50 protein-coding genes, 1 pseudogene and 1 riboswitch (2 of these 52 only partly in view) are annotated in these 57671 nt (G+C 41.0%); of the genes and pseudogenes, 36 read left to right on the top strand and 15 right to left on the bottom strand.

Annotated elements, in window-relative coordinates; all coding sequences use genetic code 11:
* The 7 genes and pseudogenes from walK to rlmH all read left to right on the top strand — a co-directional run.
* Nucleotides 1-1151 carry the 3' portion of a cell wall metabolism sensor histidine kinase WalK gene (walK, locus tag TY16_RS03075; protein ID WP_043930276.1) on the top strand. Its footprint begins 673 nt before the window's first position, so 1151 of the gene's 1824 nt are visible here — the last part of the coding sequence; its start codon lies beyond the left edge, outside the window; its stop codon occupies nt 1149-1151.
* Complete coding sequence (locus TY16_RS03070) at nt 1148-2455, top strand: YycH family regulatory protein (RefSeq protein WP_043930274.1); 1308 nt, start codon at nt 1148-1150, stop codon at nt 2453-2455. Before walK ends, TY16_RS03070 begins: the two co-directional genes overlap by 4 nt.
* Nucleotides 2442-3242, top strand: coding sequence for a two-component system regulatory protein YycI (locus tag TY16_RS03065; protein WP_043930273.1), 801 nt, complete (start codon nt 2442-2444; stop codon nt 3240-3242). The genes TY16_RS03070 and TY16_RS03065 overlap by 14 nt, the downstream gene beginning before the upstream one ends.
* 6 nt (nt 3243-3248) lie before the next feature.
* Nucleotides 3249-4043: an MBL fold metallo-hydrolase gene (locus TY16_RS03060; RefSeq protein WP_043930272.1), complete on the top strand. Its 795-nt coding sequence runs from the start codon at nt 3249-3251 to the stop codon at nt 4041-4043.
* 189 nt (nt 4044-4232) lie between these two features.
* Nucleotides 4233-5453, top strand: a complete 1221-nt coding sequence (locus tag TY16_RS03055; RefSeq protein ID WP_043930270.1) for a S1C family serine protease — start codon at nt 4233-4235, stop codon at nt 5451-5453.
* A gap of 306 nt (nt 5454-5759) precedes the next feature.
* Nucleotides 5760-5888, top strand: a pseudogene (locus TY16_RS25530) (CxxH/CxxC protein); the annotation flags it as partial.
* 101 nt (nt 5889-5989) lie between these two features.
* Nucleotides 5990-6469 (top strand): 23S rRNA (pseudouridine(1915)-N(3))-methyltransferase RlmH, encoded by a 480-nt coding sequence (gene rlmH / locus TY16_RS03050; protein ID WP_043930269.1) that lies wholly within the window; start codon nt 5990-5992, stop codon nt 6467-6469.
* Between the two features lie 121 nt (nt 6470-6590).
* Here rlmH and TY16_RS03045 read toward each other — a convergent pair whose 3' ends face one another.
* Nucleotides 6591-7781: a coenzyme F420-0:L-glutamate ligase gene (locus tag TY16_RS03045; protein WP_043930268.1), complete on the bottom strand. Its 1191-nt coding sequence runs from the start codon at nt 7779-7781 to the stop codon at nt 6591-6593.
* A 136-nt stretch (nt 7782-7917) separates the two neighbouring features.
* Here TY16_RS03045 and TY16_RS03040 point away from each other — a divergent pair, with 136 nt between their 5' ends.
* The 5 genes from TY16_RS03040 to TY16_RS03020 all read left to right on the top strand — a co-directional run bounded on the left by TY16_RS03040 (nt 7918) and on the right by TY16_RS03020 (nt 14106).
* Entirely contained in the window at nt 7918-8802 is an 885-nt protein-coding gene (locus TY16_RS03040) for a LysR family transcriptional regulator (protein WP_043930266.1), read from the top strand.
* Nucleotides 8803-9046: 244 nt separating this feature from the next.
* Nucleotides 9047-10036, top strand: a complete 990-nt coding sequence (locus TY16_RS03035; protein WP_043930264.1) for a LacI family DNA-binding transcriptional regulator — start codon at nt 9047-9049, stop codon at nt 10034-10036.
* 189 nt (nt 10037-10225) lie between these two features.
* Complete coding sequence (locus TY16_RS03030; RefSeq protein ID WP_043930263.1) at nt 10226-11629, top strand: sucrose-specific PTS transporter subunit IIBC; 1404 nt, start codon at nt 10226-10228, stop codon at nt 11627-11629.
* 69 nt (nt 11630-11698) lie between these two features.
* Nucleotides 11699-13138, top strand: coding sequence for a glycoside hydrolase family 32 protein (locus tag TY16_RS03025; RefSeq protein ID WP_043930261.1), 1440 nt, complete (start codon nt 11699-11701; stop codon nt 13136-13138).
* 23 nt (nt 13139-13161) lie between these two features.
* Nucleotides 13162-14106 (top strand): aminoimidazole riboside kinase, encoded by a 945-nt coding sequence (locus TY16_RS03020; RefSeq protein ID WP_043930260.1) that lies wholly within the window; start codon nt 13162-13164, stop codon nt 14104-14106.
* Between the two features lie 230 nt (nt 14107-14336).
* Here the strand turns inward: TY16_RS03020 and TY16_RS03015 are convergent, their stop codons facing one another.
* The 3 genes from TY16_RS03015 to nagA form a co-directional block, all read right to left on the bottom strand.
* Complete coding sequence (locus TY16_RS03015) at nt 14337-15059, bottom strand: GntR family transcriptional regulator (protein ID WP_043930259.1); 723 nt, start codon at nt 15057-15059, stop codon at nt 14337-14339.
* Nucleotides 15060-15137: 78 nt separating this feature from the next.
* Nucleotides 15138-15875 (bottom strand): glucosamine-6-phosphate deaminase, encoded by a 738-nt coding sequence (gene nagB / locus TY16_RS03010; protein ID WP_043930258.1) that lies wholly within the window; start codon nt 15873-15875, stop codon nt 15138-15140.
* A complete protein-coding gene (nagA, locus tag TY16_RS03005) occupies nt 15853-17073 on the bottom strand; it encodes an N-acetylglucosamine-6-phosphate deacetylase (RefSeq protein WP_043930257.1) in 1221 nt (406 codons plus the stop codon). Before nagA ends, nagB begins: the two co-directional genes overlap by 23 nt.
* A 390-nt stretch (nt 17074-17463) precedes the next feature.
* On the opposite strand from nagA, the gene TY16_RS03000 reads away from it, so the two are divergent.
* Nucleotides 17464-18402, top strand: a complete 939-nt coding sequence (locus TY16_RS03000; protein WP_043930256.1) for an ABC transporter ATP-binding protein — start codon at nt 17464-17466, stop codon at nt 18400-18402.
* Nucleotides 18403-19920: an osmoprotectant update ABC transporter permease/substrate-binding subunit OpuFB gene (opuFB, locus tag TY16_RS02995; protein ID WP_043930255.1), complete on the top strand. Its 1518-nt coding sequence runs from the start codon at nt 18403-18405 to the stop codon at nt 19918-19920.
* 110 nt (nt 19921-20030) lie between these two features.
* Here the strand turns inward: opuFB and TY16_RS02990 are convergent, their stop codons facing one another.
* From TY16_RS02990 to TY16_RS26495, 3 genes are all read right to left on the bottom strand, one after another.
* A complete protein-coding gene (locus TY16_RS02990) occupies nt 20031-20663 on the bottom strand; it encodes a flavodoxin family protein (protein WP_043930253.1) in 633 nt (210 codons plus the stop codon).
* Nucleotides 20664-20880: 217 nt separating this feature from the next.
* Nucleotides 20881-21006, bottom strand: coding sequence for a DUF6254 family protein (locus TY16_RS26785; RefSeq protein WP_231505552.1), 126 nt, complete (start codon nt 21004-21006; stop codon nt 20881-20883).
* 29 nt (nt 21007-21035) lie between these two features.
* Nucleotides 21036-21203 (bottom strand): hypothetical protein, encoded by a 168-nt coding sequence (locus tag TY16_RS26495; RefSeq protein WP_197028350.1) that lies wholly within the window; start codon nt 21201-21203, stop codon nt 21036-21038.
* 225 nt (nt 21204-21428) lie between these two features.
* Between TY16_RS26495 and TY16_RS02985 the strand changes: the two genes are divergently transcribed.
* The 6 genes from TY16_RS02985 to odhB all read left to right on the top strand — a co-directional run bounded on the left by TY16_RS02985 (nt 21429) and on the right by odhB (nt 31297).
* Nucleotides 21429-23111 (top strand): sigma-54-dependent Fis family transcriptional regulator, encoded by a 1683-nt coding sequence (locus TY16_RS02985; RefSeq protein ID WP_043930252.1) that lies wholly within the window; start codon nt 21429-21431, stop codon nt 23109-23111.
* A gap of 235 nt (nt 23112-23346) precedes the next feature.
* Nucleotides 23347-24318 (top strand): 2-keto-3-deoxygluconate permease, encoded by a 972-nt coding sequence (locus TY16_RS02980; protein WP_043930251.1) that lies wholly within the window; start codon nt 23347-23349, stop codon nt 24316-24318.
* Nucleotides 24319-24378: 60 nt separating this feature from the next.
* A complete protein-coding gene (locus TY16_RS02975) occupies nt 24379-25668 on the top strand; it encodes a four-carbon acid sugar kinase family protein (protein ID WP_043930250.1) in 1290 nt (429 codons plus the stop codon).
* Nucleotide 25669: 1 nt separating this feature from the next.
* A complete protein-coding gene (pdxA, locus tag TY16_RS02970; protein ID WP_043930248.1) occupies nt 25670-26665 on the top strand; it encodes a 4-hydroxythreonine-4-phosphate dehydrogenase PdxA in 996 nt (331 codons plus the stop codon).
* A gap of 477 nt (nt 26666-27142) precedes the next feature.
* Complete coding sequence (locus TY16_RS02965) at nt 27143-29992, top strand: 2-oxoglutarate dehydrogenase E1 component (RefSeq protein ID WP_043930247.1); 2850 nt, start codon at nt 27143-27145, stop codon at nt 29990-29992.
* A gap of 18 nt (nt 29993-30010) precedes the next feature.
* Complete coding sequence (gene odhB, locus TY16_RS02960; RefSeq protein WP_043930246.1) at nt 30011-31297, top strand: 2-oxoglutarate dehydrogenase complex dihydrolipoyllysine-residue succinyltransferase; 1287 nt, start codon at nt 30011-30013, stop codon at nt 31295-31297.
* A gap of 83 nt (nt 31298-31380) precedes the next feature.
* On the opposite strand, the gene nspC is transcribed toward odhB, so the two are convergent.
* On the bottom strand, nt 31381-32508 hold the full coding sequence (gene nspC / locus TY16_RS02955; protein WP_043930245.1) for a carboxynorspermidine decarboxylase: 1128 nt from the start codon (nt 32506-32508) through the stop codon (nt 31381-31383).
* Between the two features lies 1 nt (nt 32509).
* Nucleotides 32510-33709, bottom strand: a complete 1200-nt coding sequence (locus TY16_RS02950) for a saccharopine dehydrogenase family protein (protein ID WP_043930243.1) — start codon at nt 33707-33709, stop codon at nt 32510-32512.
* A 678-nt stretch (nt 33710-34387) separates the two neighbouring features.
* Between TY16_RS02950 and TY16_RS02945 the strand changes: the two genes are divergently transcribed.
* On the top strand, nt 34388-35059 hold the full coding sequence (locus TY16_RS02945; protein ID WP_043930242.1) for a YdeI/OmpD-associated family protein: 672 nt from the start codon (nt 34388-34390) through the stop codon (nt 35057-35059).
* 35 nt (nt 35060-35094) lie between these two features.
* Here the strand turns inward: TY16_RS02945 and TY16_RS02940 are convergent, their stop codons facing one another.
* A complete protein-coding gene (locus TY16_RS02940; RefSeq protein WP_043930241.1) occupies nt 35095-35931 on the bottom strand; it encodes a TetR/AcrR family transcriptional regulator in 837 nt (278 codons plus the stop codon).
* A 100-nt stretch (nt 35932-36031) separates the two neighbouring features.
* Here TY16_RS02940 and TY16_RS02935 point away from each other — a divergent pair, with 100 nt between their 5' ends.
* From TY16_RS02935 to TY16_RS02915, 5 genes are all read left to right on the top strand, one after another.
* Nucleotides 36032-39118: an efflux RND transporter permease subunit gene (locus TY16_RS02935; protein ID WP_043930240.1), complete on the top strand. Its 3087-nt coding sequence runs from the start codon at nt 36032-36034 to the stop codon at nt 39116-39118.
* Nucleotides 39119-39331: 213 nt separating this feature from the next.
* Nucleotides 39332-39516, top strand: a riboswitch (Lysine riboswitch).
* A gap of 138 nt (nt 39517-39654) precedes the next feature.
* The gene (locus TY16_RS02930; RefSeq protein WP_442853241.1) at nt 39655-40458 is read left to right on the top strand and encodes a transporter substrate-binding domain-containing protein; all 804 of its coding nucleotides are present in this window, start codon (nt 39655-39657) and stop codon (nt 40456-40458) included.
* A 58-nt stretch (nt 40459-40516) separates the two neighbouring features.
* Complete coding sequence (locus TY16_RS02925; protein ID WP_043930237.1) at nt 40517-41287, top strand: amino acid ABC transporter permease; 771 nt, start codon at nt 40517-40519, stop codon at nt 41285-41287.
* Between the two features lie 10 nt (nt 41288-41297).
* Entirely contained in the window at nt 41298-42038 is a 741-nt protein-coding gene (locus TY16_RS02920) for an amino acid ABC transporter ATP-binding protein (RefSeq protein WP_043930236.1), read from the top strand.
* A gap of 118 nt (nt 42039-42156) precedes the next feature.
* Nucleotides 42157-42675: a DUF2179 domain-containing protein gene (locus TY16_RS02915; protein ID WP_043930234.1), complete on the top strand. Its 519-nt coding sequence runs from the start codon at nt 42157-42159 to the stop codon at nt 42673-42675.
* Nucleotides 42676-43101: 426 nt separating this feature from the next.
* On the opposite strand, the gene TY16_RS02905 is transcribed toward TY16_RS02915, so the two are convergent.
* From TY16_RS02905 to atoD, 5 genes are all read right to left on the bottom strand, one after another.
* Complete coding sequence (locus TY16_RS02905) at nt 43102-43611, bottom strand: hypothetical protein (RefSeq protein ID WP_043930232.1); 510 nt, start codon at nt 43609-43611, stop codon at nt 43102-43104.
* Between the two features lie 290 nt (nt 43612-43901).
* Nucleotides 43902-45224, bottom strand: coding sequence for a TIGR00366 family protein (locus TY16_RS02900; RefSeq protein ID WP_043930231.1), 1323 nt, complete (start codon nt 45222-45224; stop codon nt 43902-43904).
* 169 nt (nt 45225-45393) lie between these two features.
* The gene (locus TY16_RS02895; protein ID WP_043930230.1) at nt 45394-46584 is read right to left on the bottom strand and encodes an acetyl-CoA C-acetyltransferase; all 1191 of its coding nucleotides are present in this window, start codon (nt 46582-46584) and stop codon (nt 45394-45396) included.
* A gap of 51 nt (nt 46585-46635) precedes the next feature.
* Entirely contained in the window at nt 46636-47289 is a 654-nt protein-coding gene (locus TY16_RS02890) for a 3-oxoacid CoA-transferase subunit B (RefSeq protein WP_269320269.1), read from the bottom strand.
* The gene (atoD, locus tag TY16_RS02885; protein ID WP_043930229.1) at nt 47289-47948 is read right to left on the bottom strand and encodes an acetate CoA-transferase subunit alpha; all 660 of its coding nucleotides are present in this window, start codon (nt 47946-47948) and stop codon (nt 47289-47291) included. The genes TY16_RS02890 and atoD overlap by 1 nt, the downstream gene beginning before the upstream one ends.
* Nucleotides 47949-48284: 336 nt before the next feature.
* Between atoD and atoS the strand changes: the two genes are divergently transcribed.
* The 10 genes from atoS to gvpO all read left to right on the top strand — a co-directional run.
* Nucleotides 48285-50132 carry a two-component system sensor histidine kinase AtoS gene (gene atoS, locus TY16_RS02880; protein WP_043930228.1) on the top strand — a complete coding sequence of 616 codons (1848 nt, stop codon included), beginning with the start codon at nt 48285-48287 and terminating at the stop codon, nt 50130-50132.
* Nucleotides 50119-51531 (top strand): sigma-54-dependent Fis family transcriptional regulator, encoded by a 1413-nt coding sequence (locus TY16_RS02875; RefSeq protein WP_043930226.1) that lies wholly within the window; start codon nt 50119-50121, stop codon nt 51529-51531. The genes atoS and TY16_RS02875 overlap by 14 nt, the downstream gene beginning before the upstream one ends.
* 176 nt (nt 51532-51707) lie before the next feature.
* Complete coding sequence (locus tag TY16_RS02870) at nt 51708-52982, top strand: NCS2 family permease (protein WP_043930225.1); 1275 nt, start codon at nt 51708-51710, stop codon at nt 52980-52982.
* Between the two features lie 415 nt (nt 52983-53397).
* Nucleotides 53398-54567, top strand: coding sequence for a ParM/StbA family protein (locus tag TY16_RS02865; RefSeq protein ID WP_043934457.1), 1170 nt, complete (start codon nt 53398-53400; stop codon nt 54565-54567).
* An 8-nt stretch (nt 54568-54575) separates the two neighbouring features.
* Nucleotides 54576-55187: a hypothetical protein gene (locus TY16_RS02860; RefSeq protein WP_043930223.1), complete on the top strand. Its 612-nt coding sequence runs from the start codon at nt 54576-54578 to the stop codon at nt 55185-55187.
* Between the two features lie 699 nt (nt 55188-55886).
* Nucleotides 55887-56144 (top strand): gas vesicle structural protein GvpA, encoded by a 258-nt coding sequence (gene gvpJ, locus TY16_RS02855; RefSeq protein WP_043930222.1) that lies wholly within the window; start codon nt 55887-55889, stop codon nt 56142-56144.
* Between the two features lie 96 nt (nt 56145-56240).
* Complete coding sequence (locus TY16_RS02850; RefSeq protein WP_052342571.1) at nt 56241-56678, top strand: hypothetical protein; 438 nt, start codon at nt 56241-56243, stop codon at nt 56676-56678.
* Between the two features lie 21 nt (nt 56679-56699).
* On the top strand, nt 56700-57128 hold the full coding sequence (gvpQ, locus tag TY16_RS02845; protein WP_043930221.1) for a gas vesicle protein GvpQ: 429 nt from the start codon (nt 56700-56702) through the stop codon (nt 57126-57128).
* A gap of 22 nt (nt 57129-57150) precedes the next feature.
* Entirely contained in the window at nt 57151-57414 is a 264-nt protein-coding gene (gene gvpJ / locus TY16_RS02840; protein WP_043930220.1) for a gas vesicle protein GvpJ, read from the top strand.
* A gap of 65 nt (nt 57415-57479) precedes the next feature.
* Nucleotides 57480-57671: the 5' portion of a gas vesicle protein GvpO gene (gene gvpO / locus TY16_RS02835; RefSeq protein ID WP_043930219.1), read on the top strand. The gene runs 72 nt beyond the window's last position; only the first 192 of its 264 coding nucleotides appear in the window; it begins with the start codon at nt 57480-57482; its stop codon lies off the right edge, out of view.

Below are 57671 nucleotides of genomic sequence, written 5' to 3'. Positions count from 1 at the left end.
TTTCAAGGAAAGTTAAAGTATACGGCTATGATGAAATAGGTACGCTTGCGATGACCTTCAATAACTTAACTAAAAAGCTCCAGGAAGCCCAGGCAACTACGGAGGGGGAAAGAAGAAAACTGTCTTCGGTCCTTTCGTATATGACAGATGGTGTTATCGCAACTGACCGGCGAGGCAGAGTAATCGTAATTAATGAGCCTGCAGCGAAAATGCTTGGTGTTTCACGTGAAACAGTTTTATCTGAGCCTATTGTTTCGCTTTTGGATCTGGATGATATGTATACGTTTGAAGAATTGCTTGAAATAAACGACTCTATTATTCTCGATTACAGCACGAAACACAATCCTTACATCCTGAGAGCCAACCTGTCAGTTATCCAAAAAGAAACTGGCTTTGTAAATGGCTTAATAACAGTGTTGCATGATATTACTGAACAGGAAAAAATTGATGCTGAACGCAGGGAGTTTGTGGCCAATGTGTCCCATGAACTCAGGACTCCGCTAACAACGATGAGGAGTTATCTTGAAGCACTTGCCGACGGAGTCATGAACGATCCTGAAGTTGGTCCACAGTTTATGAATGTTGCTCAAACTGAAACTGAGCGAATGATCCGGCTTGTTAATGACCTTCTCCAGCTTTCAAAAATGGACAGCAGGGACTACCGGCTTTCAAAAGAATGGGTTGATTTCACTAAATTCTTTAACAGGATTATTGACAGATTTGAAATGACAAAGGAAGAAAATGTTCAATTTACTAGAATCCTCCCTAGGAAATCTCTTTTTGTAGAGATTGATGTGGACAAGCTTACGCAAGTTCTTGATAATATCATTTCAAATGCACTGAAATATTCTCCTGAAGGTGGAGAAGTAACCTTTACTGTGGTAGAGGAAGAGGGGAAAATTACGGTAAGTATCAAAGACGAAGGAATCGGAATTCCTAAAGATAATATAGGAAAAGTATTTGATCGTTTTTATCGTGTAGATAAGGCGAGGACTAGGAAGTTGGGAGGCACCGGACTTGGGCTGGCTATCGCCAAGGAAATGATCATGGCGCACGGTGGAACAATTTGGGCATCAAGTGAGGAAGGAAAAGGCACGCAAATTATTTTTACGCTTCCTTATGAGCCCTCTGAAGAGGTTGACTGGTCATGAAGTTTGAAACAATAAAATCTATTTTACTTACGGTACTAGTCTTGCTAAGCTTTGTATTAACCTGGGTCCTTTGGACGTATCAACCCCAATTAGACCCACTCGTGAGCGGAAAATTGGTAGAAGAAGTTGAGATGGGCGATAAAAAGGAAATATCGAGTATAATCAAGCCTGACCGAATCCTATATCACGAAAAGGATCAACATTTTGGAACAACCGAAGTAGATAAAGTGATGAAGGAATTGGCAGACTGGGTATTTTTTGATGTGGAGAATTTTACAGAGCAGTCTGGCGACTTTAAACAGGCTGTTCATGGACCCGGTAAGGTTGAACTGGTATTTCCACATGAAGTTCCTATAGAGCTCTTTAGAAATGTCCTTGAATTTGAAGAAAAAAGAATTCCGTCTTTTCAATTTGACAGAATTGTAATTGATATGACAAGTCTGAAAAGGGATCGTGGCAGAGTCTACTTTGCCAACGTAACAAATCAGCAAATTTATGTCAGTTATATTTCCACTTCTTTTTTGAAGCAATTTAACGAGGAATATGTTAAAAATGCTGATCAATACTCATCGTATTTTGCCTATAATGCCGGAGCGAAGCGAAGAATATTTTTACCTGAACATGAAACTGAAATGATGCAATATAAATATTTGCCGATGAACCTTAACTCCGAAAGTTTTAAAAAGGCACTGTTTGAAGATCCAAATCTTGTCCTGAAGAGTTTTGTGGGGAATGGGGAAGAATTTACAGATGACTCCAGTAAAATGAATATCTATACGAATGACAACTACCTTGTTTTTGTAAATCCATCCGAAGACAATGGATATATTTCCGGGGCTGCCACTTTATTAAAAAGAAGCATTGATTTTATCAATCAGCATAGCGGCTGGACAGACCCTTACCGATTCGCCAGCATGGATGGAAACAGCCAGGAAGTCACCTTTAGAATGTATAGTATGGACGGCTACCCTGTCTTTAATAGTAACGGCCTTTCAGAAATATTCCAGGCTTGGGGCAGAAATGAAATAACAAGATTTAAGAGGCCAACTTTTTCAATGGAGCTTCCATTGGAGTTTACGAAAGTGGTTAGGCCCTCGGGCAGGGATGTCATTGAATACCTGGAAAGCAAGGAAAATTTCAAGCCAGAAATGCTTGAGAATCTTGTTCTTGGCTACAGGATGGAAAGGGACCCCCAATCACAAAGACTTATTATTCTAGAGCCAGCTTGGTTCTACCTTTACAATAATTCATGGGAGGAAATTTCCACGGATGAGTTAGGGGGTATCAAGCGTGGATTGGAGTAGAATTAAAACTATTTTTATCATTACTTTCCTCATACTTGATGTATATCTCTTGTCTCAGTTTTTAATTAAACGAGATACTAGCCAGTATGAGGTAAGAATCGAGGCAACTATAGAGGACCAATTGAAAGCGGATGAAATTGAAATTACATTTGATTTGCCAAAGGCTTCTATTAAGGATCAATATGTAAGTGCACGTCCAAAGAATTTCACGGAAAAAGAGACAAAGAGCCTCAAGAATCAGACTGTGGAAGTTAACCAAAAAACGGTGCTGTTATCAAATCTGGATAAACCATACCAGATTGATACGGATTTTGAGCCTGTTTCATTGGCTGGTTTTATAGCTGAGAATGTTCTTTATGGCAGTGAGTATCAGTTTTGGGAGAAAGACGAGCAGGAAAAGACAATTACGTATTTCCAAACCTATGAGAATAAATTTTTTTACCAGAATATCAATGGAATTCTCGTATTTCATTTAAATGATAAAAACCAAATTGTTTCCTATGAGCAAACACTTTTGGAAGATATAAAGAAATACGATGATTCAAAAGAGGAAGTCTTTAAGCCATTAAAGGCAATTGAAATACTTCATCAGCGCGGAATGCTTGAACCAAAATCAAAAATCACAAGCGCTGAGTTAGGCTATTCCACAATTGTACCGCTTGCGTCTTCACAGGTGTTTGCACCGACATGGAGATTTGAGGTTAATAATAAGGAAAGCTTGTATGTGAATGCCTTTGAAGGGCAAGTAATTGAATTTGACATTGGCGAAAATGAAGTAACGGAGTGAAGTCGAATGACATTGCAGTTTAGTGTCCTTGCAAGTGGAAGTACTGGCAATGCGATATTTGTGGAATCAGGCGACCATTCATTCCTTGTCGACGCAGGCTTGAGCGGAAAGCAAATGGAAGGGCTTTTTCAAAAAATTGGCCGTAACATGGGCGATTTGTCAGGTATTCTTGTTACACACGAGCATAGTGACCATATTAAAGGACTCGGAGTAGCTGCGAGAAAGTATAAGCTGCCAATCTATGCAAATGAAAAAACATGGAAGGCGATGGATGGTCTTATTGGCGAGGTGCCAACGGAGCAAAAGTTTGTTTTTGGTATGGAAACAGTCAAGAGTTTTGGCGGGCTTGATATTGAATCTTTCGGCGTCTCCCACGATGCTGCTGAACCGATGTTTTACGTGTTTCATTCAGAAGGAAAAAAACTAGTCCTGATTACAGATACAGGATATGTAAGTGACAGAATGAAGGGCACGATTTCGAATGCAGATGCGTATGTCTTTGAAAGCAATCATGATGTTCAAATGCTGCGAATGGGAAGATATCCATGGAACGTAAAGAGAAGGATATTAAGTGATGTTGGCCATGTTTCCAATGAGGATGCGGCGATTGCCATGAGTGAAGTTGCTGGGGATAACACAAAACGGATTTATCTCGCACACCTTAGCCTTGATAACAATATTAAGGATCTTGCGAGGATGGCTGTCGCCCAGACACTAGAAACCAGGGGAATCCTCATAGGGGAGCAATTTGACCTCTACGATACAGACCCACGAATACCGACAGCACTAACAGCTGTTTAATATGTTTTAAAAGGGCAAACCTTAATTCTTTTGAATAAGGGTTTGCCCTTTTTTAGCAGGAACAATAAATGATAAATTTGGAAAAAGGCAATTGTCCAGGTTGCTTTTAGTTAGAAAACAGAAGGCTAGCGAGTATAATAATGGTATGAGCCCAAAACGTGGTTGCTGCATTAGAGGAGGAGTTGGAGTATGGGGTATTATGACCAGGATTATCAATCCCGGTACCGGGAACCAGAGAAAAAGAGCAGTAAAAAAGGATATTTCTTTACCAGCCTAATTGGAGCGGTCATTGGTGCATTGATCGTCATCATGACAATACCGATTCTATCCAATGCCGGTGTCCTTCCTTATATAGTAGAACCTACCAACAAAGACCCTCAGGAAGTGGACAATGAAAATGGTAAAAGTATTGCGATTGATGTTGAAACAGACGTAACAAAGGCAGTTGATAAGGCGGCCGATGCTGTTGTAGGAATAAGCAATATCCAAACATCCAGTGGATTCTGGTTCAGTGAGGAGCAGGAAGAATCGGCGGGAACTGGATCAGGTGTTATCTATAAAATATCGGGAAGTAAAGCATATATTGTGACAAACCATCATGTTGTCGAAGGTGCAAATGAGTTGGAAGTGACACTTGCCGATGGGAATAAAATTCCTGGAAAGCTTAAAGGCAGTGATATATGGACTGACCTCGCAGTTCTGGAAGTCGATGCCAAACAGATTAAAACGGTTGCTTCATTTGGTGATTCGGATAACTTGAAGCCTGGTGAGCCTGTCATTGCTATTGGAAACCCATTAGGCCTCACTTTCTCGGGCTCCGTCACGCAAGGAATCATATCTGGGCTAGAGCGCGCCATTCCGGTTGATATCAATCAGGATGGGATTCCGGATTGGCAGGCTGAGGTCCTGCAAACGGATGCTGCAATAAATCCAGGAAATAGCGGCGGTGCATTAATTAATATTGCTGGACAGGTAATTGGCATTAACTCAATGAAAATTGCTGAATCCGCTGTAGAAGGGATTGGGCTATCCATTCCAATTAATTATGCAAAACCAGTCATTGAGGATCTTGAACAATACGGCGAAGTACGCAGGCCATATATGGGAGTAGATTTACGTTCGGTCTCTGATTTGCCTGTCTCATTCCAGCAAGAGGAGTTAAACCTTCCGAAAAAAATTAATTACGGGGTTGCTCTTAGACATGTCGTACCAAACTCTCCAGCAGATAAAGCCGGTTTAAAGGAACTCGACGTTATTGTCTCAATGGATGGGGAAAAGATTGAAGATGTCATCGACCTACGGAAGCACTTATATAATAAAAAGAAGATTGGCGAGAAAATGGAGATATTGTATTATAGGCAAGGGAAAGAGATGAAAACGACTCTTGAACTTGGCGAGGATAATATGTAACCCTAAGAGCGGCGGAGCCTGAGAGGTTCCGCCGTTTTTTTGACGGCTGGGCGCGGAGCATTATATATGGATGGCCTATTAAAGTGATTTCCTTCGAACCCGGTGTGCTTACTTTGCTACAAAGTTTTTATTCTAATAATAAATTATGTGAAGTATTTAAAATGAGGGAAAAGGAATCGTATTAAAGTACTTTGTGGATAACTATCCCGCTTTGGTATGATAAGAATAACTAACCATTGATTGTGGATGATAGGTATATAAATGGAGGTAGGAACATTTATTTATTGTTGTTAAGAGCATGTAGATCTTGCTTTGGATATGGTGGTAAATGAACAGGAAACCTGTCAAATTCTAGATAAGGTGGGTGTGGATAAGTTATCAACAAGCTGCGAATTCTGTCAGAAAACCGCAATATATGTTGTGGCGAACGGATGATCTCATACAAGATGTGGATAAAAAATGTGGACATGTGGATAACTCCTGTTGATAACTTGTTTGTAAACTGTTTGTAATTAAATTGTAAAGGGCTGTGGATTGTGAATATCTCGATAGTAACGGTTGGTAAATTGAAAGAAAAATATCTTAAGCAGGGAATCGAAGAGTATACAAAAAGACTATCTGCTTACGCCAAAATAGACATAATTGAAGTGCCAGATGAAAAAGCTCCTGAGGAAATGAGTGAAGCGGAGATGGAACAGGTCAAAAAAAAAGAGGGGGAACGAATCCTCGCAAAAATAGGGCAGGATGCGCATGTTATTGCATTAGCAATAGAAGGGAAAATGCAATCTTCTGAAGAACTGGCAGCGAGTTTGGACAAGCTGGCCTTACACGGGAAAAGTAAAATTGCCTTTGTAATCGGTGGATCGCTTGGATTAAGTAGTGAGGTCCTTTCACGTGCAAATGAAAAGCTTTCATTTTCAAAAATGACCTTTCCCCACCAACTGATGAGGTTAATCTTAGTTGAGCAGGTTTATAGGGCGTTCAGGATAAATCGGGGAGAACCTTACCATAAGTAAATGGGTTATAATCTTGCAACTACTATAGAAGACAATTAAATAGTCCTACAGTATGAGTATGTTAAATAATGAAAGTAAAAAAGGATGTCTGAATTTAGGAGACATCCTTTTTGTATTGATCTTATTTTGTATAGTTGTCGAAGTAACCTTGAATATAGACCATTGGTGTTCCTTTGTCTCCACTACCCGAAGTCAAATCAGATAATGATCCAATTAGGTCTGTTAGTTTACGAGGTGTGGTACCTTGTGCTTCCATTGCACCAACTAGGTCATCTTTTTTATTCTGGATGTATTCGGAAATAGCTTGTTTTAATTCTTCTCCCTGAAGATGAGAGAAGTTGTTATCTGCCAAGTATTTTAATTTCACTTCGTTTGGAGTTCCATTAAGTCCTTTAGTATAAGCAGGTGATACTACTGGATCTGCAAGCTCCCATATTTTCCCGACTGGGTCTTTAAATGCTCCATCGCCATAAACCATTACTTCAACGGTTTTACCTGTTACTTCTTTGATTTTTGCTTGAATCTCATCCACGATTGGTTGACAGTTGTTTGGAAATAGTTTTACGCTGTCTTCAGTTGCTTTATTTGATCCAAGTAGACCATAAGCTTCATTATAGCCGCTGCCATTAATTGATTCTGAAAGGATATCATCGAGTCCGTATACTTTTTCAGCACCATTGTTTGTTAATATTCGTTTTGTTCTGAAACGTGAGTGTATATCACAAGTTAATACGTTTTTGGTATAGTCTAAAATGGTTTTTGGGTTATTTGAGAAAATAACCTCGCAAGTTACACCTTCAGCCTCAATCAGGGATTTATAGTATTCGATGTAATCAATACCTGTAAATGGATGTTGGACAAAACCAAAATGTTCACGGAACTGAGCTTCAGATAATACATCTGTCCATGGATTTATGCCTTTATTGTCTAATTCGTCGATGTCTACAAGGTGGTTCCCGACTTCATCAGATGGATAGCTTAACATTAAGACTATACTCTTTGCCCCTTTTGCTATTCCTCGCAAGCAGCTTGCAAAACGATTACGACTAAGAATCGGAAAAATGATACCAATCGTTTCATTACCGAATTTTGCTTTAACATCTGTAGCTATATCGTCAATTGTTGCATAGTTTCCTTGTGCACGAGCGACAATGGATTCAGTTATTGTTATAATGTCACGATCCTCAATCGAAAATTCTTCAACTTTTGCTGCATTTATTACTGTATCAACAACAATTTGCTCAATATTATCCCCTTTGTTGATGATGGGGCCGCGAAGCCCACGAACTACTGTTCCAACGGCTCTTGTCAATTTAATCTCTCCTCTAACGGGGTACACTTTTAATAGAATTATTTACTTATTTTAAAACGCTATGTGTTTACTATACCTCACTAAAATGATATAAGTAAAATTAATATTCATTATATCAGATATAAGGAGTACTTATATGATTGGGAAATTGGATTTATATCGTATATTTAACGTCGTTAGCCGAAATAAAAGTTTTTCTAGAGCAGCACAGGAATTATATATGACCCAATCTGCAGTTAGTCAAGCTATTATGAAGCTTGAAAATGAGTTAGAAATACAACTTTTTTATCGAACATCTAAGGGCATAGAGTTAACAAATGAAGGAAAATTATTAAGTGAGCATATTAATTCTGCCATGGGAATGATCAACGTCGCAGAAGAAAAGCTATTTGAATTTAAAACATTAAGGACTGGACAATTGCGTATTGGGGTTGGAGATACCATCTCACGCTATTTTTTACTACCGTATTTGGAAGAATTTCATGTAAGATACCCCGGAATCAAATTAAATATATTAAATGGAACCACAACAGAAATCTGTGATTTTATTAAATCCGGAAAGGCAGATGTGGGAATATGTAATTTGCCAATCTATGACGACCACCTTCAAGTCATCCCATGTAAGGAGATTCAAGATATTTTTGTCTGTGGAGAAAAATTTAAAAGATTAACGAGTAAACCGATTAGTTTAGACTATTTAATGAAAATGCCACTAATTTTTTTAGAAAAGAAATCAAATTCACGAATATTTGTGGAAAATTTCTTTAAAAAGAGGGGCTTTCATATTTCACCTGTGTTTGAACTTGGGTCATATGATTTGGTATTAGAATTCACAAAAATAAATTTAGGTATTTCTTGTGTCATAAAAGAGTTTTCAAGTCATTATTTAGAAAGAGGAGATTTATACGAGATAAGGCTAGAAGAGGAAATTCCAAAAAGGAGTATTGGCATATGTTATTTAAAAAATGTTCCATTGTCACGTGCTGCGAAGAAGTTTGTAGAACGTATAAATAATGTCTGAAGCAATAAAAACTCATTTAGATGTATCACGGGGAACCTTGTCATAAGTAGAAGCATTCTTCCTTATAGGAGACTGTTAAAAGAATTACAAGTATGCTCCTTTTTTCAAAGAAAGACAAAAAGCCCCTCGCGTCATTGACCTTTGGCAGATAATTGTCATTAGAATGGCTATAAATAAAAATTTTTGTATAGGAGAATAATTGTGTAATATAGTTATTAAACTACCGGCCCAGGGGGACGTAAATATGATTACAATTAAGGAAATAGCCGAAAGGGCAAATGTATCACGGACAACTGTTTCAAGGGTCATTAACAATTCCGGATATGTCAGTGAAGATGCAAAGAATAGGGTATTGAAGGTAATTGAGGAGACAGGGTATATACCTAATGAATATGCCAAGTCATTGCGGACCAAAAGGACCAAAGTGATTGGTGTTATCCTCCCAAAAATCAGTACCGAAACATCAAGCCGTCTTGTAAAAGGTCTGGATGAAAACTTGGCAAAAGAAGGCTATCAAATTCTTCTTACCATTACAAATCTTGATCCTAAAAAAGAAATAGAGTACTTAAGGCTTTTAAAGAGCAGGCATGTTGATGGGATTATCCTGTCAGCCACCAATATTAATGAGGTATTAATTGAAGAAATCTACCAGCTGAATATCCCATTTGTAACCGTTGGCCAACATATTCCTGGATTAGCTAATGTACTCTTTGATGATTACCAGGCTTCCAAGGATATGGTGAACTTTTTTGTTGGAAAAGGACATAAAAATATTGCCTTTATTGGTGTTGATGAAAAAGACCGATCGGTAGGGTATCTTCGTAAAAAGGGATATTTGGATTCATTGGAAGAACATAAACTACCTGTTGAGCAAAACTGGGTTCAAAAAGGAAGATTTGATGTTGAATCCGGATATGATTCCATGAAGGCCATTATCGAGAATGCAAAGCAAAAGCCATCTGCTGTGCTTGCTGTAACAGATCGGCTTGCTATTGGTGCCATACAATATATCAAGGAAAAGGAGCTTTCTGTGCCAAACGATATAGCTGTGGCTGGAATGGGAGGATCGGAACTTTCCAGGTATAGTTCGCCTGCTTTAACGACAATTGATTTTTCAATAGAAGATGCAGGACGTGAGGCAGCTGGATTATTGATGAAGCAGATTAGCGGAGAGAATTGCCAAAATGTAATCAAAACAATTAATCATAGACTTTTTAATCGTTCGAGTATATAATATTAGTGTAATCGATTCCATACTTGGTTTATGGCGGTTACACTTTATTTTTAATGTTTGTGGAATCGATTCCACAAACGAATTTTTTAGAGTAAAATGGCTTTATTAGGGTATAAAAGATTGTTGACTGGAATTTTTAAAATTTTTTTACTATTTATGTAATCGATTACACAAAAAGGAGTGAGTATAATGGAGGAAAATCGCAAAATAGCAGAAGCTGTGATTGAAGCAGTCGGAGGAAAAGACAACATCCAATCTGTGGCTCATTGTGCTACAAGGCTTCGAATCATGGTGAACGACAAAGAGAAAATCAATCAGGAGCAAGTGGAAGACATCAATAAAGTTAAGGGAGCTTTCTTTAATTCGGGACAGTATCAAATTATTTTTGGGACTGGTACAGTTAACCGGATTTATGAAGAAGTAACTAAATTTGGACTTGATACCAAGTCTGCCTCCGAACAAAAAAATGAAGCAGTTAAGAGCGGTTCTAAGTTTCAAAGAGCGATTCGTACCTTTGGGGATGTATTTGTTCCAATCATCCCAGTCCTTGTAGCAACCGGATTATTCATGGGTCTTCGCGGTCTAATTATGCAGGAACAAATCTTAGCTCTGTTCGGAATGAAGCCGGAAGATATTTCAGAGAACTTTTTATTATTCACCCAGGTATTGACTGATACAGCGTTTGTTTTCCTGCCGGCTCTTGTTGCCTGGTCAACTTTTAGAGTTTTCGGCGGTACACCGATTATTGGATTAATCCTCGGCCTTATGCTTGTTTCACCTTCCCTGCCGAATGCATATGCTGTTGCGGGCGGAACAGCTGACCCGATCCTATTTCTAGGCTTTATTCCGGTCGTCGGGTATCAAGGTTCCGTCATACCTGCATTTATTGCCGGAGTTCTTGGCGCGAAGCTTGAAAGGGCAATCAGGAAACGTGTCCCTGAAGTATTGGATTTGATTGTTACACCTTTCTTAACCCTTCTCGTGATGATTATATTATCTCTATTAATTATTGGTCCTATTTTCCATACTGTTGAAAAAGGAATTTTATCTGTCGCGACTGATGTCCTTTCATGGCCGTTTGGAATTAGCGGTCTATTGCTTGGCGGTTTGAATCAGCTTATTGTCATTACAGGCGTCCACCATGTATTCAATATGCTTGAGATTCAATTGCTATCCGAGTTTAAAAATAACCCGTACAATGCGATCGTAACCTGTTCTGTTGCCGCACAGGGTGGCGCTGCTCTGGCTGTTGGATTAAAAACAAAATCAGCCAAGCTAAAAGCTTTGGCCTTACCGTCATCGTTATCGGCATTTTTAGGGATCACAGAACCAGCTTTATTCGGTGTTAATCTACGCTACGGAAAACCATTTTTGATGGGATTGATTGGCGGAGGAATCGGTGGATTCATGGCATCCATCCTTGGGCTTAAGGGAACTGGTATGGCGGTTACCGTTATTCCTGGAACCCTGCTCTATTTAAATGGACAGGTCTTGCAATATATCCTGGTGAATGTTATTGCAATTGCTGTAGCATTCGTACTGACATGGATGTTCGGGTTTTCAGATAAGATGAAAAAGGAAATTGAACAGTAAACAATGGGAAAAGGCAAGAATTCACTTGCCTTTTCTTTTTAGGAGAAGACACATCAAGGAGGTTCTACTATGTCTGAGAAAGAAATTCTCCTTATTAAAGAAGCTTATAACACAGTAGATAATTATAAGAATAAGGTTAGACAGGATCCGTATCGATTGAATTATCATCTCATGCCGCCTGTTGGGTTACTGAATGATCCAAATGGTTTAATCCAGTTTAAAGGGGTCTATCATGTATTTTATCAATGGAACCCTTTTAATACTTCTCATGGCGCCAAATTCTGGGGACATTATACATCAAGGGATATGGTCACGTGGAGTGAGGAGGCGATTGCCCTGGCCCCAAGTGAATGGTATGAACGAAATGGCTGCTACTCCGGAAGTGCAATTGAGGCAGATGGAAAGCTTTATCTGTTTTATACTGGGAATGTGAAGCTTGAAGACGGGACAAGGGAAACCTATCAATGCCTTGCTGTTTCCACTGATGGAATCAGGTTCGAAAAACACGGTCCGATTCTTCAGCTGCCAAAAGGCTATACAGCACATTTTCGCGATCCAAAGGTTTGGGAGAAGGATGGACGCTGGTATATGATTGTCGGTGCTCAGACACAAGATGAAAAGGGAACGGCTGTTTTATTTACTTCCAACGATCTATACCATTGGGACGAAGTGGGGAGAATCGCCGGTTCAGGAATGAATGGCCTTAAGGAGTTTGGCTATATGTGGGAATGTCCGGACCTTATTCACCTGAATGGAAAGGATGTTCTGCTCGTTTCGCCACAGGGACTAGAGCCTTGCGGGTATTACTATCAAAATGTGTTCCAATCGGGCTATTTTGTTGGAGAACTTAACTACGAAAAAGCGGATTTTCAGCATGGCCCTTTCACTGAACTAGACCGCGGCTTTGACTTCTATGCACCGCAAACCTTTAAGGATGACTCGGGGAGAACAATTCTTTATGCATGGATGGGAATTACGGATGAATCGGAAGCATTCCAGCCAACGGTGGAAAATCATTGGGTTCATGCTTTAACCATACCGAGGGAACTGAGTCTGCGGGATGGCAAGGTGTATCAAAGTCCGGTCGTTGAGTTGAAAAAGCTTCGAAGAAATTCAAAAGTAGTGGAGTTTGGCAAAACGGAGGAAAGCCAAGGTCTGTTTGAAGGAATAAAGGGAAGTTCATCTGAATTATTTTTGGAGTTTTTTAATGACAAAGCCAGTCAATTTAAAATTTCATTCCGCAATGAAGCATCTTTATATTTTGACCCTGATAAACAGGAAATGAGCCTACAAAGGCGAAATGTAAAAACAGATTCGGTAGAAACTAGGATATGCAATATAAACTATGTTACTAAACTTCATGTTTTCATGGATCACTCCTCCCTTGAGATTTTCGTCAATAATGGAGAAGAGGTTTTTACTGCTCGGTATTTTCCAAATCCAAAGGACGAGACTATCATCATTCAAAGTGAAGCGGAATTCAGAATGACCTATTGGGACTTGGACTAAAGTTTTTGAAAGAGGTGGCAAGGTTGGACGGAGTAATATGTTTGGGTGAGGCGCTAATTGATTTTATCCCTCTGGACCCGGATAATTTAACCTATCAAAAAGCCCCGGGTGGCGCACCGGCAAATGTTTCAGTTGGAATTGCCAAGCTTGGGGGAGCCTCGACTTTCCTTGGGAAGGTTGGGAATGATGTTCTTGGTCACTTTTTATTCGAGACGTTAACCGAATACGGCGTCAATACGGAATCGATGTTGTTTACAGAGGAAGCCAGGACGGGTGTTACGTTTGTAACCTTGGAGCCTTCTGGTGAGCGGGACTTCAGTTTTTATATCAACCCAAGCGCGGATAGACTTCTTAAGGAAGAAGAACTGGATCGGAAGCTGTTTGAGAAAAATAAGATCCTTCATTTTGGCTCAATCTCATTAATCAGTGAGCCTGCCAGGTCAGCCACTCTCAAGGCGTTAGAAATGGCCAAAATAAAGGAGATGCTCATTTCGTATGATCCAAACCTCCGTTTAGGTTTATGGGATTCTCCAGAGCATGCAAGGGAGACTATTCTTGCCGCTGTCCCCTATGCAGATATTTTGAAGGTTTCAGAGGAAGAACTCGAGTTTTTAACTGGGGCAGGCAATTTAGAAGAAGGAATTGCCCAAATACCTGATTTACCGCTTATAGTAGTCACTTTAGGTGAAAAGGGAAGTATATATTGTTTTAAAAATCAGATTGGAAGGGTTACTGCACTGGAAAGCAAAGTAGTGGATACAACAGGGGCAGGAGATGCCTTTGTTTCAGGAATTCTTTATTCGATCAATGAATCTGAGAAAAATCTGGCAGACTTCACCGATAAGGAAATCAGGGAAGTCCTCGAGTTTGCAAGTGTTTCCGGAGGATTAGCCACTACTAAAAAAGGAGCAATGACTGGCCTCCCGAATCTGCAAGAAATCAAAAATCGATTAAAGGGATTTAAATAGTAATTAAAAAGGTGTGAACGTTTAATACGTACACACCTTTTTGTTTTTCTTACAGTAAGTATATCTTACTTTGAGAACTGTCTAGCTCCAGCGCCTAGCGCCTAATGTACTTCAGTCCCCTCGTTACGATAAGTCAACATCGATTCGCTTTCGCTCATCGTGTTTCCTTTATCTCCTTCGAGGCCCTCCAGTCCATACGGCGCTGGGCAAGGCGCTTACGCTTTTCTTGTTTAGCGTTTCATTTGAATCATGAATTTATAGCGGTCCGCCCGATACGATGAACGTACATATTCAATAGGAGCCCCGTCCTTTAGAAACGTTTGTTGCTGAATAAGCATAATGGGGGAGCCTATATTTATCTTCAGAAAATTAGCCTCGACCTCATTGGCAATTGACGATTCAATCACTTGTGAGGCATGGTCTATTTCAAGTTTCAATTGTTCCTCAAGGTAGGCATATACAGATTGTTTTACAATTTGTTGTGTTAGGCCTTTGGCAAGGTTTGCTGAGATATAACTTGATTCAAAGGCCATTGGAACATCATCAGCCAACCGGATCCGTTTTATTTCATATACCGGTCCATGTTCCTGAATACTGAGGTTGCTGGCAATTTGGACAGGAGCAGGAATAATTTCAAAAGAGAGTAATTGACTGGCTGGCTTTAGGCCTCTGGCAACCATATCCTCGGTAAAGCTTCTTAATTGATGGAGTGGCTGTTCAATTTTTCGTTCTGAAACAAACGTGCCTTTACCCTGTAAACGATGCAGATATCCATCATGTACAAGCTGTGTCAATGCTTGTCTTACGGTCATCCGGCTAATTTGAAATTTTTCAGCATACTCCCTTTCTGGAGGGAGCAAATCACCGGGTTTCAGCTCTCCCTTATCTATTAGATCCTTTATAATCTCCTGAAGCTGATAATATATAGGGATGGGGGAATTCTTATTAATCATTGGCGTTTTCAACTGCATCCTTTCTAATTGGACTAAAGAAGGTTGCATTTCAATAAAAGGAAACAGGATCTGGGAGACCTAACTGTGAACCTTTAATCCGGCAATTGCAGCCTTATCAGCGATAATGGTAACATGTGGATGATGTTTCAACACGGATGCTGGAAAGCTTTCATCAACATTTCCTGTCAAAAGTCTTTTCAGGGCTTCGCTTTTTTGTTCTCCGGAAACTAGCAGCAGAATCTCCTTGCTCTTCATAATCGTAGCGATTCCCATCGTAATGGCCTTTGTAGGAACTTCCTCGCTGCTGTTAAAAAATCGCGCATTCGCTTTACGCGTTGAAGGTGCTAATTGAACTACATGGGTCTTCGAATTGAATGATGTGCCAGGTTCGTTAAATCCGATATGGCCGTTAGCTCCAATTCCTAAAAGCTGCAAATCAATTCCTTGATGCTCAGCAAGCAGTTTTTCATAGGCCTCGCATTCCTTTTGTGCATCTCCTGCATCGCCACGCGGAATGAATGTGTTTATCTCCTGTATATCTATATGGTTAAATAAGTTGTCATTCATGTAGTAGCGATAGCTATTTGGATTTTGCCCAGATAGCCCAACATACTCATCTAAATTGAAAGTGGTGACCTGCTGGTATGAAGTGCCGTTCTTTTTGTGGTCCGCCGTTATCTTTTGGTAAACACCCAATGGCGTTCCCCCAGTCGCGAGCCCAAGCTTGAATTTTGGCTGGGCAATCACTTTGTCTATTATATAATTGGCAGCGAGTTGACTCATATCCTCATAGTTATTGGCTTGTATTATTCTCATGGTGTTCTCCTCCTTTAACATAGGCCAGCTTTCCACGGCAGATTGTCATATAAATATCCCTGTTCTCATCAAGAATAACAATATCGGCATCTTTTCCCTTAGAAAGACTGCCTTTTCGATCAAAGATATTTAGTTGTTTTGCCGGATTTACTGAGGCCATTTCAATTGCATCTTCAATTTGGCAGCCAGAAAACTCTATAATGTTCTTTACCCCATGATGCAATTTTAAAATGCTTCCAGCAAGGGTTCCGTCCGCAAGGGTTGCTTTTCCATCGCTGACTGTTACATCCTGGCCGCCTAAATCATAATGGCCATTTTTAAGGCACTTTGCCCTCATGGAATCGGTAATTAAAATAATCCCTTTAGGCCCCTTCTGCCTGTAGGCTAATTTGACCATTTCAGGACGAGCATGAATCCCGTCCGCAATCAGTTCTGCCTTTAGTTCTTCTCTCAAAAATGCCGCTCCCACAACACCGGGTTCGCGGTGATGCAATCCTCTCATTTGATTGTACAAATGTGTGACCTGGGTTGCGCCAGCCTCAATAGCCTTTACTACATCATCATAGGTTGCATCGCTATGACCTATTGAAGCAACAATTTCCTTTGATTTTAAATAGTGAACTAGTTCCAGGCCGCCTGGCAGCTCTGGTGCAAGGGTGACTAGTTTGATTGTATGGCCAGAGAGGGTTTCCCATTTATTAAATAACTCAATATTTGGATCAATCATATGCTGGATAGGTTGGGCCCCGGCTTTTGTTTTATTTACGAAAGGTCCTTCAAGATGCATTCCCAATACCTCAGCCTTACCGGGTGATTGATGATGTTTAATGTAGTTTTCCGCGTTGATTAAGGCTCTTTCAATTTGCTGTTCTTCCTGGGTCATTGTGGTAGCAAGAAAGCTTGTAGTCCCTTCGCTAGGGAGGGACTGCGCCATCACATTTAAAGATTCAATGGTAGCGTCCATAACATCCGCTCCATTTGTCCCATGGATATGAACATCAATAAATCCAGGAACTGCCTTAAAGTTAGTTGGGAGGCCGAGAACCTCACCTTCTTCTAGTGGTGTCAGGTTTTCCATAGTTCCCAATTCAACGATTTTTTCATTTTGTATTTTAATGTACCCATTGTGAATCCATTTTTCATCGGAATAAATATCAATTCCCTTGAGCAACAAGGTGTTGGTAGTTTTGTAATCCATATTCTTCACTCCATCCCTTCTTAACACCTACATAGTATCATCTGTGTTATATAGTTGTCTATACCAATTATTGATTCATAAAGGGGTTCTACGTCATAACCAGACTATATCAAGTCTTGATAAAAATGCTTTACTACTTGATTATCTATTTCCCTTTTTCCGGAAGAAAAAGTCTAGTAAAAGGATAAAGATAATTGAGGCAATGGAACTATATTCTTATTTAGAATGAGCACTATAAAGATACCACCTACCACTTCTGATTTATAATTTGAAACAAATGCAAGACCTGTTAAAATGAACAACAATATTGAACGTTAATTCATCCCTTTTATTTGATTGATAGTAGGATAACAGGGGAAAAAGACTGTAGTAGAGTAGAGGGGGGAAATCATGATACGGTTTGAGAATGTGACGAAAACCTATCGAAATGGAATTTATGCAGTTAGAAATGTTGATTTGGAAATAAGAGAAGGAGAATTTTTTGTATTGATTGGTCCTAGTGGTTCAGGGAAAACAACCATGTTGAAGATGATAAACAGGTTAATTCCAATCTCGGAAGGTACGATTAGAATACAGGATAAAAAAATCAGTGAGTACGATATCCATGAACTGCGATGGGATATCGGCTATGTTCTTCAGGATATTTCCTTATTTCCACACATGACAATCGAAGAGAATATCTCAATCGTGCCAGAAATGAAAAAGTGGGAACAGAGGAAAATCAGCCAGCGAATTGATGAATTATTGGACATGGTCGGGCTTGAACCGGATGTATACCGGAAACGAAAGCCGAATGAACTGTCGGGTGGCCAGCAGCAGCGAATCGGTGTGGCAAGAGCCCTTGCCGCCAACCCTCCTATTATTTTGATGGATGAGCCTTTTAGCGCTCTTGACCCAATCAGTAGGGAAATGCTTCAGGATGACCTTTTGAAACTCCAAAAACAAATCAGGAAAACAATTGTGTTTGTCACCCATGATATGAAAGAAGCCTTGAAGCTTGGAGAGAGAATTTGCTTGATGAAGGATGGTGAAGTGGTCCAAACCGGCACACCAGAGGAAATCCTCAAAACACCTGCAAATAAATTTGTCCGTGAATTTGTCGGGATAAACGGAACTGAGCAGGTAAATGTATTAGAAGCGATACAGCCTGTTGACGCTGAAGCCACTATGAATGCACCAGTTGTCCCTAATTCTGCCGGGCTTCCCGAAATCCTTGCATTGCTATCCGACCACGCTCATGTAGTGATAATGGAAAATGGCACGGTTGTCGGGATGATTGACCGGCAGTCAGTCATCCGTCTATTATCCCATCAGATGGAGGTGAACTAAGTGGCCACATTCAGTTCCGTGTTTAGCGACAGAAAAGACCAGCTTATAAGTGCGTTACTGGAGCATATTCAAATTTCGTTCATCGCTTTATTTTTCGCTGTACTTATAGCAATTCCGCTTGGCATTTTACTGACAAGAAAAAAACAGATTGCAGAAGGAGTCATTGGAATCACGGCTGTTTTGCAAACCATACCATCTCTTGCGTTGCTTGGGTTGTTAATTCCGATATTCGGAATTGGTAAGGTACCGGCAATCATAGCCCTTGTCGCATATGCGCTTCTGCCTATCCTGCGAAATACCGTGACTGGAATCATGGAGGTTAATCCTTCCTTAATTGAGGCCGGTAGTGCAATGGGAATGAACAACCGGAGGCTTTTGGCAAAAGTTGAATTGCCATTGGCATTGCCAGTCATCATGGCAGGTATTCGGACTGCGATGGTATTAATTGTCGGTACCGCGACACTTGCAGCACTCATAGGAGCAGGAGGTCTTGGTGATTTGATCTTGCTCGGCATTGACAGGAATAATTCTGCTTTAATTATCCTGGGAGCAGTACCTGCCGCATTGCTTGCAATTTTATTTGACCTATTGCTTCGCTGGTTTGAGAGAGTTTCTTTTAAAAAATCACTGGCTTCAATCGGAATATTTGCAGTCGTCGCGCTATTAATGGTGGCCCTGCCGCTTCTTTCTAATCAGGATGACAAAACTATTGTCATTGCGGGTAAACTGGGGTCTGAACCTGAGATTTTGATTAATATGTATAAACTCCTGATTGAAGAAGAAACAGACCTCAAAGTAGAGCTGAAACCGGGCCTCGGAAAAACTTCCTTTTTATTTAATGCCCTTAAAAGTGGAAGCATTGACCTTTATCCGGAATTTACTGGAACAGCCATTTCAGAATTTCTGAAAGAAACTGCAGTTAGTACAGATGCCAAAGAAGTGTACAGTCAGGCAAAAGGAGGCATGAAGGAACGGTTTGATATGGAGCTGCTGGAGCCGATGGCTTATAACAATACATATGCACTTGCTATCCCTGACCAGCTGGCAGAAGAGCATAAACTGCAAACCATTTCAGATCTCGGCCAAATTTCCTCAACGATAAAAGCTGGTTTCACCCTTGAATTTGCAGATCGCGAGGATGGGTACAAGGGCATCCAAAGATTGTATGGCCTCGAATTCCCAAATGTCGTGACAATGGAACCGAAGCTAAGGTATGGGGCAATCGAAAGTGGCGAAATCAATTTAGTCGACGCCTATTCAACCGACAGTGAACTGCAGCAGTATAACCTCAAAGTGCTTGAGGATGACAAAACGCTTTTCCCTCCCTATCAGGGAGCACCTCTATTAAAAGCTAAAACTCTGGAAGAACATCCCGAGCTAGCCAAAGCTCTCAACAAGCTTGCAGGAAAAATCAGTGACGATGAAATGCGGGCTATGAACTATCAAGTCAATGCCGGGGGAAAAAGCCCTGAAGAAATCGCCAGAGAGTATTTAAAAAAAGAAGGCCTAATTAAATAAAACAACTGTTTGTGCTTGAAGGGTGTCCCATAGAAATGCAAAAAGAAAACTCGCCGTGGCGAGTTTTCTTTCATATCCAAAACAAGTGCTATTTACCCAAATGTCAAAACCTATTCACTTTTGATGACATTACCTTCTGCCGGGATTGGGTGCTCCTTCAGTAGCCGGGCAAAATGAAGCAAATTGTGGGCCATAATCTTTACGTGCTGCATTGTAAACTCGTTTTGGTTTCCATTTGCTTCAATGAATGAAGGCCCGGGCCCTGCTTCTCCTACCCAATACGTATCGACATTCGGAGGTATGGTGAACCCGATATGGGATAGTGCATAAATCAAATAGCTGGAGACGTTCTTCCCGCCATCTTCATTACCAGTGACGACCACACCGCCAACTTTGTTATAGTAAATGTATTGGTCTTTTTCGTTAGTCAGGCTGCTCCCGCCATATAGCCTTTCCACCACCAAGGTAGCAAGGCTGCTTTGTTCACCAAGCCAGATTGGAGATCCAATCACGAGAATATCGGCCTGCTTTACTTTTTCAAATATAATTGGCCACTGGTCCTGGTTATTCACTGCCTCATGTGTAATCCCAAAGCCAATTGAATAATCAGCCATTGTCAGTACTTCCGTAACGGCCCCGTTTTCCTCGAAAATCTTCACAGCCTCATCAATAAGGGCACGGGTATTAGAAGTCACCGTGCTATCCTTAAGACTGCAATTCAACACTAGAGCTTTAATTGCCATGCTCGTTCCCTCCTTACATAAAGACTCATTCCCCAAGAAAACTTTTACAAACGGAAAAAATTAGAGGGTAGTTATGTGTTTGAATGGATTGAAAGAAGGCGGGCAGATTACTGGGGAATGTACAGCGGTGATTACATACCCTGAAAATAAGGAATTGAATCATAACTTCTGCAAATAAAAATGGACTTATCATATAAATGGTAAGTCCATTTTTATACTACTTGGTTTTGCCTTTTCCTGCTTCTTCAGCCAGCTGTTCGAAGGATTTAACCTTCCCATGCGGATTTTGTGATTCCTTTCTCGCTTCCCATTGCCTTTCTTTTTGCGATTTGGATTGAGTCATATGATAGAGCTCCTCGCTATTTAAGTTAATTATGCATCCTGATTGGTATAGGCTCGTTGTTCTTTATCTTTTTCCTTTTTAGCACGGTTTGCATTGGCACTTCCAAATTCTTTACCAAACTCTGTATCTTTCTTGCTTGAATCAAATCCTTGTTTGTTTTTTTGCTGTGGGTCATTCTTCTTTGTACGCTTTGCCATGATTCAGCCTCCTTCTGCAATTTAGTATGGAAAAAGAGGGATGAAATATTCATTCTGAAAACTTTGACGGCCCGATGATTATCGTAAGGGGAACATTTCGAAAAAGAAAAGGCTAAACAAGACATTTTTTATGTTTTAGTTCCTCTTGGGCATCTATGTTAAAATGGGCTTATTAAGAATTGATACTGAAAAAGCTTCAGAGCAAGGTGGAAGGCAGGAATATTCATGAAAATAAAAATACATATCGTTGCTCCCTATGAAGCAATGATATCCGTAATAAAAGAATGTACCTCACTTTTTCCTACATTCCATATAAATTATTCCGTAGGAGATTTAACAGAAGGGGTTAAGCAGGCCATTCAAGCAGAAAAAGATGGTTCCGATATTATTATCAGCAGGGGAGGTACGGCACAATTAATAAAAAAGTCTGTCCGGATCCCTGTAATAGATATGCATCTATCTGGATATGACATGATTCGATCGCTTTCCCTAGTCAATAATTTAGGAAATAAAACTGCAATTGTGGGTTTTTCCAATATCACATCCGGCGCACAGTCCATAATCGATTTATTGGACTACCCATTAAAAGTCTATACCGTATCAAGTTCAGATGAGGTTGTCCCGCTTGTTTTAAAGCTGAAGAGTTCTGGGTTTCAGCAAATTGTAGGCGATGTTATCACTGTCAGGACTTCAAACGAACTGGGCCTTAGAGGCTTTTTAATTCAGTCAGGAAAAGAATCGATTATTAAAGCACTGGAAGATGCCAAGCTTCTTTATGGTTATATGGCTCACCAAAATATACTAAAACAAGCCTTTGAACAGCTTGTTCAAAAGGACAATCTCAATTTTATGATTATAGATAATGAAGATCGGATTATATATGAGCTTTGGACCGATTTTCACTCAAATCCATTGTCCAAAAACCAGCTTCAATTGGCACTCACAGATCTCAAGGTTATAAATGAAATCACAGGTAGCTTTGTAATAAACGCCAATCCTATTGATTTTAGAGGACATGTACTTACAATTCAAAAGCAGCGCTATAAAGCAATAGTTATTGAGAAAAATACCATTTCGAAATTGGAGCATAAGGGCTTAAAAATACACTCAGAAATAGTGAGTGAACCGATTGCAGCTGCCTCTGCGTCTATGGGGACAATCATCAATCATCTCGAAACCCTCTATAAAAATAATGAAATGATCCTTTTGCAGGGGAAAAAAGGAACGGGAAAAGAGTTTCTCACCCATTATATACATAAGAAATGTTCAGACCGGAGAATGCTACTTGCAATTGATTTTGAGCAATTCGACATTGACCATTTGGAGGACTTGCCACTATCCAGTGTCGGGACTATTAAATTTACTCATACTGAATATTTGGATGATGGGCAAAAATTCACCCAATTCTTAAGAGAATGTCAAAAGAAAAATATAAGAGTTTTTGTAATCGCTGAAAATACTTTTACTTTTGCCGAAAATCATATGGCAAAGGTAAATAAAATTATCCTACCTGATTTATCGGAACGCAAAGAAGATATTGAAGACCTTGCACAATACTTTATAGCTTATTATCACCAGCATTATGGTACGAAAGCCGTAAAAATAAGCCGAGAAGCCCTAAATCTTTTAGAGGGGTATACATACCCAAATAATATTGATGACTTAAAAAACCTAATCAAACAAATCGTGTTGAATGAAAAAGATTATGTGATCCTTAGGGAAACGGTTGAAAGAATAGGCTATAATGATAGTTTGCCTGCTGATATTATTTTTCAAAAAGGTACTTTATCCGAAATTGAAAAAGAAATTATCAAATGGGTATTAAAGGCGGAAAATAATAACCAAACAAAAGCAGCAGAGCGCTTGGGAATAAATCGTGCTACTTTATGGCGTAAACTTAAAGATTAACTTTAAGTTTACGCTTTTTTTGTTGGTTAAACGATTTTGTTGATTTTTTAGCAGACACCACCAAATACTCATCAACTATTTTTTCAAGGTAAGGTGGATTAAAAGAAAAAGTGTTGCAAAATTAAACGATTTTAAAGAATGTTACAATTTCGTGAACATAAGTGTTGTAATTATAAACAGTTTATATTAATATAATTCGTGTAAGCGGTTTACAAACAATAAGGGGGAAAGAAAAATGAAAATTAAAGCAACCTTAGATAAAATTCCTGGAGGGATGATGGTAGTGCCGCTATTGCTGGCTGCTACAATAAACACCTTCTTTCCAAATATGCTTCGGATAGGCGGATTTACTGAATCATTGTTTGTAACCGGTGCCAACACATTGATTGCCCTATTCCTTTTCATTGCAGGTGCTCAAATTAGCGTGAAAAACGTAGGTGTGTCACTTGGGAAAGGTGCTACACTATTAGGATTGAAATGGTTGGTTGGTGCACTGGTGGGTTTAATTGCTTTCTGGCTTGCAGACAGCAATGGCTTATTCTTGGGAATGGCTCCGCTTGCAATCATAGCTGCTATGACAAACAGCAACGGCGGGATGTATATGGCCTTGGTTGGCCAATACGGTAAAGAGGATGACAAGGCGGCTTATTCTCTGCTAGCTCTAAATGACGGACCATTCTTAACAATGGTAGCGCTATCGATCTTTGGAACAATGGGATTCGTAGATGGAATGTTCTCCTTGCAATCTTTCTTGGCAGTACTCCTCCCAATTATCATTGGTATGGTTTTAGGCAATTTGGATCCAGAATTAAAGACCTTTTTAACAAAAGGCAGCGATGTACTGATTCCTTTCTTTGCGTTTGCTTTAGGGATGGGCATTGACTTCTCAGCAATTATTAAAGGTGGATTAAGCGGTATCTTGCTTGGGGTTATTACAGTTGTTTTGACTGGCGGTGCTGGCTACTTAGTGTTTAAATGGATTGGCTGGAACCCTCTTGTCGGTATGGCAGAAGGTACTACAGCAGGTAATGCTGTGGCGACTCCGGCAGCAATCGTGGCTGCAAATGCAAGCTTTGCTCCTTTTGCTGAAGTTTCTACAGTTCAAATTGCAGCTAGTGTTGTAACAACTGCAATATTGCTTCCAATCGTTATGGGATTCCTGGCAAAACGGTTGGAAAGCAAAGGTCAATTAGCCAAATATAACTAAAGTAGTTGTGATGTAAAGAAGAGAGACCTCGGTCTCTTTTCTTTTTAGGAGGGGAAGCAAATGAAATTAGCAATTATAGCAGATGATATTACGGGAGCTAATGATAGTGGCGTTCAACTTGCTCAGCAGGGTCTAAAAACATCGGTATTATTTGAAATGGACAAAGATTCTGTCCAAGAATATGAAGCGGTTGTTTTTGATACGGATAGTCGATCCATAGATCGTTCTGAAGCTTACCAAAAGGTAAAAGAAGTAGCCGTATTTTTAAAAGATGCAGGCTTTAATAATATCTTCAAAAAACTGGATTCAACAATGAGAGGGAATGTAGGTGCGGAGATTGATGCGGTTTATGATGTAGTTAAACCTGATTTTATGATGATTGCACCTGGCTATCCAAAAAATAATCGAACCATTCTCGAATCGACGCACTATTTAAATGGTGTACCTCTCGGTGAAACGGAGATTTCGAGAGATCCTAAAACACCAGTTACTCAATCGTATCTTCCTGACCTCCTGGGAGAACAGACCAAACGGCCAGTTGGGACCATTACAGTTGCTGATTTGGAAAAGGGTGCTGCCTTTATCCAGAAGAAACTCGACGGCTATTTGGAAGAACAAATAGCTTATATTTTGGTCGATTCAACATCAGAAAACCATTTGGAATGTATATTGGAATACACTAAGGGTTTGGCCTACAGTTTTTCTTGGGTTGGTTCTGCAGGTATAGCTAATTACCTTCCAGCCTTCTATGAAATGAAGATAAAAGATAATCCCTTATTTGTTCCCGTAAATAATGGACCAATTCTTACGGTAGTTGGAAGTGTGAATAAAAACTCCAGGGCACAGTTAAAGCTTCTACTAGAAAAGAACAATGTATATCCAATAGCATTTGAATCCTTTAAAGCTGTTTCAGATGAAAATGAGCGGGCAAATGAAATGAGAAGGGTTTTTAATGAGGCTTCGGAAAAAGGAAAGCAAGGAATGGATGTTGTTATTTATTCAACAGGAGAAACAGAGGATATTCAAAAAGCTTGGGCTGAAGGCAAAGCGAAGGGGCTTACTCATACAAAAATCAGTAATGAAATCGTAAAAGCAATTGGCTCTGTTTGTTCAGTCCTTTTGGAGCAGAAGTTTTTCCGTGGCGTTTCAATGACAGGGGGAGACACTGTCAAACAAATTTGTGAGCTATGGGATATTAAAGGTTTTGAATTACTTGGTGAATTGGAAATTGGTGTCCCAATCTCCAGGTTCTTAGGTAAAGAGGATTTATTTGTTATCACAAAAGCTGGAGGATTCGGTACTCCGGAAGTATTTATAAATGCTATTAATAAACTTAAGGGGGACCTGTAAAATGAAGCCAGTTATTGGAATTACATTGGGAGATGCAGCCGGAATAGGACCAGAAATTATCGTAAAGGCCCTTCATCATGAGGAAGTTTATCAAAACTGCCGTCCAATCGTGATAGGTGATGCGAAAATCCTTGAACGGGTAAAACCGATTGTGGAAGCAACTGCGGCTATCCATGCAATTAAAGACCCATCAGAGGCGAAGTTTACGTATGGTACGATTGATGTGATAGATATGGATATTCTACCTGAAGATTTGCCATATGGAGCAGTTTCTTCTCAAGCGGGAGATGCAGCATTTAAGTATATTGAAAAAGCAGTGGAATTGGCAAAAGATAAAAAGATCGATTCAATCTGTACTGCACCTTTAAATAAAGAAGCATTGCATAAAGGCGGCCACATGTATCCTGGGCATACTGAAATTTTGGCTGATTTAACAGAAACGGAAGATTTCTCAATGATGCTGACAACCCCTAATTTGAAGGTTATTCATTTAACCACACATATGGGACTGATTGATGCTATAAATAGCATCAATCCGGAAAGAACATATAAAGTTGTCAAACTGGCACACGAAACTCTTTCTAAAGCTGGTTTTGACAACCCGAGAATAGCTGTTTGTGGCATCAATCCTCATGCAGGGGAAAATGGTCTGTTTGGATATGGTGAGGAAGAGGAAAAATTGCAGCCAGGTATTGAAAGAGCTAAGGCTGAAGGAATTAATGTAACGGGTCCTCTGCCTGCAGACACACTTTTCTTCAGAGCAGGAAGAGGGGATTTTGATATGGTAGTGGCTTGTTACCATGACCAAGGCCACGCTCCAATTAAAGTAATGGGGATCGAAAGTGGTGTAAATATTACCGTTGGTTTAAAAGGTGGCATTATTAGAACTTCGGTTGACCATGGTACCGCCTTTGATATTGCTGGGAAGAATATTGCTGATGAGCAAAGTATGCTGGCTGCAATTAATTCAGCAATTGAACTGGCTCCAAGGAGATAAAGGGAGAATTAAATCACTGGGGTGTTTTCATAGTCTGTTAGTTGGCAGTTAATCTTTGCCGATCATTCCTAAACTTGCAGGATAAAGATGTCTACCAGGTTCCTATAAGGAACTACATGTGCAATCCAAAGTGAAGAGCAAAGTATAGAAGTACATCTATCTCATCAATAGATATGACACTGTAAAGTAGTCTTTTAAAAGACTGCTTTACAGTAACGGGGTTCTGTTACCTGTCACAAAATTAAATTATGTAAGGTAAATAGACCATCAAAATTGCAGTTGAATTTGTTGGTCTATTTTTATTGATAAACAGGCATGTATTTTAATATGCTCTAATTTTTATTGCAGTTGTTAGGAACTTATATATTATTTTTAATTTAAGTCACTGGAAATGGGTATATTCTAAGACAAGTAAGTTGCAAATGTTAGTGAACATTGCGAAAATTGTTTTAGTAAGATAATAAGGGGTGTTTTATTATGAGTAATCCAATTAGCCCGTGGAATAACGTCCATGGAGTTAATCTTGGATATTTGTTGGAACAGTATGATTTGTATGTGACTAATTCCGAATTAGTCGATGAAAGCTTAAGAGGATTATTTGCGGAATGGGGAGCACCGGGAGTTGAATCTTCACAAATGAATGGGCAACATCAGCAGTATTCCAAGCAGGATGTTTCCCCACAATTCATTTACAAGAAAATGAAAAAGCTTACAAAGGTAATAGAGCTGGCAGAAAATATTCGGACAAACGGCCATCTGGAGGCGGCTATTTATCCATTGGAATCACAGCCTCCATCTAATTCACTTGCCTTGTCTCACTATGGTTTAACTGAAGCCGATGTGGGAGAGATACCTGCAGATATCATTTGTCAGGAGAAGAAGGACCAATTTTCAGATGGACTAGCTGCGATTCACTTTCTTAAACAAGTATATACGGGCAATAGTGGATTTGAATTTCAGCATGTTGAGCCAGAAGAGAGACAATGGCTGCAACAGAAAATCGAAAATGAGTTTAGTAAACCTGCAGTTCCGGCACCAAGGAAAGCAGAGCTATTAAAGAAGCTTTACCAAGTGGAAGGATTCGAACAATTTATTCAAAAAACCTATGTTGGACAAAAACGTTTTTCTGTTGAAGGGTTGGAAGCGCTTGTTCCTGCCATTGATGAAGTTGTTCATTTATCTGCAGAAGCTGGAATAGATAATGTCATGATCTCTATGGCGCATAGAGGAAGGCTGAATGTACTTGCCCATGTATTGGAAAAACCGTATGAAGCGATTTTTTCACAATTTCAACGTTCATCATGGGTAAATGATAACCCTGATCATTCGGAAGTAAGCGGCACCACTGGAGATGTAAAGTACCATATGGGTGCTGTAAAGAATAGACGCTTCCAGAATAAACAGATTAAAGTCACGTTAGCGAATAACCCTAGTCATTTGGAATTTGCCGGTTCAGTTGTGGAAGGGTATACAAGGGCCGCTCAAGACGATCGTTCTGAAAAAGGATATCCAAAACAGGATACTTCGAAAGCGCTTGCTATATCAGTCCATGGGGATGCCGCATTCCCAGGACAAGGGGTTGTCGCAGAAACGCTGAATTATTCAAGAACGAAGGGCTATCAAACAGGCGGAACCATTCACATTATTGCAAACAACCGCATCGGCTTTACAACTGAAAGCGAAGATTCAAAATCAACGAGATATTCCAGTGATTTGGCGAAAGGATTTAATATTCCTGTCATACATGTCAATGCGGATGCGCCTGAGGTATGTCTGGCAGTTATGAGGATAGCGTTTGAGTACCGCCAAACATTCAATAAGGATATTTTAGTAGATTTAATTGGGTACAGAAGGATGGGCCACAATGAAATGGACGAACCAATGGCCACTAATCCTGTAACATATAATGTGATTCGCAGCCATCCAACGATTACTTCTTTATACAAGCAGAAACTACTAGTTGAAAAGTCTATGTCTGAAGAGGAAATCAAGCGGATTGAAATAGAGGTAACAGCAGGGTTTAAACAGGCATATGAACAAATCAATAAGAAACCTTTAGAGGTTCGGTCCATTTCTGAATTACAAGCAGAGGATATCCATGAAATTCCGAAAATAGATACTACGGTTAATCAATCAACATTAACACAAATAAATTCAGAGCTTCTTGAGTGGCCGGAAGGATTCAATGTGTTCGGCAAACTGCAAAAAATATTGAAACGGAGACAAGATGTTTTTGAGAATCATGGAAAAATTGATTGGGGCCATGCGGAAGTATTAGCTTTTGCATCCATCTTAAAGGATGGTACACCAATTCGATTAACGGGACAGGATTCTGAGAGAGGCACGTTCTCCCATCGGAATATTGTTTTATCAGACGAAAAGACGGGAGAGAAATATAGCCCATTGCATAGAATCAGTTCAGCAAATGCATCCTTTGCTGCTCATAACAGTACGCTTTCCGAGGCTGCGGTACTTGGATTTGAATACGGATACAATGTGATTTCCCCAGAAACGCTCGTATTGTGGGAAGCTCAATTTGGAGATTTTGCAAATGGTGCACAAGTTATTCTTGATCAATTTATTTCTTCCGGCCGTTCCAAGTGGGGTCAAAGGTCAGGAATTGTGATGCTGCTTCCGCACGGTTATGAAGGCCAGGGACCTGAGCATTCCAGTGCCAGGTTGGAACGTTTTCTGCAAATGGCTGCTGAAAATAACTGGACTGTTGCGAATGTATCGTCTTCAGCACAATACTTCCATCTTTTAAGAAGACAAGCAGCAATCTTGAACACAGATGCAGTAAGGCCTTTAGTTTTAATGACTCCAAAAAGCTTACTGCGGAATCCTTCGGCAGGGTCATATTTAGAGGAATTTACAAATGGTCAGTTCCATCCGTGTATTGAGCAGCCAGGACTTGGAACCGAACGGGATCAAGTAGAACGAATTGTCTTCTGTACAGGCCGCCTGGCAGTAGAGCTAGGTGACAATGTAAAGGATACGGAATCCTTTAATTGGCTGGATATTATTAGAATAGAAGAATTGTATCCTTTCCCAGCGGAACAAATTAAAAAGATAATCCATCAATACAAAAACGTAAAGGAAATTGTATGGACCCAGGAAGAACCGCAAAATATGGGCGCTTGGAGTTATATTGCTCCCTGCCTGCAACAGTTGCTGCCAGATTCTATTAAAGTTTCCTTTATTGGAAGGCCAAGCATGTCCAGTCCTTCCGAGGGAGACCCGGCCATTCATAAAAATGAGCAGGCAAGAATTATCAATGCGACATTAACAAAAACCGAAAATCTGAAAAAGAACCCTATACATGCTTAAGGAAGGAAGTGCAAGGAAATGGCGAAAATCGTCATCCCACAATTAGCCGAATCAATAACAGAAGGTACTATTGCACAATGGATTAAACAACCTGGTGATGTTGTTTCAACAGGAGATTATATTTTGGAACTGGAAACAGATAAAGTGAATGTGGAAATTACTTCCGAGTTCAGCGGGGTATTAAAAGAAATTTTGAAAGATGAAGGCGATAACGTAATGGTTGGAGAAACAGTTGCGGTTATTGAGGAAACTAGTAGTGGTTCTGCAAAACAGGCAACTGAATTGCCAGTTGCAGAAGACACAACTGCTGTAAATGAAGAGACAGCCACAGAAGAAACACTGGCAGCAAATGAAGCGCCAACTGATGAAGGAAAACCTGCTTCAACTAACGAAGTCATTGCTTCTCCAGCAGCAAGAAAGTTAGCGAGAGAACGGGGAATTGATCTGCAGAATGTTGTTCCTCAAGACCCGTTAGGAAGGGTGCGTAAACAGGACGTTGCAAACTATGAACCTGAGAGCCGTCCAGCTGCTAACACGTCCCAGGCCGCAGGGCAGCAACCAGGACAGCAAGTTGCACAGCAAGCACCAGTTGACCAATTCAGCAAACCAGTAGAAAGAAGGAAAATGTCGCGCCGCCGTGCCACAATTGCAAAGAACCTTGTCCAGGTCCAGCAAACGGCAGCGATCTTAACGACATTTAATGAAGTCGATATGACTGCTGTCATGAATTTAAGGAAGAAGCGGAAAGATGAATTTTTTGAAGAACATGATGTAAAGCTAGGGTTTATGTCGTTTTTTACGAAGGCAGTCGTCAGTGCGCTTAAACGCTATCCATTACTGAACGCAGAAATTCAGGAAAATGAACTGGTCATTAAGAAATTCTATGACATTGGAGTTGCTGTTTCTACAGACGAGGGCCTAGTTGTTCCTGTTGTGAGAGACGCCGATCGATTAAATTTTGCGGAGATAGAAAAGGAGATTAGTAATCTAGCCTTAAAGGCGAAGGAGTCAAAACTCACTTTATCTGACCTGCAGGGCGGCACATTCACAATTACAAACGGAGGAACATTTGGCTCTTTATTCTCAACACCTATTTTAAATGCTCCTCAGGTCGGAATCCTGGGTATGCACTCCATTCAAAAACGCCCAGTTGCTGTTGATGATGAAACAATCGAAATTCGGCCTATGATGTACATTGCTCTTTCCTATGATCATCGTATTGTCGATGGAAAGGAAGCAGTTGGATTCCTGGTTAGAATCAAGCAATTGCTTGAGGATCCAGAAAAATTACTTTTTGAATCATAAAATTTAGCTTTTGGATGGATAGTGAAAAGAAAATAAAAAAAGCCCGGATTTTAATCCGGGTTTTTATTTATATAAATATCGGCTTATGCAAGCCTCATTGCAAAGTCTTGGTAGCCAAACTTCTGGACGACTCTGCAATCTCCATTTTTATCCTGGATAGCAATCGCCGGCAGTGGCATTCCGTTAAAGGTTGTATTTTTAACCATCGTATAAATAGCCATGTCGCCAAACACCAAACGGTCTCCAATCTGCAAAGGCTTGTCAAAGGAATAGTCGCCAATGACATCACCAGTCAGGCAGGTTTGCCCGCCAAGGCGGTACAAGTGCGGCTTTTCACCAACTTCACCTGAATCAAGAAGAGGAGGGCGGTATGGCATTTCAAGTACATCGGGCATATGGCAGGATGCTGACGTATCAAGAATAGCAATATCCATGCCGTTCTTTATTGTATCAAGTACAGTCGTTACCAGATAGCCAGCATTAAGAGCAATTGCTTCACCTGGCTCAAGGTAAACCTCCAGGCCGTATTTCTCCTGCATCCTCTTAATACATTTTTCCAGGCGCGGGATATCATAATCCTCCCTGGTAATATGGTGGCCACCGCCAAAGTTGATCCATTCCATTTGAGAGAGCCATGGGCCAAACTTCTCTTCAACAGCATTTAACGTAATTTCCAGCGCATCCGAGTTTTGCTGGCAGAGTGTATGGAAATGCAGGCCAGAAACACCTTCAAGCAAGTCAGGACGGAAATGTTCAATTGTTACCCCGAACCTTGAACCTGGTGAGCAAGGGTCATAAATGGCGTGCCCTTCCTGAGTAGAACATTCAGGATTGATTCTCAAGCCAACCTTCCTGCCGGCTGCAAGAACCTTATCCTTAAATTTCTCCAACTGAGTGTTGGAATTGAAGATGATATGGTCACAAATCTCAATAATTTCATCCATTTCGTCTTCGCGGTAAGCAGCAGAAAAGACATGGTTTTCTTTACCCATTTTTTCATAGCCAAGGCGAGCCTCAAAGGGTCCGCTTGCTGTCGTGCCACTTAAATATTCTCCTATCAATGGATACAAAGAAGTCATTGAAAAAGCTTTTTGTGCCAGAACAATCTTGCATCCTGTACGCTTCATGACACCATTCAGGATTTTTAGGTTTTTTTCCAAAAGGCCTTCATCCACTACATAACAAGGGGTTGGCAATTCTTCAAATTTCATCTTAGTCCACGAGCTCTGGGTCAAAGCTTTCCTTCCATGGTAGTCCCCATTTGTTCAATTCATCCATGAATGGGTCTGGATCGAACTCTTCGATATTAAAGACACCCTTGTAATCCCATTTTCCAGTCATGAGCATCATTGCACCAATCATTGCTGGTACGCCTGTTGTATACGAAACAGCCTGGGAACCAACTTCCCTAAAGCATTCTTCATGGTCACAAACATTGTAAACATAGTAAACTTTATCTTCTCCGTCTTTTTTGCCACGGAAGATACAGCCAATGTTGGTTTTACCCTTTGTACGCGGCCCAAGGGACGCTGGATCCGGCAATACTGCCTTTAGGAATTGGAGAGGAATGATTTGCTTTCCTTCAAATTCAATTGGCTCAATCGAAGTCATGCCGACATTCTCAAGGGCCTTCAGGTGAGTCAGGTAGCTTTGGCCAAATGTCATGAAGAAGCGGATACGCTTAAGGCCCGGGACGTTTTTAGCAAGAGATTCAAGCTCTTCATGATAGAGAAGGTACATATCTTTCTCGCCAACTTCAGGGAAGTCGTAAACTCGCTTGATTTCCATTGGCTTAGTTTCAATCCATTCGCCGTTTTCCCAATAACGTCCGTTTGCGGATACTTCACGGATATTGATTTCAGGATTGAAGTTTGTTGCGAATGGGTAACCATGGTCACCTGCATTGCAGTCAAGGATATCGATATATTCAATAGTATCGAAATGATGCTTTAGTGCGTAAGCAGAGAACACGCCAGTTACCCCAGGGTCGAAGCCGCTGCCAAGAAGGGCAGTAATTCCAGCCTCACGGAACTTCTCATGGTAGTCCCATTGCCATTTATATTCAAATTTTGCCGTATCTTCTGGCTCGTAGTTTGCTGTGTCCATATAATTTGTCTTGGTTGCCAGGCAGGCATCCATAATAGTCAGGTCCTGATATGGCAAAGCAAGGTTCATGACGACATCAGGCTTTACTTCATTAATCAAGGCAATTAGTTCATCAACATTGTTGGCATCAACCTGGGCAGTTGTAATTTTTGTCCCCTTGCCATCAAGCTTAGCTTTCAGTTCATCACATTTTGATTTCGTACGGCTTGCTATGCAGATTTCTTCAAATACATCACTATTTTGAACACATTTATGAATTGCTACTGAGGCAACGCCACCGGCGCCAATAATAAGTGCTTTTCCCATTCTTATTCTCCTAACTAAATGAATTTTGTAACTTGCCGAAACAACAAAAAAAGCAAATGTAATACGCATAAGGCGCACAACACTTGCTTTGATATAATCGTCATATTAAATAAGCATGAGTATTTACATGGCAAAAGGCCACATCGATACTGCCCCTAAGCAATGATGTCCTAGGGAGGAAGCTCTTTAATATTCAACATATCATTTTAGGATCAGAGTCTATATAGCAAATAATTACTTTTACCACTCTTATTGACCGTTTCACAAGTTGTGTGCATATGCACTGGTTGTAAAGTAACCAACTTATAAAATTTGAGCTTTTAACTCAATCAATAAGGCAACAAATAGTTGCCAATCGGCATTTGACCCGGCTGTCCGTATGGCCTTAACTTCTTCGAAGAGAGAGAAGTGGTCAAAAATTATCTGCTGGAAAGACTCTAGATTGTTGAATAGCAGCTTTCCAAATTACGCTTCTTTATACTATCAGTATCTTTTTAAAAAAACAATAAAAAATTTTATTTTTTCTAATTAAAAACTGGACTTTTTTACTATTTTTTCAATTTATGGTTTAACCTTAATAAAAGGAAAAGAAAGTATTTCTTTTACTGATTAAATTAAAATAATAATATTGTATTAGTAAGATGAAAAAAAGTGTATGGGTGGGATGGGGCAATAAGTATGGCTAAAACAATTGTTGAAAAGCTAAATCTACATAAGTTTAAGAAAGCAGCCGTTTTGGGAACTCCAGAAGGCACAGAATATCTCTCAGGGCTAGAGGACTATGATACTGAGCTTTTAGAAGATCAATATGATTTGATCTTTGCATTTGTACTTGATTTTCAATCATTAAAAGGTCTGGTCGATAAGGTCATTGAGAAAAACTACTTGAACAAGAATGGCTATCTTTATCTGGCTTATCCAAAGAAGGGAAATAAGGTATACAAATCCCACATTCATCGGGATGACCTTTTACCAGGAATGGGTGCGGATGAAGAAGGTTACATTGGCGGGAGTGCAGTCAAGTTTGCGCGGATGGTTGGCTTGGATGATGTGTTTACTGTTGTGGGGCTGAAGGAGGATGCCAAAGGCAAAACCTCTACCTATGAAAAGCCAAGCCAATGTGTGGCCGACTATATTGAAATGATTCCGATGATAGAAAAGGATTTACAGGACAGTCCTGACTTGCTCTCCTTTTACCATACACTTACCCCGGGCTATCAAAAGGATTGGGCCCGCTATGTATATAGTGCAAAGCAGGATGCGACGAAAGCGAAACGCCGCGAGGAAATGAAGGTAATACTTGCGGGAGGCTACAAGAGCAGGGATCTTTACAAGTTAGGGAAGAAGTAGGAAGTGTAAGCGCCGGCCATGGGAGCCGGCGCTTTTTATAATTCATAATAATTCCTAAGCATATAGGATATCCATTTACAGTGGGGGTGGTTACGGATATTCTCAATCAAGCCTTTGACAATCGTTTTACTATACACGGGTTCTTCAAGATCGCGAACAAGCAAAGACAGCGAATCTTTTTCTATTGGTTCCTCAATTTCGGATATTTTCTCGTTAATCAGTTCAATTAGCTGCTCTCTGGATAGTGGCTCATTCCCCGGGTTTAGAAGAGTCTGATATAAATCCTTTGTTATAAAAGGCAAGGTTGTATTTCTTGCGATTAAGTTGGTTTTTTCCACAAGGGATCGGCAAAGGAGCTCTATATCAGGTGAAGGTATATTAAATAAGATGAATAACTGTGAATAAGTGTTCAGCAACCCTTTTATTGTAAAGACAAGATCGTAAGTAATATCCTCTGCAGCCTCTCCATACAATCGCACTATCATTATTTGAATACTTTTCTCCATCATATTGTCATAATGGCGCATTTTTAAAAAGAGCTCTTGGTTTAGGGACTGCATTTGTTCTTTAATAAGGATTTTGGCAAAGTCAGAGCGTTTATAGAATGTCTTGAAAGTTGAATAATAAAAGTCGTATAGAAGATTTTCTATAGAACCTTCCCTATTGACTATGTAGTCAATGTCCGACACGAACTGCATCATAAAATGATCGATTAATGCAGCGATAAGCTCGTCCTTCGATTTAAATGAAAGATAAAAGGCGCCCTTTGAAATACCGCAGCGATCCGTGATTTGTTGGACAGAGGTCGCTTCAAATCCCTGCTCAGCGAAAAGTTCCAGCGCTTTTTCCATAATCAGTTGTTTTTTAATCATTTTTTAATATCTCCCCTATTGCCATCTCATTGACAAATGACCGACCAGTCATTAGTATAAATAAATGGGTAAGTTAAGTCAATAAAGGGCAGGTGTCATAGTGAAAGGTTTGGTAAATTTTGTATTGAAGAATAAATTGGCTGTATGGCTATTAACCATTATCGTAACGGTATCAGGGATTTATTCTGGCACACGTATGAATATGGAGACGATACCTGATGTAACCATTCCGTATCTGATGGTAATGGATGTATACCCAGGTGCTACTCCTGAAAAGGTTATGGAGGATATCTCCATGCCGATAGAACGAGCTGTCGAAGGGCTTGAGGATGTAAAGGCGGTTTATTCCAATTCATATTCCAATATGTCCAATATCCAGATTGAATATGAATATGGGATAGATATGGCAGAAGCGAAAAGGGCGCTTGAGTCAGCGCTTGATGCAGTTGAACTCCCAGAAGGAGCTCAGGAGCCTCAAATAACTGCATTAAGCATGAATATGATGCCAGTTGTTGCATTGAGTGTCAGCAGCACCGAGGAAGATATAGTTGAACTCACCTCAACTGTTGAAGAAATCCTGCTTCCAAAAATTGAGAAGCTGGATGGAGTCGGTTCCGCAACTATCACCGGTCAGCATATTGAAGAAGTAGAGTTGACTTATGACGAAGCAAAGCTTGAACAGTTTGGTTTAACCCAGGATAAAGTGAAGGAGATCATTCAGGCGAGTAATCTGGCTGTTTCGCTTGGGTTGTATGAATTTAAAGAGGGCGAACAGGCAGTTGCAGTTGATGGGAAGTTCATGACTGAAGATGAACTAAAGAACATGCTTATTCCGGTTACACCATCACAGGAAAATCCGGCACCGTTTGTTAAGCTTAGTGAAATTGCTAAGGTTGAAACAGTTGGAAAAGTAAAATCTGTTTCCCGGACCAATGGCGACGATGCCATCGCGATTCAGATTGTCAAAGAACAGCAAGCGAACACAGTCGATGTAGTTAATAGTGTGAAAGATTTGGTTGAGGAAGAAAAAAGTAAAATTGAAGGCATTGTCATTGATGTATCCCTTGACCAGGGTAAACCAATAGAAGAATCTGTTTTTACAATGATTGAAAAAGCAGTCTTCGGAGGATTGATTGCGGTATTAATCATTCTTCTGTTCCTTAGAGACTTTAAGTCAACAATCATCTCTATCATTTCTATTCCGGTTTCAATATTCATGGCGTTGGTCCTGTTGAACTGGATGGATATTACGCTTAACATCATGACCCTCGGTGCGGTAACAGTCGCAATTGGACGTGTCATAGATGACTCGATAGTGGTAGTGGAAAATATATACCGAAGGCTGCATCTGAAGGATGAGAAACTTACTGGAAGGGCATTGATCCGCGAAGCGACCATTGAAATGTTCAAACCAATCATGTCATCGACTTTGGTCACTGTGGCAGTGTTCGCGCCGCTTATCTTTGTTGGCGGTATGGTTGGCGAGCTATTTGCTCCGTTTGCTCTGACTATGACATTCGCACTTGGTGCGTCATTGCTTGTTGCGATTACAATCGTACCTGTTCTGTCCCATACTTTGTTTAAAAAGAAGCTATATGGCGAGAAGACTGAAAAGAGCCATAAAGAAGCTGGCAGGTTAGCAAACTGGTATAAGGGGGTACTCAATAAATCCCTTAACCACAAAATCATCACCTCTCTCATTGCAATTGTATTGCTGGCAGGAAGTATCGCCCTGACACCGTTGATTGGCTTCAGCTTCCTAGGCAGTGAGGAAGAAAAGGTTATGTATTTGACGTATACGCCAAAGACAGGCGAACTAAAAGATGAGACACTTAAAAATGTCGAGGCGGTAGAAGAAAAGCTTCTGCAGCGAGAAGATATTGATATCCTGCAGGTTTCCATCAATGAAGAGGGCGACCCGATGGCCGCTATGATGGGCGGAGGCGCTGGTGGTGCTCTGATGTATCTCATTTTTGATCCGGAAATGGACAATTTCCCTGAGGTACGTGAAGAAGTTGAAGAATATGTAACAAACATCGGCCAGTCCGGCGAGTGGAAGAGCCAAAACTTTACAACTATGTCACTGGCTGCGGATGAAGTAAGCTACACCTTCTATAGTGAGGATCTTGATAAGCTAAATGAATCTGTCAAGAAGGTGGAGGCTATCATGAATGACAATGATAGCCTGGAGGATGTTTCCTCTACCGCTGAAGATGCATATGTTGAATATACATTTAATGTACAGCAAGATGAATTGCTTCAAAAATATGGCTTAACCGCCGGCCAAATTATCATGATGCTCAATCCGATGGGCGCTAAGGAAGTCCTGACTACGATTGAAAAGGATGGAACTTCACTTGATGTAGTCGTCCAGCAGAAACAGGCACTTAAGCCTAAATCAATTGATGAAATGTTGGCTACTCCAGTGCCGACTGCTATGGGCACAACCATGCCCCTCTCTGAATTGGTGACTGTCGAAGAGGGAACAACCTTGAATACACTTGCACGAAGCAAGGGTGATTACTACGCAACCGTGTCAGGCACGGCTATTGGAAAAGACATCTCAAAGGTAACCTCCGAGGTTCAAGAGGAAATCGACAATCTTGAGCTTCCTAAGGGTGTTACGGTCGGTGTTGCCGGAGTTCAGGCGGATATGAATGAAACCTTCACACAGCTTGGAGTCGCTATGCTGGCAGCCATTGCGATCGTTTATTTCATCCTTGTCGTTACATTCCGTGAAGGCCTGGCGCCATTTGCAATTCTTTTCTCCTTGCCATTCACTGTTATCGGTTCATTCGTCGGCTTGCTTATTGCTGGTGAAACCATATCGGTGTCTGTCATGATGGGACTGTTGATGCTGATTGGTATTGTAGTTACAAATGCCATTGTATTGGTCGACCGGATCATTCATATGGAACGAGATGGGCTGACCATGCGCGAGGCTATTCTTGAAGCAGGCTCAACTAGGCTGCGTCCAATCCTTATGACGGCGATTGCAACAATCGGTGCACTTATCCCACTTGCAATTGGCCAGGGTGGCGGAGGCCTAATTTCAAAAGGGTTGGCAATTACCGTTATTGGTGGTTTGACAAGTTCAACCTTGCTTACGTTAATTATTGTGCCGATTGTCTATGAAGTCCTATCGAAGCTGTTTAAAAAGAACCGTAGAGAAGAAGAGGAAAACTAAATGGTATTTTAGGGACAAAAACGACATGTTTATGAAAATATGATTGATAGAAAGCCAAGCGTTTAGGTATGCAATACCTGGACGCCTGGCTTTTTTTATTGTTATGTTACATCTGCTGAAAGTATTGAATGAAATGGAAAAAGCAGGTTGTTGACAGGAATGTTTTTATAGTATAGCCTTAGGAATATAATTTAATAGTAACCTCACTTTTAATAGTGAGGTAGAGGCGCGGTATTTAACAGTCCATAGTGGAGTTTGAGAAGGCAATGATGCTATGGAGAAGGAAATGTCGCCGAAGTGGGTATTATTTCTCAATAATGCTTGCTGGGTCTGCAGTGAATAATTGCAGGACTGTCTCGGTGAACTCCCAAGTTCACCTGAGTTGTGCTATCTCATTCGGGATAAAGAGAGGGAATCTGTGCTTGCGTACATATATGTGCGGCCTGAGTCTATCTCAGGCCGCTTTTTGTGTTCTGCGGCACCAAAAATGGAGGAGAAAAGTTGTGAACAAGAAATTATCTATTATTCTAACACTCATGCTGTCTGCGATACTTTTACTGGCAGGCTGTGGCTCCAGCGAGAGCACCGGCTCCGGTAAATCGGATAAAGATACATTTAAAGTCGGTCTTGAAGCGGGGTATGCGCCATTCAACTGGACACAGACTGATGACTCAAATGGCGCAGTGAAAATTTCCGGTTCTGCTGAATATGCTGGCGGCTATGATGTTGAAATCGCAAAAAAGATTGCTGATGGCCTTGGCAAGGAACTTGTTATTGTTAAAACCGAATGGGATGGGCTGGTACCAGCTCTGACTTCTGGCAAAATAGACGCCATTATCGCAGGTATGTCGCCTACTGCAGAACGAAAAAAGACAATTGATTTTACAGATAACTATTATAAGTCAGACCTAGTTATGGTAGTTAAAAAGGGCAGCAAATATGAAAATGCAACTTCCATTCAGGATTTCAGCGGTGCTAAGGTTACTGCCCAATTAAATACCTTCCACTATTCGGTCATCGACCAAATTGACGGAGTAAAGAAACAAACGGCTATGGATAATTTCCCTGCAATGAGGGTTGCTCTTGAATCAGGTATAATCGATGGTTATGTATCTGAACGTCCAGAAGCAGTCAGTGCTTCTTCAGCAAACAGCAATTATGTCATGGTTGAATTTGAAGAAGGTTTCAAAACTTCCGAGGATGATACTGCAATTGCAGCCGGATTAGAAAAAGGCAGCGATTTGACTGATAAAATAAATGAAATCCTAAGTGGAATATCAGAGGAAGAACGGACTTCTATTATGGACGAAGCCATTAAAAACCAGCCAGCTGCTAAGTAAAATGCAATTATAAAACCGGCTGAAACCAGCCGGTTTTATGATGGGAAGGAGAAGCTACATGAGTATTGAATGGATTATTAGAATCATCTCTGATTATTGGCCGATGTTCCTTCGTGGTGCAGGAATGACACTCCTAATAGCATTGGTAGGCACAATTGTTGGGTCGCTAATCGGCCTTCTGGCAGGGGTTGTCCGAACTATCCCAATGCCAGACAGAGGATCAAAACGGATCCTTTTAAAAACTGTTAATATTATTCTCTCAATTTATATTGAATTTTTCCGGGGTACACCGATGATTGTCCAGGCAATGGTCATTTATTATGGATCAGCAATGGCCTTTAACATAGATTTGAACGTCCTGGTTGCGGCATTGATCATTGTATCCATTAATACAGGAGCCTATATGGCGGAAATCGTCCGTGGCGGTATCATTTCAATTGATAAGGGACAATTTGAAGCAGCCCAGGCCATCGGGATGAATCATTTCCAGACGATGATGAATGTTGTCCTCCCGCAAACTATACGGAATATTCTTCCGGCCACAGGCAATGAATTTGTTATTAATATTAAGGACACCTCAGTTTTGAATGTCATTTCGGTTACTGAGTTATTTTTCCAAACAAAATCAATTGCAGGCAATAATTTCAGGTATTTTGAATCCTTCTTTGTGGCTAGTTTGCTTTACCTGGTCATGACATTTACAGTCACAAGGATTTTGCGATATATTGAACGGAGAATGGATGGCCCGGATAATTACTCGATTATGATGGGTAATCAAATGCAAGTTGAAACCCCTGATGATATTGCCAAGAAAACGAGAAGAAACTAGGGGGAGAACGATGGAAACAATCATTGATATTCGACATTTAAGTAAATCATTTGGAGCGCATGAAGTCCTAAAGGATATTAACTTCTCGGTTGGTAAAGGGGAAGTCGTCACGATTATCGGGTCTTCCGGTTCAGGAAAATCAACCCTCCTTCGCTGTGTCAATCTTTTGGAGATGCCAAGCGGTGGGGAAATCAATTATAAGGGTGAGAATATTCTTGATGAAAAACATGACCTGGCTTTGTATCGGGCAAGGCTTGGCATGGTTTTCCAGCAATTCAATTTATTTAACAACCATAATGTGCTAAACAATTGCACTGTCGGCCAGGTGAAGGTTCTTAAGAGGACCAAAGAGGAAGCCGAAGAAATTGCCTTGAAGTATTTAAAGGTTGTTGGCATGGACCGCTTTATTAATGCGAAACCGAGCCAGTTATCAGGTGGACAGAAGCAGCGTGTGGCTATAGCAAGGGCCTTATCAATGGAACCGGACGTCATGCTCTTTGATGAGCCAACCTCCGCACTGGACCCAGAAATGGTTGGGGAAGTCCTTAAGGTTATGAAAGAACTTGCCGAATCGGGTCTGACCATGCTAATCGTTACCCATGAAATGGGCTTTGCTCGTGAAGTATCGGACCGGGTGGTATTCATGGATAAAGGTGTCATTGCTGAAGAAGGGCATCCGGAACAAATCTTTACCAACCCAACACAAGAACGGACAAAAGAGTTCCTAAAGCGGACATTAAGCCAATACTAGGTACTTTAGAGGGAGAGGGCCAATTAAGGTTCTCTTTCTTTATATTGTTTACTAAAAGAAGAAAAGGGAAGGAATAATTAGGACGAAATAATTTATTTTTTATACAGGGAGTTTTAATATGAGCCCAATGAGCATGATTGTTACCATTATTGTTATTAATGTTGTGTATGTTTCTCTGTTTACAGTTCGCTTGATGTTTGTAATGAAAGGACAAAAAGTCCTAGCTTCACTCTTAAGCGTAGTCGAAGTTTTCGTTTATCTAATTGGATTAAATATAGTCCTTGAAAATATCGACAAAACATATAACCTCGTTGCCTACTGTTTAGGCTGGGGAAGTGGTGTTTATCTAGGAAGCAAGATAGAGGAATGGCTTGCGTTGGGCTACATAACCGTCCAAATCATTATTAATAAAGAGGAAATGAATGTACCTACTATACTAAGAGATAAGGGATTTGGGGTTACCAGCTGGGTGGCTGATGGCAGGGATGGCAACAGAATTGTTATGCAGGTGCTTGCCAAGCGATCAAATGAAAAGAAGCTGATGGATACCATCCACAAAATTGCTCCTTCAGCCTTCGTTATATCGTATGAACCACGCTACTTCAAAGGCGGATTTTGGACGAAGAGACTTCCATAAGGTACTAATAGTTTAATCAAATTCAATTGATCTTAAGGGAAAAGGGTCGGGCGAATGCCCGGCCCTTTTCTTTTAAAAAAGTCTACATATCAGCGGGAAAAATACTTTTTTGATCGAGGCGGGAAAACACCGTCTGTAAGGCACCATTCCCAAAATGGCCAACCTATTACTTGGCCAATCAAGCCCTGCACAAGGAATCCCGGTTTTAGAGATTCTGGAAGACATGTTACAGGATAGGAGTAGCCTGTCTGTAAATCGGATAGTAAAAAGACTGAATGTATTGAAGCAGAAACTTCAAATAAGCCGGGAAATGTAATGTAATAGGAGTCAAACCTTTGTTTGTCCTCTTCTAATGCTTGAGTAAAATCCAGTTGCCCTGAAAGTACACCTGGATAAGCTTGTCTAATCATCTGGTTCAATATGGATTCACTTAGGGAAAGCATGCAGAATTTCATTGGTGAGGGTTTCAATTGTGGTTTCGATTTGTGTCTTTTCTTTTTTGTCAATCCACTTGGCAAACTTTCTTAGTTCTATTAGAAAAACAAAATGTTCCTGCTCTTTTTCACTGATGTGAATGCATTTCGGCCAATAGGCAGCAATCAATTCTTCCCAAAATGACTGGTCGCATTCTTTCCATGAGTTTGGGCAGTTTTCTTTAAGACAATCTTCAATAAATTGATTGAGAATTAGGGTAAATTCCTTCCTGTTGGGGTCATTTGGTTTGCGGAATTGCCAGGTATTCAAGTCATTTCTGTAAAATTTAATTGGACCTCGGTTCCTCATTTGAAACTGTTTGGCAATTAGAAGTTTTATCACTTCCTCACGTTCTTTTGGGTAGATAATTTCTTGAGTATAGGATGTGTTATGCCACCCTTTTGTGCAGCAATAATCGGTTGGTTGTCCACTCCCACACGCGCAAAAAGTAAGTTTCTTCATTCATTCGCCCTCTTTCGATTGGTTTTTTAAAATGAGAAATGGATGGAAATTTGGTAAAGAAGATGTCACTATTTATATACATTTATTGGAGGAAATAAGCAGATGCAGAATAAACCATTTTGAGAACATTTAATGAATTTTTCTTTAAAACTGTAGAATAAGTTCTATCAACCTAAACAGATTTGCCAGAACGTTACGAACCTAAGAGGCGGCAATGTTGTCCTATCAAAAGCAAAATAAATAAGATGGGGTACTAGGGCTGAAAGCCTTAGTACCCCATCTTTGGGTTTTTAGAAGAAATATAATCCAACGATAAAGATAATCCCTGAATAGAGGAGCGCTGTTATACAGAAGCCCATGATATCGCGTGCCTTTAGGCCAGCAATTGCAAGGGCAGGAAGAGCCCAGAAAGGCTGTGCCATGTTCATCCAGGCTTCACCATAAGCAATGGCCATTGCGGCTTTACCCATGTCCGCTCCTAGAGCTTCTGCAGCAGGCATTACGAATGGACCTTGTACAACCCAGTGTCCGCCACCTGATGGAACAGCAAGGTTAATCAAACCTGAGCTTAAGAATGTCAGGATAGGGAACGTATGCTCATTTGAAATATTTATAAAGAATTCGGTGATCAGCCCGCCAAGGCCAGAAGCCTCCATCATCAGCTGGATACCAGCATAGAATGGGAACTGGGCAATGATGCCTGCAGTACCAGCCGCAGCTGCTTTAACTGCACGCATATAAGACATTGGTGTACCGTGCAGGATGATACCAAGGACGATGAAGATCAGGTTGACGATATTGATATCGATTTTGAAACCATTTTTGTTGAAGTAAAAAACAATATACGCAAGGCCAAGGGCGCCGATGATATAGGCAAGGATTTTGCTTTCTTCCATTTTTTCAGCAATAGATGCATTTGGAGGAAGCTTACGAGCTGTTGACGGCTCTTCTTTTAACAACTCTGGGTCAACGGCTACAATTTCGCTCTCAGGGCGCATCATCATTTTAGTAAGGAATGGCAAAGTGATTAATAGGGTCAACGTTATGAAAATGTTATAAGGAGTTAATAGTGTTTCAGAAATAGGAATCAGGCCTGAAATTTTTTCCATAGGGTTTCCTGGTGTTGCAGCAACGAGAGGAACCGAGCCGGAAAGCCCGCCGTGCCAGGTAAGGAACCCGATATAAGCACTTGCGATTAAAAGGCGATAATCTGATTTTGGTACCCTGCGGGCAACCTCACGCGCAAACAGTGCACCGACGACAAGCCCGAAGCCCCAGTTGATAATGCTACAGAATGCTGCCATGAAGGTTACAAGCATAACCCCCTGTGCTGGAGTTTTCGCAACAGATGCGATATTTCCCATCCACCTGCGCAATAGCGGTGAACTTGCCATTGCGTGTCCGGATACCACGACAAGTGCCATCTGCATGGCAAATGCCAATAGTCCCCAGAAGCCATCACCCCAGAATCCTACCATTTCAACAGGAGTAGTATCCGTTAAGCCGACGCCAAGCAAAAAGGTGAGAATAGTTAGAATCATGGCAAAAACAAGCGGGTCTGGCAAATACTTATCTACCATTTTCGTAAAGAATTTTGATATTGAGGCAACCATTTATATCCTCCGTTCAGGTATGTGTTTTTGTCATAAGGATGTACATACCTTTGTTCACTTACGAACAAAGGTATGCATGTATAGCCAATCCTAGCAGCGTGCAGGCTCTCCCATGTGTCACAAGCGCTTAGGGTCTCGTGCCAATCGGGAAGGCTCGCAACAAAATGATCTAGTTTTCCATTTCTACAATGGTTGAAACACCCATGCCGCCGCCGATGCAGAGGGTAGCCAGACCATAACGGGAGCCACGGCGCTTCATTTCATGAAGAAGGGTAACAAGAATACGGGCGCCGCTTGCTCCGATTGGGTGGCCAAGGGCAACCGCACCGCCATTAACATTCAATTTTTCATTTGGAATTTCAAGGTCGCGCCCAACTGCAAGTGATTGTGCAGCAAATGCTTCGTTTGCTTCAACAAGGTCGATATCATTGATGGTGAGATTCGCTTTTTCAAGTGCTTTCCGAGTTGCTGGAACCGGTCCGATACCCATGATTGAAGGATCAACGCCGCCAGCACCGTTGGCTTTGATAATAGCCATTGGCCTAATGCCAAGTTCTTCTGCCTTTTCACGGCTCATCAGAACGAGTGCAGCCGCACCGTCATTAATTCCGGATGCGTTACCTGCAGTAACTGAACCATCCTTTTTGAAGGCCGCCTTCAGTTTTCCTAGCTTGTCGGCAGTTACGCCGGCACGAGGGAATTCATCTGTGTCAAAAACTATAGGCTCGCCTTTGCGCTGCGGGATTTCGACTGGTACAATCTCATCCTTGAATTTTCCTTCTTTGATGGCTGCTTCGGCTTTCTGCTGGCTCCATGCGGAAAACTCATCCTGCTGTTCCCTGGTTAAGCCATATTTCTCAACAATATTTTCAGCGGTAATGCCCATATGATAGTGATTCATTGCACATTCAAGGCCATCCTTGATCATGCTATCATAGATTGTTGCATCTCCCATGCGGTAGCCGGTGCGTCCTTTTGAAAGAAGGTATGGGGCTAGGCTCATGTTTTCCATTCCGCCAGCAACGACAATCTGTGCTTCGCCGGTCTGGATGGCCTGTGTTGCAAGATGAACTGCTTTTAAACCAGATCCGCAAAGCTTATTAATGGCCATCGAAGGCACTTCAATAGGAATGCCTGCTTTAAGGGCAGCCTGGCGGGCAGGGCCTTGTCCGAGTCCTGCCTGAAGGACATTACCCATAATGACTTCTTCAACTTGTCCGGGTTCTAGGCCGGCACGTTTTACAGCTTCTTTAATAACGATGGCACCAAGGTCAGTAGCCGGAGTGTTGCTCAAAGTTCCCATAAAAGTGCCGATAGCTGTCCTAACAGCACTTGCAATAACAACGTCACGCATATTCAATTCCTCCTGATAAATTAGTAGATTGCTGGTTTAAGCCCCCCGCAGGAACCATTAATTGGCGAATTTTTCGCCAAGGGTGAATTCTGCTTCCGTTTTTTCTTTAACAGTATCAAGTGTGACCCCGTCCATAAGTTCTTCTAGTACAAGCCCGTAATCTGTTACACGGAAGACTGCGAGCTCAGTAACGATTACATCAACTACACCCTTGCCTGTTAGTGGCAATGTGCATTCTTTAAGAATTTTAGAGCCGCCTTTTTTGTTACAGTGTTCCATTGCGACAATAACTTTCTTGGCACCTGTCACTAAGTCCATAGCGCCGCCCATGCCTGGAACCATTTTGCCTGGAACCATCCAGTTGGCAATGTTCCCATTTTGGTCGACCTCAAGGCCGCCAAGAACAGTTACATCGACATGTCCGCCGCGGATCAATTCGAATGAGAAAAGGCTGTCAAAAAAAGCTCCTCCAGGAATGATACCCGCTGGCTGGCCGCCTGCGTTAACCAAGTCAGGATCAATATCACGATTGACTGGCCCAAGTCCGATATAGCCATTTTCTGATTGAAGAATAACTTCAACGTTTTCAGGCAAGTAGTTCGGAACCATGGTTGGAAGCCCGATTCCAAGGTTGACGACATCGCCATTTTTCATTTCTTTTGCTACACGCGCTGCAATGATTTGCTTTGGAGTCATTTCAGTTTGTGCCATTACAATTCCCTCCCTGAAACCAAAATTTTATCTACAAGGATACCCGGGGTGACGACTTCATCCGGATCAATTTCACCTATTTCAACAAGCTTTTCGACCTGAACAATAACAAGGTCGGCTGCCAGTGCCATCAAGGGGTTGAAGTTACGGGCAGAGCGATGGTAAACAAGGTTCCCTGCTTTGTCTGCCTTATAAGCTTTCAGGATGGCGACATCTGCGCGGAGAGGCATTTCCAGCAAGTATTCGCGGCCATCCACAGCCAGTTTTTGCTTACCTTCTTCAACAACGGTACCAACACCAGTAGGAGTAAGTACTCCGCCAAGGCCAGAGCCTCCTGCACGGACACGTTCTGCAAGTGTTCCTTGTGGAACAAGTTCAACCTCGGTTTCTCCAGCTATCATTTGCCTTCCTGTTTCTGGGTTTGTCCCAATGTGGGAAGCGATGATTTTCCTAAAACGTTTGTTGACGACAAGCGGTCCAACGCCTGTTTCTACAAATGCAGTGTCATTGCAAATCAGGGTAAGATCCTTTACGCCTGATTCCAAAATGCCGGCAACCAATCTTTCAGGGGTCCCAACTCCCATAAAACCGCCTGCCATGATGGTCATGTTATCCTTGAATAAAGCAGGGATTTCTTCAGTAGTAATAACCTTGCTCATTCGAGCACCTCCAAAAAGTAATAGATATATAAAGTTTTAATGTGCTTACATCTTTCTATAATGCAGGAACCATGCCAACTTTTAAAAAAGCCAAAAATAATTTTAAAACCCTTGATTTGAAGCTGCTTTTATAGCAGGGGATCTTAAATTCTGAGTAATGTAGTAAAAGGGAAAGCGTTTACTTTTTGCATAGAGTGACTACTTTTTTCACACTTTTCACATTTTTGTCACCAGAAAAATGCGCAGCATTTGTCGATAGATGTCAATTTGTAACGTTTTTTACAATCTTTTTTTATTTGAAACGGTAAAATAGGTAGTAAGAAAGGATGTTAGTCTATGAAAAATAACTCCAGCGGCAATCTTAGGAAGAAAATGATTATTGTTACAATTTGTTTTGTCGCTATCCCCATCCTTGTATCAGGGTTTATAACAAAGACTATTGCTGAGAGAGCTCTTTTGGAGGAGAAGGAGAAAAAGTTGTTTGGCATTACATCCATGCTGGACCAATATCTTCAACATGATTTCGAGGCTATTTTGCAAAAGGAAGGCACCCTGTCAGCCGATAAGGAAACAAAAATTAGCGTTCTGAATGAGAGTTTAAGAGAATTCACCGATGATCTTGCCAAGGCAAACCCGGGGATTGGGGTCGGCTACTACGTTCGCGGGCTTGATGCAATTGTTACCTATGGTCCGAGTGAGGAATATGGGGATATCGTCGGAAAAGACATAGAGGAAGAACATCCGGGCCGCGAAGTCATGCTTACCGGTGAAAAGCAAGTAGAAATAGGAAAGCAGGTCAGGGGGCAAATCATGAATGCAATGCTCCCGCTTATCCGTGATGGCAAGGTAATTGGCTACGTGTGGGCGAATGAACTGACCCGGGATGTTGAAAACCAGCTGTACAAGATGGATAGAATCATCTTTCTGTGTTTTGGGCTAGGGGTTCTGGCGGTCATCCTGCTACTGGTTAATTTTTGGAACAGTCTGCTGGTTGATATAAATGCTGTCAAACAGGGTTTACAACAAATGAAATTTGATTTAAAAAGAAGAATTACTGTAAGGGGGGAAATTGGTGAAATTGCCGATGCCGTCAATGGCATGGCGGCTTCTATCCTCCATGCAAGAACATTAAATGAAAATGTCATGGACAGCATGGTTGATGGCATCATTACCGTAAATACAGAGGGCAATATTACATTCATGAATAAAGCAGCCATGCATCTTACCGGTGTAGAATTGGAGGAAGTGATCAACAGGCCTTACACAAAGAGCATGATTCATGGCGTCGAGTTCTCAAGCCTTCTAATGGAGACGCTCCAGACTGGGAAAACCTATATTGGAATTGAAATGAATTATCCTGCAAATGGGAAAAACCTGTATATCAGTTCAAGTACATCCCGGCTACAGGATAGCGATGGCAAGTTTATTGGTGCAATTGTGACCTTCAAGGATATTTGCGAGAAGAAGCGGCTGGAGCAGCAAGTATACAGGGCAGATCGTCTCGCCGCACTTGGTGAAATGATGGCTGCGGTCGCCCATGAAATCCGTAATCCGTTAACAGCGATTAAAAGCCTGGTCCAGTATTTGCAGGAAGGCAGCACGGAGGAAGAACGACAGGAGTTCCATCCGCTTATTATCAAGGAAGTGGACAGAGCCAATAAAATTGTCCATGAGCTTCTGTATTTTTCTCGGTCAGCCGATGCGAATTTCCTGAAAGTCAATGTTAATGACTTAATCAGACAGACAATAGTCCTTGTTAAGAATGTATCCAAGCACAAAACTAGTTTCAATCTTGATTTACAGGATTGGATTCCAGAGGCCGAAATTGATCCTGAACAATTCAAGCAGGTGTTTTTGAACATCCTCATCAACTCGGCCCAGGCGATGGATGGACCCGGGGAAATTACAGTTGAATCAGATTATGACTCGACCAAAGGGAAAATCAGCATTGTTTTTTCTGATACCGGTCCGGGCATAGAAGAAGAACAAATCAGTAAAGTATTCGATCCATTTTATACGACCAAGAAAGAAGGGACTGGCATCGGCCTAGCGGTAGTCCAACGAATCATTTCAGCGCATAATGGAGAGATTTTTATGGAAAACATTCTTTCCGGCGGGTTGAAGGCAACTATCATTATTCCGATAAACTATTCAATTAGGGGTGAAAAGAGTGAGAAGCAATAAGACAATCCTGATTGTAGATGATGAAGCTAGCGTCCGGACCGTTTTGAAGGCTTTGCTAAAACGGGAAGGGTATGAGGTGGAAACTGCTTCTGACGGCGAGGAGGCAATTGCGAAGGCAAAGGCTCTGCACCCAGCCTTGGTAATCATGGATATACGCATGCCGAATAAGGACGGGATGGAAGCCTTCCAGGAAATTCGTGAATTTGATAAGGATATAAATGTGATTATGATGACGGCGTTTGCAGCAGTCGAAACCGCTGTTGGGGCAATGAGAAACGGTGCTTACGATTATATAATCAAGCCCTTTAATAATGATGAGGTTAAAATTCTGGTCAAACGAGCCCTTCAGGTCCAGAATCTGAAGGAAGAGGTACAGGTGCTGCATCGTGAGTTGAGTAATAACTACCGTTTAGATAAGCTGCTGACCAACAGCCCCAAAATGATGCAGCTTTATAAGGTGATTGGGAAAGTTGCCCAGACCAACGCCTCGGTCCTTATTACCGGGGAGAGCGGAACCGGTAAAGAGCTTGCCGCGAATACAATCCATTATAATAGCCAGCGAATGAAAGGTCCTTTTATTAAAATAAACTGCGGAGCCCTGCCTGAGGGCCTTTTGGAAAGTGAATTGTTCGGACATGAAAAAGGTGCTTTCACGGGTGCTGTGCAACGGAAACCGGGACGGTTCGAGCTTGCCGAAGGGGGCACCATATTCCTTGATGAAATTGGTGAGGTATCTCAGGCGCTTCAGGTTAAGCTTCTGAGAGTGCTTCAGGAACATGAGTTTGAACGGGTTGGGGGCACCCAAACAATCAAAGCGGACTTCAGGGTGATAGCCGCGACGAACCGGAACCTGTTGAGCATGATTGAAAATGGAGAATTTAGGGAAGACCTTTATTACCGGCTTAATGTTGTTCCGCTTGAGATTCCGCCGCTAAGGGAAAGGAAGGAAGATATCAAGCTCCTTGCCAATTTCTTTTTGCAAAAGTTTTCCCAGGAAAACAATAAAGAGATTGTCACATTTGATGAGGACGCATTAAAGCTTCTTAAGGAGTATACATGGCCGGGAAATGTCCGTGAATTATCCAATATCGTCGAAAGAGCTGTCATCATGAGCACAGGTTCGATCATTTTTCCCGAGGATATTTTCATTAACCAAGAGGTGTTTCACCAAAAACGGAAAACCATCGAAACAACCCATGTGACAAGCAATGAGGTTGAGACTTTGCCGCTTCGCCTCGCCGATGGGCAATCCTTAAAGGATCTGATTAAGCAAGTGGAACATGTAATAATTCAAAATAAACTGACCGAAAACCATGGCAATAAAATGCAGACAGCCAAAGACCTTGGCATCAGCAGGCGAGCACTTCTTTATAAAATTCAGGAGTATGAAATTGAATAATCCAAACATAGGCGGCAATCCTTAGCCGCCTGTTTTTTATTTTGGCAGAATGGGGAAATCTATAAAGTATATTATTCCTTTTACAGTGGGCTTTGGTATAATGGGCAAGGTGTCTTTTAAAAGGCACTGGAGTAAGCGTTTGGCCACAAGCGCTTTTTTGTAGAGGTGGAATTGTAATGAATCAATTATTCAATATCGACTCGGCGAATTCGACTATTCGGACCGAGATACTTGCCGGCCTTACTACGTTTATGACGGTTGCCTATATTATCGTTGTTAACGGGGCAATCTTAAGTCAGGCAGGGATGCCCTATGAGGCTGTCACGATTGCAACGGTCATCTGTAGCTTTGTTGGCTGTATGCTTATGGCACTGTGGGCAAATTCACCTCTGGTTCTTGTACCGGGAATGGGTGATAATGCCTTTTTTGTTTTCACACTAGTGTTTGCCTTCGGACTGACATGGCAACAGTCCCTCGCAGCCGTATTGATCGCCGGAATTGTTTTTGCCGTTGCTGCGGTGACAAAAGGAGCAGCATGGCTGTCACGCTCAATCCCGCAATCGATGATCCATTCCATGACGGCGGGCATTGGTCTTTTTATCGCTTTTCTCGGTCTTAAAAACGGGGGAGTCATCGTTGCGAATGAAGGCACATTTGTGGCGCTGGGGAATCTTGGCGACCCGCATGCTCTAACAACCCTGCTAACATTGGCGATTTTGCTTCCTCTTTTCTTAAAGAATATAAAAGGCAATTTCCTGTTAGGGATAATTGCCGGGACTGTAATTGGCGGGCTGCTGGGCATTGTCGATTTTTCTGTTCTGGGTGATTTTAGCCTTTCGTTCAGTGGGTATGAGTCAATCTTTTTAGCATTTGATTTTAGCGAAATTGGGACCGTTAATTTTTGGACCGCTGTATTCTCGTTATCGATGGTTATTATTTTTCAAAATATGGGCGCTCAGCTCGGAATGCTTCCGGATAAAACGAAATTTAAAAGGTCATTCCAGGCAAATGCCTTCTCCGTCATTGGTGCGGGCCTGTTCGGGTCCAGCCCGATCACAACGGCAGCTGAGTCGGCAACAGGGATTGCAGCAGGAGGAAGGACTGGGTTGACTTCTTTTACTACCGGGATTTTATTCATTCCAGCCCTTTTTCTAATCCCGCTGTTCAAGGTAATTCCTAACGAGGCGATTGCGCCTGTTCTAATCATTGTCGGCTGCCTGATGGCGCAAAGCTTGAAGCAAATCCCGTTCGACGACATAACAGATGCATTTCCTGCTTATTTAATGCTGGTCATTATGCCACTTACTTTTAGCATTGCGAATGGGCTAGCATTCGGTTTCATCGCCTATCCGCTTGTAAAGCTAGTTACCGGCAGAAAAAATGAAATCTCTACAGCGATGTATGTGATTGCTTTCTTCTTTTTGCTTTACTTTATATTTGGAGCGATATAGTAAACCCGATTCAACTGTTGTTGGAAATAATAGAATATAACAGCAAACAAATGGCTCCGGTAATGTAACGGAACCATTTGTTTTTTTTTCGGAAAAAATTGCAACTTGACCGGGATAGGACCACGATTATCTTTGTTTACAAATTTGTATATTTGTTTGCGAATATGTATACAAAAGTACACAAAAATGTTTGCAAGTATACAAAGTCGTATGCAAGCCGTCAGATAGCCATGTATACAACCTTGTGTATTTTGTTTACAATTTTGTTTGCAAAAAACAGAAGTTTACATGAAGTTTACAGGTTTACATTCTTGTTTCGATTTTCTCAAAACCATTGAACTCAAATCAAAATAACTATACTCTTAAATAGTAACTCAGTTTTCATAGGAATCTTAAAATGAAAGGGAATGAAAAAATGTCTAAAACAAGAATTGCAGCAGTTGATGTTGGTAATGATTCAATAAAAGCTATTTTTGGAGAGTTGGAGCACGAATTAAATATTCCTAATATTATTGCCAGAGATACAGAAGACCGGCCAGTAATCGGAATAGAGGAGCTGGATAGCAAAAATCCGCTTGAAGGAATCCATGTAAGGGTGCATTCCCCCGCTTTGAAGGAAAATAACGCTATTTATCGTGTTGGAGCCTTGGCGACAAAAAGTAATAATGCTACAGAACTTGACCCAGGAAGCAGCAAATCAGAAGAAGACCAGACGCTGGTCATGCTCTTTACAACATTAGCTTTGGATGCGGTCAGAGAGCAAAGTAATTTCCCGCGGGTGAAAAATGTGGTTGATGCCAACTATACTCTAGGTACAGGGCTTCCTCTTCGCGAAGTAAAAGAAGGCAAGGATGCCGGATACCGTTCGAAATTGGCAGGTTCAGTCCATCAGGTAGAATTCCTTGTGACGCCAAAGTACCAGGGAATAAAAGTAAATATAAAATTCGATGAAATCAAAGTGTATCCAGAAGGATTTGCGGCATACATAAACTTAGTGATGGACAATGATTTAAAAATCATTAATAAGGATTTAATTGATAAAAGAATTATCATCCAAGATATTGGTGGATTGTCTACAGATATCGCTGTAATTAGGAACAGAAACGTCGATGATGATAAGGCACAAGGATTTAATTTGGGTGTTTCCGAATCACTTGAGACGATTAGAGAAGAAATCAGGAGCAAGCACGGCGTCGAATTGGATAGCCGGAGGGATGTAGTGGACATCATTACAAAGAAAAACGACCGGAACCATATTATGGTCAAGGGAAGCAGGACAAGCGTTCATGACATTACTGATCGAATCCTACTTGACTTAGCCAAAAAACAATACCGTCTATTAAGGAATGTATGGCAGAAAAATTCCCAAACAGAAATCTGCTATTTCGTGGGTGGCGGTGCAAATGTTTTGAAGGAATATATTAAAACATTAAACAATAATCTGGATGGCTATAATATTGATTTTTTTGAGGATGAAAAAGAGAGTATCTGGATGATGGCAAATGCCTACTATAAACTAATCACTGATTATTCTCGAAAGGCAGAGAAGCAAAAACCAGCTCCTAAAGAACCTGTTAAAGGCTAAGGTGCATGATGAATAAATCAAACATAGGCGAGATTAAGAGAGGCCAGACACTATCTTTTCGCATTCCTTCAGATACGCCGGACCATCTGTTAAAGCATCTGCAGAAGTTAAAACAAACCGAACGCAGGAACTTTTCAAGCAAGATAGCGGATTTTGTGCTGGATGGAGTAGGAAAATCCTCAGCCAGGGAAAGGGAGACGATTACGATTCCTCTCCCTCATCAATTAAGCAAGTCGCAGCGGGATTGGTTAAAGCATGAGCATTCCGAAGCATTGCTTGGAAACATTATTTATCAGCTCTTAACCGACCCGGTCAGAGCTACTGCCCTGCTTGCTTCAATGAACAGCAAATCCCTTGATATCGATGAAGCTTTATATTTGCAGGAGAACAGTGATTTGTTCCCCCCTCGCGATGAAATTATTCATCAAAGCTCATTGGATACAAATATGGATGAAGCTGTGGCCTCCCGTGAATTAGATGATATGGATGATGATTTAGATTCTTTTGACTGGGAGTCGGCTAAGCTAAATGCAGATCAAGTTAGTGAAGAACCTGAGGAAGAAACAGAGGAGGATCTGGGAGATTTATTAGGAGACTTCCTGGCAAAAATGAATAGGTAGATTAACGATCCAAAACAAACATCCTGGGCTTTGGAATATCCATAATTACTGGGATAAAGCCAAGAGTGTGACTGGATAGGCTTTAGTAATCAACGGTGGATTACAGTTCAATAAATAAATATATATATATAGAAAACCTGAAGGCTGATTAGGAGGCAACTACTCCTATCAGCCTTTTTTATTTTATGCATTTTATTGAAAGTGAGATTAGCAGAAGCTCATTTCTTAAAATAGGGAAGAATATCATTGATAGTTTGATGACCTTGGTTTTATCAAGGTCATTTTTTAGGCTTATTTTGATTAGAAGTTTTAGTTTACTTATTGATATTGGCAAGAAGTGAAGTGGACTGTTATCAACTCGGTTGAGTGGAAGGTCATGTAAACCTCCATTATTGAAGATAAAGTACTTTTGACCTATATGGAAATCAAACCCAACGTTATTAAAAACTTTAGAAATTATACCAATAAAGTTATTTATTTAAATAAATGGAGAATTTACTCTTAAAATAAATTACCAAATAGCTTATAAATAGGGCGATATTCCAAATTATACAATGTCTAAATATGTATTTAAAGGTACATAAATGTTATTCGACATTTTCTGTTTATTGTTTTCTGACAAAGGTAAATATGCCTATACGGATAAGCAAAAAAGCTTATACGCTGTCGCAAGCCTAACGGAAAGGAGATGAGAGAGGAATGAGTGTGCAAAAAAGTACAGATAGTTCAAGTCTTGCGGAAGTTGTAGATAGGATTCTGGATAAAGGAATCGTTATTGATGCTTTCGCTAGAGTCTCACTCCTCGGAATTGAAATTCTCACAGTTGAGGCCAGGGTTGTTATTGCCAGTGTTGACACTTGGCTGCGTTATGCGGAGGCTGTAGGGCTGCTAAGAGATGAATATCAGAATGAAGAAAAGCCAAGAAGAGGTTTAATAAGCGACCCGCAGTTTAGTTAATGGCCCAAAAAACGGTCTTCGACAAGCAGAGCCAGAAGTAAGCGGGAATTCAATAGCCATCGGTTATAAAAAAACTAAGAATGAGGTTGATAGACGATGTCTGGGAAAGAAAAAAACGATCAGCAGCAAGAAATGAACCAACAAGAAAATCAGGAAGAAAGCAACCAACAGTCGGAAAAAGTAGAAAATCGGAATTTCTCCATTAATTTCGCATTAATTGGTGGAGCGATAGGAGTTGGAATCGGCCTGCTTTCCAGCCAGGGAACAAGCAAAAAGGCCATTAAGTCCTTAAGTGAGTCAGAGTTCTTTAAAACGACTAGCCAGGAATTAAAAAAGGCTGCAAATGAAATCCTTACAGACCAAGCCCAAAAAGGAATCAGGCAGATCGCTTCAAGTTATTTAGGAGATAGCCAGGCAGCTGACCCTTCAAAATACGAAGAAATCAAGGAAGAAAATAAGCAGCTAAACGACCGGCTGGATCGGATAGAAAAAATGCTCGGCCAATTAACTGAAGTTGGAGCAAAGGCAAACTAATAAAAATTAGAGGGGCTGGCAATGGATAAGCCTATTAAAAAAACAGCTGGAAAAGTGGCTAAAGAAGTAATTAAACATACTCCCGAACCAATAAAGGAAAAAGTAAAAGATTTTGTAGTTGAAAAGGCCAAGGAGAATGTAGTGGAGCATGCTCAGGACAAAGCACATGAGTTTACGGACCATTTAGAGGAAAAAAGGGACACTTTTGCTGAAAAGCTGAATAGCGGGGCAGAAAAGGCCAAGGACAAAACACAGGAAGCTTTACTTGCAGCAAGAGATAAAGTAGGCCAAGCGAAAGAAAAGGGCAAAAAGCTGCAGGATCATCTTTCCTCCTCGCAAAAAAAGGATGGCCGTAAAGTGAAAGGTGTGGGCGATATTAAAAGCGCCAGCAACATTAAAGGAGCTACCGCTATTAAATCTTCAAACAATATTAAGACAATGGGTTCTTAACAGGAAGAAAGGAGAATGAATAATGGCAGCAGTTCAAAAAAGTACAGATAGTTCAAGTTTGGCAGAAGTAGTTGACAGAATACTTGATAAGGGGATCGTCATAGATGCCTTTGTAAGAGTGTCAGTGGTTGGTATTGAAATATTAACAGTAGAGGCCAGGGTGGTTATCGCAAGTGTAGATACATGGTTGCGCTATGCAGAGGCAGTAGGGCTTCTAAGAGACGAGGTACAGGAAAACGGACTTCCAGCGCCGCAGGATGAAAGAAATGCGAGGTTTAGTATTTGATAGGAAGTATGGAGTAAGCCGGGGCATGAATGCCCTGGCCTCCATTATTAAATTGGGAGGCCAGTATGGAGATTAAAAAAATAATAGCCAATGTTACTGAATTCTTTAACGAATATGTGGCTCCAATTCATAAAATTACGACTCTAGAAGAGGCTGATAATGGCTGGAAACTAATCGTTGAAGTAATTGAAGAAAAGGAATATATGAAAAAATACGCCAAGGATGAAATGGTAGGTGTATATGAGGTAAGCCTCAAT

Origin of the sequence: Bacillus sp. EB01, assembly GCF_000613125.1 — a bacterium.
GTDB lineage: Bacteria > Bacillota > Bacilli > Bacillales > Cytobacillaceae > Bacillus_D.
Note: the sequence above shows the minus strand (reverse complement) of the source record. Positions and strands in the feature narration are given on the sequence as shown.

Coding starts and splice junctions, on each gene's coding strand:
- TY16_RS02920 (WP_043930236.1), top strand. CDS start 41,298: ATGGAAACAATCATTGATATTCGACATTTAAGTAAATCATTTGGAGCG.
- TY16_RS02940 (WP_043930241.1), bottom strand. CDS start 35,931: ATGATTAAAAAACAACTGATTATGGAAAAAGCGCTGGAACTTTTCGCT.
- TY16_RS02985 (WP_043930252.1), top strand. CDS start 21,429: ATGAAAATAAAAATACATATCGTTGCTCCCTATGAAGCAATGATATCC.
- TY16_RS03055 (WP_043930270.1), top strand. CDS start 4,233: ATGGGGTATTATGACCAGGATTATCAATCCCGGTACCGGGAACCAGAG.
- TY16_RS02850 (WP_052342571.1), top strand. CDS start 56,241: ATGTCTGGGAAAGAAAAAAACGATCAGCAGCAAGAAATGAACCAACAA.
- TY16_RS03015 (WP_043930259.1), bottom strand. CDS start 15,059: ATGATTAATAAGAATTCCCCCATCCCTATATATTATCAGCTTCAGGAG.
- TY16_RS26495 (WP_197028350.1), bottom strand. CDS start 21,203: ATGGCAAAGCGTACAAAGAAGAATGACCCACAGCAAAAAAACAAACAA.
- TY16_RS02900 (WP_043930231.1), bottom strand. CDS start 45,224: ATGGTTGCCTCAATATCAAAATTCTTTACGAAAATGGTAGATAAGTAT.
- pdxA (WP_043930248.1), top strand. CDS start 25,670: ATGAAGCCAGTTATTGGAATTACATTGGGAGATGCAGCCGGAATAGGA.
- TY16_RS02950 (WP_043930243.1), bottom strand. CDS start 33,709: ATGGGAAAAGCACTTATTATTGGCGCCGGTGGCGTTGCCTCAGTAGCA.
- TY16_RS02860 (WP_043930223.1), top strand. CDS start 54,576: ATGAATAAATCAAACATAGGCGAGATTAAGAGAGGCCAGACACTATCT.
- TY16_RS03030 (WP_043930263.1), top strand. CDS start 10,226: ATGGAGGAAAATCGCAAAATAGCAGAAGCTGTGATTGAAGCAGTCGGA.
- TY16_RS02990 (WP_043930253.1), bottom strand. CDS start 20,663: ATGGCAATTAAAGCTCTAGTGTTGAATTGCAGTCTTAAGGATAGCACG.
- gvpQ (WP_043930221.1), top strand. CDS start 56,700: ATGGATAAGCCTATTAAAAAAACAGCTGGAAAAGTGGCTAAAGAAGTA.
- TY16_RS03035 (WP_043930264.1), top strand. CDS start 9,047: ATGATTACAATTAAGGAAATAGCCGAAAGGGCAAATGTATCACGGACA.
- TY16_RS26785 (WP_231505552.1), bottom strand. CDS start 21,006: ATGACTCAATCCAAATCGCAAAAAGAAAGGCAATGGGAAGCGAGAAAG.
- TY16_RS02975 (WP_043930250.1), top strand. CDS start 24,379: ATGAAATTAGCAATTATAGCAGATGATATTACGGGAGCTAATGATAGT.
- TY16_RS03000 (WP_043930256.1), top strand. CDS start 17,464: ATGATACGGTTTGAGAATGTGACGAAAACCTATCGAAATGGAATTTAT.
- TY16_RS02890 (WP_269320269.1), bottom strand. CDS start 47,289: ATGGCACAAACTGAAATGACTCCAAAGCAAATCATTGCAGCGCGTGTA.
- TY16_RS03025 (WP_043930261.1), top strand. CDS start 11,699: ATGTCTGAGAAAGAAATTCTCCTTATTAAAGAAGCTTATAACACAGTA.
- gvpJ (WP_043930222.1), top strand. CDS start 55,887: ATGAGTGTGCAAAAAAGTACAGATAGTTCAAGTCTTGCGGAAGTTGTA.
- atoS (WP_043930228.1), top strand. CDS start 48,285: ATGAAAAATAACTCCAGCGGCAATCTTAGGAAGAAAATGATTATTGTT.
- gvpJ (WP_043930220.1), top strand. CDS start 57,151: ATGGCAGCAGTTCAAAAAAGTACAGATAGTTCAAGTTTGGCAGAAGTA.
- TY16_RS02965 (WP_043930247.1), top strand. CDS start 27,143: ATGAGTAATCCAATTAGCCCGTGGAATAACGTCCATGGAGTTAATCTT.
- TY16_RS02945 (WP_043930242.1), top strand. CDS start 34,388: ATGGCTAAAACAATTGTTGAAAAGCTAAATCTACATAAGTTTAAGAAA.
- TY16_RS02980 (WP_043930251.1), top strand. CDS start 23,347: ATGAAAATTAAAGCAACCTTAGATAAAATTCCTGGAGGGATGATGGTA.
- TY16_RS02865 (WP_043934457.1), top strand. CDS start 53,398: ATGTCTAAAACAAGAATTGCAGCAGTTGATGTTGGTAATGATTCAATA.
- TY16_RS02905 (WP_043930232.1), bottom strand. CDS start 43,611: ATGAAGAAACTTACTTTTTGCGCGTGTGGGAGTGGACAACCAACCGAT.
- TY16_RS03040 (WP_043930266.1), top strand. CDS start 7,918: ATGATTGGGAAATTGGATTTATATCGTATATTTAACGTCGTTAGCCGA.
- nagA (WP_043930257.1), bottom strand. CDS start 17,073: ATGGATTACAAAACTACCAACACCTTGTTGCTCAAGGGAATTGATATT.
- TY16_RS02915 (WP_043930234.1), top strand. CDS start 42,157: ATGAGCCCAATGAGCATGATTGTTACCATTATTGTTATTAATGTTGTG.
- TY16_RS02925 (WP_043930237.1), top strand. CDS start 40,517: ATGAGTATTGAATGGATTATTAGAATCATCTCTGATTATTGGCCGATG.
- TY16_RS02870 (WP_043930225.1), top strand. CDS start 51,708: ATGAATCAATTATTCAATATCGACTCGGCGAATTCGACTATTCGGACC.
- atoD (WP_043930229.1), bottom strand. CDS start 47,948: ATGAGCAAGGTTATTACTACTGAAGAAATCCCTGCTTTATTCAAGGAT.
- nspC (WP_043930245.1), bottom strand. CDS start 32,508: ATGAAATTTGAAGAATTGCCAACCCCTTGTTATGTAGTGGATGAAGGC.
- TY16_RS03070 (WP_043930274.1), top strand. CDS start 1,148: ATGAAGTTTGAAACAATAAAATCTATTTTACTTACGGTACTAGTCTTG.
- odhB (WP_043930246.1), top strand. CDS start 30,011: ATGGCGAAAATCGTCATCCCACAATTAGCCGAATCAATAACAGAAGGT.
- nagB (WP_043930258.1), bottom strand. CDS start 15,875: ATGAGAATAATACAAGCCAATAACTATGAGGATATGAGTCAACTCGCT.
- TY16_RS02930 (WP_442853241.1), top strand. CDS start 39,655: ATGCTGTCTGCGATACTTTTACTGGCAGGCTGTGGCTCCAGCGAGAGC.
- TY16_RS03060 (WP_043930272.1), top strand. CDS start 3,249: ATGACATTGCAGTTTAGTGTCCTTGCAAGTGGAAGTACTGGCAATGCG.